We start from the raw sequence: 56408 nt of genomic DNA on the forward strand, positions 1-56408 counted from the left end.
GATGAACCCCCAGGAGAGGATCCTGGCCCAGGTCAGGGACCTGGACGTTCTGTGGGCGCGGACGGTTTCGAACCGCCGACATCTGCTTTGTAAGAGCAGCGCTCTACCCCTGAGCTACGCACCCGTGGATGAGGCATCAGCGTACACGGCCGCCGGGGCGCCCCCGCAAACCGGTACGGGGGGTATCCCCACCATCGGGACGGTGGGCGGCCGGATCGGCCGGGGCGCTGTTCGCTCCTACGGTGGAGGCTCAGCCGAGACGCGTCGGCCCGGACGGGCGGCGCTGTGTATCTGGGGGACGAACATCGTGGCCGTGAGCCGTAAGCGCAGCCGTACTCTGCTCGCCGTGGGCGGGACCGTGCTCGTCGCGGTGGTCCTGAGCGGGTGCGGGAGCGACGTGGACGCCTCGGGCGCCACGGAGGAGAAGCGGTCGTTCGCTCTGCACGGGGACACGCTGACGATCGACGCCGGGGACGCCACGGTCGAGCTGGTACCCGCCGATGTGAAGGCGGTCGAGGTGACTCGGCGGGTCGACGGATGGGTGTTCCTGGGGACCGGGCCCAAGGCCACCTGGAAGATGACGGGCGGCAGGCTTTCGCTCAAGGTGACCTGTACGGCGGTGGCGAGCAGCTGTGAGTCGTGGCACCAGGTGAAGGTGCCGCGCGGGGTGGCGGTGACGGTGAACGGGGACAACGGGAGGGTGACCGCGACCGGGTTCGACACCGCGCTGAGGCTGCGGTCGGACAACGGGGCGGTGACGGTCCGGAACTCCAGCGGGCCGCTCGACCTGAGGAGCGACAACGGAAAGATCGTGACGGAGGGGATCTCCGCCAGGACCGTGAGCGCGACGTCGGACAACGGCGCGGTACAGCTGGGGCTGGCCGCCGCGCCCGACCGGGTCGACGCCGTGAGCGACAACGGGAGGATCGTGATCGACCTGCCCGGGCCGGGGACCTCGTACGCGGTGACGGCCAGGAGCGACAACGGCAAGGTCGATGTGGACGTCCCGACCGACAGCGGCAGCCCGCACGTCCTGAACGCGCGCAGCGACAACGGGCAGGTCACGGTCCGCAGCGCGCGGTAGGTACGGGTTCCGGGTGCGCGCCGTGAGCCGGTGCCGGGACCTGTGCCGGGACCTGTGCCGGGACCTGTGCCGGGACCTGTGCCGGGACCTGTGCCGCAAGCGTGAACCGACAGGCCCGTGTGTTCGTCCTTACCTGGTGGGAGAATGGTCCCAGCGGGCCCAGGCAGGGTGAACTCGGCACGGGAGAGGGATGTGACGGCGAGACACGCGCAGCCGCACGTAAGAGCGAAGGCGAGTGCCGTCCGTGATGTCCTCACGCTGATGCTGCTGCCGGTGCCACTGGTCCTGGCGGCGTTGCCGGGCGCGTTCGCCGGCGGGGGTACGCGGCGCTGGTTCGGGGGGCGCGGGGAGAGTCAGCGGGCCGACGCCCAGGCGGCGAAGGACGCGGCGGCCGCCGCGTTCTACGAGCTGGACACGGCCCAGCGCGATCTGCGGATCTCGATCGAGACGATCTCGGCGGTCGACAGCTCGCCGGGGGCCCGGCGGGCTCTGGACGACTTCGCGGCTCTGGGGCGCCGGATCGACGAGGCGAGCAGCGGCTACATCAACGCCGTGGACGCGCACGATCTGGACCGGGACGACCTGGAGCCGTCCGCCGCTTCCCAGGCGCGTGGCGATCTGACGAAGGCCAAGGACGAGCTGAACCGGGTCAAGAGCGATCTGGACCGGTTCGAGCAGGGGCTCGGGCCGCTGCTGGACAAGGCCGAGACGCAGCTGGCGCGGCTCGCGCCGGCGGTGGAGCGGGCGCGACAGGCGCTCCTTTCCGCGAGCAATGCTCTCGATTCGGTGCGCGGCTCCGGACTGCGAGCGGACGATCTCGCCGCCCGGCTCGCCGCCCTCGGTCCCGAGCTGACCAAGCTCAACCAGGGCGCCGGCCAGCACGGCGTGCCGGAGACGCTCCAGCGCGCCGACCGGGTCCTGCGCGACGCCGGGGCCGTACGGGCCGAGGCCGAGCGGCTGCCCGAGCGCGCCCAGGAGATCGACCGCCGTCTCGTGTCGCTGCGCACCCGCGCCCAGGCCCTGACGAATCGCGCCGGCTCCGTGGAGCCCGTGCTCAGCGAGCTGCGCCGCCGCTTCACCGCCGCCTGCTGGCAGGACCTCCAGCATGTCCCCGACCACGCGGCGGACAGTGTCCGGCAGGCCGAGGAGAAGCTGAGGGAAGCGACCACGGCACGCGCGGAGCAGCGGTGGCCCGACGCGACCTCGCTGCTCAGTACGGCGCGGGCCCTGCTGAACAGCACCGACGAGGCGGTGTCGGCCGCCGGTGACCGGTTGCGGCGGCTGAACGCGGTGGCGAAGGACCCGCAGCAGGAGATCGACCGCACCCGGTTCGCGATCCGGGACGCGCAGCGGCTCGCCATGGCCGGCCGCAGTACACCCGAGCCCCGGCACGCCCGCCCCCTGGACGAGTCGGTGGCCCGGCTGGACCGGGCCGTGGCCGCGCTGGAGGGCCGCCATCCCGATTACTGGCACTTCCTGACGGAGACCGAGGCGGTGCGGCAAGCCGTGGCGCGGGTGGTGACGGAGATCCGCGAGGCGCGCGGGGCGGGCGCCGGGCACAGCGCCTGAGTGGCCTCCCGGCCTGGTCGGGCGGATGCTGGGTTGATACGTACCGCGTAAGGACACGTAACGCCTAAGGAGGCCCTTTTCCATGGCCACCCAAGCGCTCCGCCGGCCACCGCGACGGCATGCCAGGCGGCATGTCCGACTCGACGAACAGCTCCCGCTCGACCACCGGCTCAACCAGGTCTACCGCATCGGCGGCGGCCTGACCGGCTTGGTGCTGGTCGCTTTCGGCATCCTGGGGCTGATCGACAAGATCGGCTTCTTCAGCACCGGCGGCGACCGGGTCGCGGGCCTCAACACCAACGGCGCGCTCAGCGTGATCTCCATCTGCGTCGGGGTGCTGCTGCTCGCCGGCATGCTGATCGGCGGAAACGTCTCGTCGACGGTCAACATGATCTTCGGTGTCGTGTTCATCGTGAGCGGGTTCGTGAATCTCGCCCTGCTCGACACGAGTTCCAATTTCCTCGCGTTCCGCATGCAGAACGTGCTGTTCAGCTTCGTGGTCGGCGTGATGCTGATGTTCTTCGGCATGTACGGGAGAGTCAGCGGCAGCCTGCCGCACGACAATCCGTACTGGCGGGCTCGCCACCCGGAGGAGGCGGAGAAGGAGCGGCGCGACCGGGCCAAGGGCCGGCGGGGCCAGGTCGGCGTCGGGTGACACAGCGCCGGCCACACACCACCGTCGGCTGACACCGCCGCGCACCGACACCGCGACGCCGCCCAGCGCCACGGCCGGGCGGATAGCCTGAGCCCATGCCTCGTTACGATTTCCGCTGCCGCTCGTGCGGCGACACCTTCGAAGTCAGCCGCCCGATGGCGGAGTCGGCCGCTCCCGCGTCATGTCCCGCCGGGCACGACGACACCGTGAAGCTTCTCTCCACCGTCGCGGTCGGCGGCGCCGCCAAGGGTGGCGCCGCCGCTCCCGCCCCCTCGGCCGGGGGTGGCGGCGGAGGCGGGTGCTGCGGGGGCGGCTGCTGCGGCTGACCCCGAGAGGCTCGGGGTCACGGCGGCTGACCCCGAGAGGTACGGGTCAGGCCGGGTCCAGGCCTGCGGCGAGGCTGAGACGCCGCAGGATCTCCTCCCCCGCCGCGACGCCCTTGTCCCTGAGCAGGTCGACGTGCGGCGCGCTCCAGCCGGTCTCGGCCAGTTCGCCGTGGCCCGGCCGCCAGGCGCGGTCGGCGGCCAGCAGCAGATCGGCGTCGAGGAGCGAGTCGCCCGCCGCGAGGGTGAGTTCGGCTCCGGTGCGGCGGGCGACCTCGCGCATCGCGGCGCTCTTCGTGAGCGGCTGCGGTACGGCGTAGACCTTGCGGCCCTGGAGCGAGACGGTCCAGCCGCGCCCCGCGGCCCAGTCGCCGAGCTCCTTCACCCAGCCCTCGGGCAGCAGGGCGCGGTCGACGACGAGATAGGCGAACAGGTCTTCGGCGACCCGCTCCTTGAGCAGCCACGCGGGGTCGGCGGCGGCCAGCAGATGGGCGCGGACCTCCGCCAGGGGGGCGGACCCGGCCGCGAGCCGGCCGGTCACCTGAGCCGTCCAGTCGGGGTCGGTCACCCCGTCGACCAGCAGCTGCCCCCCGTTGGCACAGATGGCGAACCGGGGCGCGGGGCCCGGTAGGCGGACACGTTCGTACTGCTCACGGGTGCGGGTGGTCGTCGGGACGAACACGGTGGCGCGGGCGAGCCGGTCGAGCAGCCCGGCGGCCGTCTCCGTGAGATACGACAGAGGCAGGCTCCCGTACACCTCGACGCAGAGCAGCCGGGGCGCCTCGGCGTCGGGCATCGGCAGCTGGAGCGCGGCGGCCGAGTAGATGAGCGTGCGGTCGAGATCGCTGGCGACGAGCGTCGACAGCTCCGAGGAACTGGTCACGACGCGAGCACCGCCTTGCCGTCCGCACCGGTCGCGCCGCGCGTGAAGCGCGGATGGATGAGGCCGACGCAGGTGTACGGGAGGCCGTCGACCTCCTCGACCGGTACGCCGCGCTCCTCGGCCAGCAGCCGGATGTGGTGGATGTCGGCGCCCGCCCCGCGCTGGGCCAGGATCTTCCAGGGGACGCGGCGCAGCAGGACCCGGGTCGTCTCGCCGACTCCCGGCTTGACGAGGTTCACGTCGTGGATGCCGTACTCCTCACTGATCCGCTCGACGGCCGCCCAGCCCTCCCAGGTGGGGGCGCGGTCGGCGGAGAGGAGCTCCTTGACGTCGGCGTCCACGGCGCCCGCGACCTCGTCGAAGCGGGCCGCGACGGTGTCCAGGAAGAGGCCCGAGACGTCGGCGCCGGCGAGTTCGCGGTAGTGCTTCGCGCCGTGGAAATCGTCCGGACCGATCAGGTCGGAGCGCAGGACCGTACGGGAAATCAGGCCGGAGACCGTGGAGTTGAGGCAGGCGGAGGGGATGAGGAAGTCCTCCCGGGTGCCGTAGGTGCGGACGCAGCCGCCCGGGTCGGCGAGGACGGCGATCTCGGGGTCGAAGCCGCCGAACCCGGTGAGCGCCTCGGCCAGTTCGCGGGTGATGGCGCCCTTGCCGGTCCAGCCGTCGACGAAGACGACATCGGCGGGGTCGTGGTGGGCGGCGAGCCAGCGCAGGGCGTTGGCGTCGATGCCCCGGCCGCGCACGATGGAGACCGCGTAGTGCGGCAGGTCCAGGCCGTGCCGCCGCTGCGCCCAGCGGCGCATCAGAGCGCCGACGGGCGTGCCGGCGCGGACCAGGGAGACCAGGACGGGGCGGGGGGTGCGCTCGGCGAGCACGGTCTCGGTGACGGTGCCGACGGCGCGGGCGACCCGGGCGGCCGAAAGCTCCAGGGCGGCCTTGAACAGCTCCTGGTACTTCGGGCTCGGCTGGTATTCGACGGGCAGGGATTCGGCGTAGTGCGCGCCACCGCTCTGTATCGCCTCCTCGCGCTCCTCCGTGGGGGCCTCCAGCTCGACACCGGACAGGTCCTTGAGGAGCCAGCCGACCTCCTCGGGGGCGTACGAGGAGAAGGCGGGGCCGCGGAGGGGTTCGGGCAGCATGGCGGGTTCCTGCCGTTGAGGGGGCTGCGAGGACGTGCGCGTGCCCGCCGGGGCGTACGGGACGGTCGCGGCGACGGTCGGGACGTACCCGGGGACGTACGAGGGGACGACGGCCAGCACGACACGCGGTATGTGCGCGCCGAGCTGGGCCAGCAGGCCGTCCGGGGCGTGCAGTGCGGGGGAATCCGCGGGCGTGTCGACGACGGCGACCACGGCGTCGAAGCCGCCGCCCGCCACGTTGTACGCGTACCGGTCGCCACGGCCGGCGCTGTCAGGCCCGTCCGGTCCGTCCGGGAAGGCGGCGGAGTCGTGCGCGGGGAAGACGAGCCGGCTACGGATGGCGTATCCGGGATCGTCCACGGCCAGCACCGGCGACCGCGTCGTGGTGGAGTACCTGATCTCCGCGCCGGTGGTCCGCTCCAGCGTTTCGGCCAGCCGCAGCGGCGCGTACATCAGCTCCTCGAAGCCGAGGACGAGGACGCGCCGGGCTCCGGCCAGCTCGGCTGCCAGGGTGGCCGCCATCCGGGGCAGCGCCGCGTCGAGACGGGCCCGGTGGGCGGGGGTGAAGCCGTGCCGGCCGCCGTCCGGGACCCCGGCCGGCCAGTCGAGCTCCGCGCGGACGGGCGCGGGCGCGGTGGGCGCGGGCGCGGGCGCGACGGGCGCGGTGGGCACCTCGCGGCCCCCCGCCTCACGGCCCCCCGCCTCGCGGCCCCGCGCCTCACGCTCCGCGCGCGCCTCGTACTCCGCCACGAGCGCCTGGCCCTTCTCCAGGACGCCGTCCGGGAGCCGGACCGTACCGGAGGCGAGGGCGATCAGGTCCACGCGGGCCCCGATCTCCCGGGCGAATTCGGTGAGCCTGCCCTGGTCGGCCGCCGAGCGCATGTCGACGAGGGCGACGATGACGTACCAGTCGCGGGGGTAGCGCTCATGCAGGTCGCGGATGGTGTTGAGGACGGTGTTCCCCGTGGAGAACTCGTCGTCGACGAGGACGAGCGGGCCGTCCCCGGCGAGCAGCCCCGGGTCCTCGGGCAGCAGCAGATGCGAGGTGGCGTGCGAGTGCGACTCCTCGAAGCCGCCCGCACGGGCGACGCCCGCGACCGGGCGGCGCGTGGAATGCAGGTACGGGGCGCGGCCCACCCCGTCGGCGACCGCGTGGCCGAGGCCGGTGGCGGTCTCCGCGTAGCCGAGTACCACCGCGTGCGCGACGTCCGCGCCCAGCAGCTCCCGTACGCGCTCGCCGAGCGCGGTCCCCGTCGCGTAGACGACTCCGGGGCGCTGGGGCACGTGTTTGCCCAGCACGTTCGAGACCAGCAGATGGGCCCGCTTGGGGTTGCGGCGCAGGGCCAGGCCCAGCAGCCCGTGCAGGCCCTCACCGCCGGAGAGCTCGACTCCCAGCCGCTCCGCGACCCATGTTCCGGACCACACCATGCCGACGATCTCTTCCTTCGTTGACGTCACCGGATTCGCCGCCGAACCGTCCACTGGCGTCCCGTTCGCAGGTATCCCGCTCATTCGGCGAGTCCGGCGGTGAGCAGGTCCACGAAGCCGACGTCCTCGCGCGCGACGCCGAAGACCTCGGCCCGCTGGAGGGTGCGGACGGCCCAGGCGCGGTGCGGCTTCACTTCATTCATCTTGTTCGTGTACGCCGAGCGCAGCACCCCGCCACCGCCCCGCTCCGGCCGCAGGATGTCCTGGGCGTCGCTGAATTCCTCATGGCTGACCACCGACAGCGCGTGGACCGGCGGGACGTGCGAGGGGTGGATGCACGTCTTGCCCAGGAGCCCGTTGGCCTGGTCGAGCGCGATCTCGCGCAGCAGCCCGTCGAGGTCGTGTTCGATCAGTTCGGTACGCAGGTCCTCGGCCCGCCCTTCGAGGAAGGGGCTGCGCCGCAGCTGGGGTTTGAACATGCGCTCCTGGAGCCGGAAGTACTCCCAGACCGGGCCGGTGATCGTGAAGCCCGAGCCGTCGGCCCGCCCCAGCACGTTCACCACGTCCGCGATGACCCCGGCGACGATCCGTACGTCGTACGCCGTCATGTCGGGCGACCGGCGCAGGCCGTACGCCGAGCAGAAGTCGGTGACACCGAGCCGCAGCGCGAGGACCCGGTCACGGTATTTGCCGACGGTGTCGACGATCCCGGTGAGCGTCGCGGTCCTGGTCTCCAGGTGCAGCAGCTCGGGCGATTCGAGCACGGGCATCGCGTAGAGCTTGCGGCCGCTCGCGTTCTCCGCCTCCACCAGCGCTTCGAGGAACGGCGTTCCGCGCTCTTCGGTGAACTTGGGAAGGACGAATCCGGACAGCAGCCGGATCGCGGGGCCGAGCCGCCGCGCCAGGTCCGGAATCTGTTCCGGCTCGCGGACGCGGATGAAGAGCAGCGGGGTCTCGGCGCCTCGCGCGTCGAGGTCCAGGAACTGCCGGACCAGATTGGTCTCGGCGTCGCCGACCTCGGAGTCGTTGATGGAATCCTCCAGGCACAGCACCATGGAGACGACGCCGCGCCCGGCCTGCTTCAGCACGTCGTCGGCCAGCCGCGACCGGGTCGCGGGGCTGTACAGCGTGGCGCCGAGGCCGGCCGACAGCATGGCGGCCGGGGAGTCCGCGGTGAATTCGCGCGGCTCCTGATGGAACAGGCCCTCTCGGACCGAGGGCGGGACGTGCCCGAAATGACGCATAAGAATCCCCCGTACCGCCGATGTGGCCATTGGTCATGTGGCCGGTAATAGTACGTATGGTCGGGTGTCAAGAGTTCCCCGGCCGCGTGAAATCCTGGTTACCCGCCCGCTTCGTGTACGTGTTCCTGACGTACTCAGACGTACCGAACAACCCCCACGTTGTCCACGCGGGCAGCGGGAAGGCAGGATGACGGGTATGACGCACGCGATGCTGAAGGGCTCGAACGTCCCCCTCGACGCCATGGCCGTACGAGCCGTGCTGCACTGGTCCCCGGGTCCCGGGATCCCCGATGTGGACGCCTCCGCCCTGCTGCTCGGGCCCGGCGGCCAGGTGCGTTCCGACGAGGACTTCGTCTTCTACAACCAGCCGCGCCATCCCTCGGGTGTGGTGCGGCACCTGCCCAAGAAGCAGGTCGGTGAGGCACTGACCGACAGCGTCGAGGCGGATCTCGGCGCACTCGACCCTTCGGTCGAACAGATCGTCCTCGCGGCCTCCTCGGACGGCGCGAGCTTCCAGCACGTGAGCGACCTGCGGATTCTGCTCTTCGACGCGGGCGACGCGAGCGATACCGACGGCGAACCGCTGGCCGTCTTCGAGGTCACGCCGGAGACCGGCGAGGAGACGGCGATCATCTGCGGGGAGCTGTACCGGCGCGGGGAGGGCTGGAAGTTCCGCGCGGTGGGTCAGGGGTATCCGACCGGTCTGATCGGGCTCGCCACCGCGTTCGGCATCTCCGTGGACGATTCGGAGGGGGCGGAGGAGCCGGAGGACCCGGGCTCGGGCTGGTCGGACGTGTCTCCGGCGGCCCCGGGGGCCGAAGAGGCCGACCCGTCGGCCGCCACCATCACCTATCCGGGGCCGGACGGCGACCCGACCACACAGCTGCCGCCGCCCCCGGCCCTGCCCCCCACCCAGCCGCTCGCCCCGCCGCCGTCCCAGCCGGCGTACGGCTACCCGCAGCCGCCCCTGCCGTCCGCCCAGCCCCCCTACGGCTATCCGCAGCCCGTGTCGGCGCCGGCGCCGACGTACGGCTATCCCCAGCCGGCCGCCGCGGCCGCCCCGGCACCTGATCCGAACTTCCGGCTGCCCCCGATGGGGCCGCAGTTCGCCGGCCGGTAGTCCCGGAACGCCGGGGCCGCCGCGGCGGCCCCGGCCGGCGAACTCGCGTGGGGCGCCGCGTCCCTCCCCGTGCACGGCGGCCCGTCTCAGGTCTTCGTCTTGTAGCCGCGCCCCCACTGCATGCCCCAGCCGTACAGCCGGTCCAGCTCCGCCTGGAAGCCGTAGACGAACTTCACCTCGCGGCGCACCACCAGCTCGCCCTTGACGCTGTCCAGCGAGAACACGGCGCAGGACCGGGCCTCGGGAGCATGGGCGTCGAGGTCGATCTCTATCCGGGGGCCGCTGCTCGGGAAGAGTGTGACCTTGGCGTGCGTCCGGTCGAAGGCCGGCGTCTGGTCGTAGATGTAGACGAAGACCAGCAGCCGCTTGATCTCGTCCCAGTGATCGAGATTGACGAAGATCGTCTCGCCCGAGGGGGCGCCGAACCGGTCGTCGCCGCTGAGCTTCACGTACGGCGGCCCGTTGAGGTCACCGAACAAGCCGCCGAGCGGCTGTACGACGCCCTTGCTGCCGTCCTGCAGTTCGTACATGCAGCCGATGTCCAGGTCCACATTGACCACGCCCTGGGTGTGGGCCTGCACCACCTCGGGCTTGAAGAGCTTCAGGGGGTTGCGCAGCAGCCCGCCGCTCTGCCGCGACCGTCCCTCGATGTCCGAACCGCGCATCCGCCAGGACAGGTTCACGCGCAGGTTGCCCGTCGCCGCGCTCTGCTTGGAGAGCGAGACCGCCGGACGCCGCTTGGTCAGCTCGATGGAGTTGGACACGGCGCTGCCCGATTCGAAGGGCGGCGCCCCGCCCAGCCGCAGATTGTCCCAGAAGGCCATACCCCACCCACTTCACTCGTCAATGCCACCGTCGTCGCCCCGTCACCGGACAGAACATGTCACGTCGTGTCACAGGACAGAACAACGGGGCGGTCAGGAGGCTTCCGCTTCCTGACCGCCCCGTTCAGAGCGTTCCCTCGATACCCGCCTGGTCACACCCCGTGGGACCGGCTCACCGGAGGGCTCACCGGCGCACGGCTCAGACGGGCAGTGCCGCCTTGTCCACGTCCGGGTCCTTGTCCCCGCCCTCGCCGCCGCCCTCGCCGCCGCCCTCGGCCTCCAGCCGCTTGTTGCGGCGGACCGAGGACCAGAAGGAGGCCGCGATCAGGACGACCCCGACCAGGCCGGTGATGACCTCGTTGATCGAGTGCTGGATGGTGACGAGCAGGATCACCGAGAGCGCGCCGATCGCGTAGTGCGCGCCGTGCTCCAGGTAGACGTAGTCGTCCAGGGTGCCCTGACGGACCAGGTAGACCGTCAGCGAACGGACGTACATCGCGCCGATGCCGAGGCCGAGCGCCATCCAGAAGATCTGGTTCGTGACGGCGAAGGCGCCGATGACCCCGTCGAAGGAGAAGGAGGCGTCCAGGACCTCCAGGTACAGGAAGAGGAAGAACGCGGCCTTGCCGGCCAGGCCGATCGCGGAGACCGGCTTGCCCGCGGCCTTGGCCTTCTCCTCCTCCTCGTGCTCCTGCTCCTCCTGCTCCTCCAGCCGGTTCTCGAAGTGGGCCGAGAGCCCGCCGACGACGAGGTACGTGATCAGTCCGGCGACCCCGGCGAGCAGCACGGTGGCCGACTTGTCCTGGTAGCCGGTGCTGGTGTGGGCGTGGGTGGCGAAGGTCAGCGCGGTCACGAGCAGCGCGATCAGCGCGACGCAGACCGAGAGCATGTCGACCTTGCCGAGCTTGGCCAGCGGACGCTCCAGCCAGGCCAGCCACTTGATGTCCCGCTCCTCGAAGATGAAGTCGAGGAAGATCATCAGCAGGAACATGCCACCGAAGGCGGCGATGGCCGGGTGGGCGTCGGTGACCAGGGACTCGTACCGGTCCGGGTGGTCGAGCGCGATCTGGACGGCGTCGATGGGGCCGACCTTGGCGCTGATGGCGACGATGACGACGGGAAAGACCAGCCGCATACCGAACACCGCGATGAGGATGCCGACGGTGAGGAAGATCTTCTGCCAGAAGGCATTCATCTTCTTCAGGATTCCGGCGTTGACGACCGCGTTGTCGAACGACAGCGAGATCTCAAGGATCGACAGGATCAGTACGATCCCGAACGCCTCCCACCCCCACTGCCAAGCCGCGAAGGCGAGGCCGATCGCCGTGATGGCGACCGACCAGCCGAAGGTTTTCAGGAACACTTACTACCCCATCTGGTGATTGCCGGGGTTTCCCCCGTACAGAGCATTGCTTTACGAAACGTTGACCCCGAAGTCTAGGGCGATGCCCCGCAGTCCGGACGCGTACCCCTGACCCACGGCCCGGAACTTCCACTCGCCGCCGTGGCGGTAGAGCTCGCCGAAGATCATGGCCGTTTCGCTGGAGGCGTCCTCGCTGAGGTCGTAGCGCGCGAGCTCCTGCCCGTCCGCCTGATTGACCACCCGGATGAAGGCATTGCTGACCTGTCCGAATGTCTGGCCGCGGTTGTCGGCGTCGTGGATCGACACCGGAAAGACGATCTTGTCGCAGGTGGCGGGCACCTGGGAGAGGTCGACCAGCAGCGACTCGTCGTCGCCGTCTCCCTCTCCGGTCAGATTGTCACCCGTGTGTTCGACGGATCCGTCCGGACTGGTCAGATTGTTGTAGAAAATGAACCATTCGTCACCGAGCACCCGGCCCGACTGGCAGAGCAGCGCGCTGGCGTCGAGGTCGAAAGGCGCCCCGGTGGTGGAGCGCGCGTCCCAGCCGAGGCCGACCAGCACCTGAGTGAGGTTCGGTGCGGCCTTGGAGAGGGAGACGTTGCCTCCCTTGGCGAGCGTGACGCCCATGATGTGTGTCCTCCCCGCGGTGGAGTGGTGTCGTGCTGCCCGGCATGGCGCGCTTGACGTCATGCCCGTTCGCACCCTGTTCATGCCGTTCGCGTCCGTACCGATGCACGTCGGATACCGCCCGGACGCACGTCCGGCGCCGCACGAAGCGTGCGGCGCCGGACGTGCGTCGACAACGGACGCGACGAGCGGTCCGTCAGACGTTGACGCCGAAGTCCTGGGCGATCCCGCGCAGACCCGAGGCGTAGCCCTGGCCGATCGCGCGGAACTTCCACTCGGCGCCGTTGCGGTACAGCTCGCCGAAGACCATCGCGGTCTCCGTCGAGGCGTCCTCGCTCAGGTCGTAGCGCGCCAGCTCGTTGTTGTCGGCCTGGTTGACGACGCGGATGAAGGCGTTGCGCACCTGGCCGAAGGACTGCTGGCGGCTCTCCGCCTCGTAGATCGAGACGGGGAAGACGATCTTCTCGACGTCGGCGGGGACCGTCGCCAGATTGACCTTGATCGCCTCGTCGTCGCCCTCGCCCTCACCGGTGAGGTTGTCACCGGTGTGCTCGACGGACCCGTCGGGGCTCTTGAGGTTGTTGAAGAAGATGAAGTTCCCGTCGATGGCGACCTTGCCCTCGGCGTTCGTCAGCAGGGCGCTGGCGTCGAGGTCGAAGTCACTGCCGGTGGTCGTACGGACGTCCCAGCCCAGACCCACGGTAACCGCGGTCAGGTTGGGCGCGGCCTTGGTCAGCGAGACGTTTCCGCCCTTGCTGAGGCTGACTCCCACGAGTCCTCCCTATGGTTTCTGCGTCGGCATCGGATCAACGACTGGATCCTAGTGAGCGGTTCCCGGTCGCTGTGCGATTTCAGTTTGGTGGATGACGGTGAATCCGCGCGGTGGATTCAGAGGGCGGCGAGCGCCTTGACGTACTCGTCGAGGTCCCTGGCGTCCGGCAGACCGTTCACCACGGTCCAGCGCACGACGCCCTCCTTGTCAATGATGAAGGTGCCGCGCACGGCGCACCCCTTTTCCTCGTCGAAGACGCCGTACGCCCGCGAGATCTCGCCGTGCGGCCAGAAGTCCGACAGCAGCGGGTACTCCAGGCCCTCCTGCTCGGCGAAGACGCGCAGGGTGTGGATGGAGTCGTTCGAGACGGCGAGCAGCTGGGTGTCCTCGTTGACGAACGAGGGCAGTTCGTCGCGGAGCGCGCACAGCTCGCCGGTGCAGACGCCGGTGAAGGCGAAGGGGTAGAAGAGCAGCACCACGTTCTTGCCGCCCGTACCGCCGTCGGTGGAACGGAAGTCGGACAGTCGCACGGTCCGCCCGTGGTTGTCCTTCAGTTCGAAGTCCGGGGCGAGGGTGCCGGCCTCGATCGCCATGGAAGTACGTCCTTTCCGCCTGTGACATAAACCGTCAGATGCGGCCCAGCCTACGCACGGGGCCCCCACCGACGATGGTCGGCGGGGGCCCTCCAGGCCTCTGGTCACGGCCCGCGACGTGCGCGCTCGATGCGGCGCTCTGGGTCAGCGCTTGGACTTCGCCGCCTTGGGGGTGACGAGCCGGTGGCCGGTCCAGTCCTTGCCGGCGCTGATGCTCTTGGTCTGGGACAGGCCGGCGGTCTGCGACGCCTCGTTGATGTCGCTCGGCTCGACGTAGCCATCACGGCCGGTCTTGGGCGTGAGCAGCCAGATCGCTCCACCCTCCTCGATCAGACCGATGGCGTCCACCAGCGCGTCCGTAAGGTCGCCGTCCTCGTCGCGGAACCACAGCAGGACGGCGTCAGCCACGTCCTCGTAATCCTCGTCGACAAGCTCCTGGCCGATGACGGCCTCGATGGACTCGCGGAGCTCCTGCTCGACGTCGTCGTCGTAGCCGATCTCCTGGACCACCTGTCCGGGCTCGAACCCCAGCCTTGCGGCCTGGCTGGTTCGTTCCTCCGCGTGGTCCGCGGTCGCGCTCACGGATTGCCTCCTGATCATGTTTCGGAAAATGCTTCAGCCACGCGCGTGCGCGGGGCATTGGCCGTAGTCCACACGGACGGGACGGATCGCGCAAGTACCCAGCCGCCGAGACCGCCTGAACGGTGACGATACGGGCGGCTTTACCCCATCTCCTGCCGCTTCACGAGTGACTCCTGTGACACAGGCCATACGCTTCCTCCTTCTTTGCCATGCTATGCCGCTTCGGTGGGCCATTCGGGTCCGGACGGCAGAACGGAACGCATGGGTGACTTGGGCGTAAGGTTGCGATTTGACCGAAGTGCGAACCGGGCTCGGTAGGGGATTTCCCGGAGTCTGCTGGTTACTCCTCGGTAGAGATGACGTTTCCGTCGGCGCGGTACACGATGGAGGCGGTTTACGTGCCCATGCCCCGGGCGGGTTCGCGGGAGAGCCGCGGCCCCCGGGCCCGCGAGAAGCAGTATCCCGACGGCGTGCGTTGCATCGATCGCGTGCAGGGCACGACACGACCAAACAGCGAAGGACAAGCGTGGCTTCCGGATCCGATCGCAGCCCGATCATCATTGGCGGCCTTCCCAGCCAGGTCCCGGATTTCGATCCCGAGGAGACCCAGGAGTGGCTCGACTCGCTCGACGCCGCCGTTGACGAACGGGGCCGTGAACGCGCCCGTTACCTGATGCTCCGATTGATCGAACGCGCGCGCGAGAAGCGTGTGGCTGTGCCCGAGATGCGCAGCACGGACTACGTCAACACCATCGCCACCAAGGACGAGCCGTTCTTCCCCGGCAACGAGGAGATCGAGCGCAAGATCCTCAACGCGACCCGCTGGAACGCGGCCGTGATGGTGTCCCGCGCGCAGCGCCCGGGTATCGGTGTCGGCGGCCACATCGCCACCTTCGCCTCCTCCGCCTCCCTGTACGACGTGGGCTTCAACCACTTCTTCCGGGGCAAGGACGGCGGCGACGGCGGCGACCAGATCTACTTCCAGGGCCATGCCTCCCCCGGCATCTACGCCCGCGCCTTCCTGCTCGACCGGCTCAGCGAAACGCAGCTCGACGCGTTCCGCCAGGAGAAGTCCAAGGCGCCGTACGGCCTCTCCAGCTATCCGCACCCCCGGCTGATGCCGGACTTCTGGGAGTTCCCGACCGTCTCGATGGGGCTCGGCCCCCTCGGCGCGATCTACCAGGCCCGGATGAACCGCTACATGGAGGCGCGCGGCATCGCCGACACCTCCGCCTCACACGTCTGGGCGTATCTCGGCGACGGCGAGATGGACGAACCCGAGTCGCTGGGCCAGCTGTCCATCGCCGCCCGGGAGGGCCTCGACAACCTGACCTTCGTCGTGAACTGCAACCTGCAGCGCCTCGACGGCCCGGTACGCGGCAACGGCAAGATCATCCAGGAGCTGGAGTCGCAGTTCCGCGGCGCCGGCTGGAACGTCATCAAGCTGGTCTGGGACCGCTCCTGGGACCCGCTGCTCGCGCAGGACCGCGACGGCGTGCTGGTGAACCGGCTGAACACCACGCCGGACGGGCAGTTCCAGACGTACGCCACCGAGACCGGCGCGTACATCCGCGAGCACTTCTTCGGCGACGACCAGCGCCTGCGCGCCATGGTCGAGAACATGTCCGACGAGCAGATCCTGCACCTGGGGCGCGGCGGTCACGACCACAAGAAGGTCTTCGCGGCGTACGCGGCGGCCAAGGCCCACAAGGGCCAGCCGACCGTGATCCTGGCGCAGACGGTCAAGGGCTGGACGCTCGGGCCGAACTTCGAGGGCCGCAACGCGACCCACCAGATGAAGAAGCTGACGGTCTCCGACCTCAAGGGCTTCCGCGACCGGCTGCACCTCCCGATCACGGACCAGCAGCTGGAGAACGGCCTGCCGCCGTACTACCACCCGGGCAAGGACTCGGAGGAGATCCAGTACATGCACGACCGGCGCAAGGCGCTGGGCGGGTACGTGCCGACCCGGGTCGTGCGGGCGAAGCCGCTGAATCTCCCCGACGACAAGGCCTACGCGGCGGTGAAGAAGGGCTCCGGGCAGCAGTCGATCGCCACCACCATGGCGTTCGTCCGGCTGCTCAAGGACCTGATGCGGGACAAGGAGATCGGCAAGCGCTTCGTGCTGATCGCCCCCGACGAGTACCGCACCTTCGGGATGGACTCGTTCTTCCCGAGCGCCAAGATCTACAACCCGCTGGGCCAGCAGTACGAGTCCGTGGACCGCGAGCTGCTCCTCGCGTACAAGGAGTCGCCGACCGGCCAGATGCTGCACGACGGCATCTCCGAGGCGGGCTGCACGTCCTCGCTGATCGCGGCGGGTTCGGCCTACGCCACGCACGGCGAGCCGCTGATCCCGGTGTACGTCTTCTACTCGATGTTCGGTTTCCAGCGGACCGGCGACCAGTTCTGGCAGATGGCCGACCAGCTCGCGCGCGGCTTTGTGCTGGGCGCGACCGCCGGCCGTACGACTCTGACCGGTGAGGGTCTCCAGCACGCGGACGGCCACTCGCAGCTGCTGGCCTCGACGAACCCGGCCTGTGTCGCGTACGACCCGGCCTTCGGCTTCGAGATCGCGCACATCGTCAAGGCCGGTCTGCGGCGGATGTACGGCCCGGACAGCGAGGACGTCTTCTACTACCTCACCGTCTACAACGAGCCGATCCAGCACCCGGCCGAACCCGCCGACGTGGATGTCGAGGGCATCGTCCAGGGCATCCACCGCTTCAAGCGGGGCGACGGGGGCTCGATCCCGGCGCAGATCATGGCGTCCGGCGTGGCCGTGCCGTGGGCGGTCGAGGCCCAGCGGATCCTCGCCGAGGAGTGGAACGTCCGGGCCGACGTCTGGTCGGCGACCTCCTGGAACGAACTCCGGCGCGAGGCCGTCGAGGTGGAGCGGTACAACCTGATGCACCCCGAGGAGGAGCAGCGGGTGCCGTACGTGACACGGAAACTGTCCGCCGCGGAGGGTCCGTTCGTGGCCGTCTCCGACTGGATGCGTTCCGTTCCGGACCAGATCGCGCGCTGGGTGCCCGGTACCTACCAGTCGCTGGGCGCGGACGGATTCGGCTTCGCGGACACGCGCGGTGCGGCCCGTCGCTTCTTCCACATCGACGCGCAGTCGATCGTGCTCGGCGTCCTCACCGAGCTGGCCAGGGAGGGCAAGGTCGACCGTTCGCTGCTGAAGCAGGCGATCGACCGCTACCAGCTGCTCGACGCGTCGGCGGCCGACCCGGGTGCGGCCGGCGGCGACGCGTAACCACCTCGCGGAAGAGCGGGGAAGAGCGAGAGGTAGCGAGAGGGCGGCGGGCCCCGGGGGCCCGCCGCCCTTCTGTTCACCCGGCCGGTCCTGACCGTCGCTCCGTCGGACCGGCGATCCCGAGCGGCACGCGGACCGGCCCGGTCCGCGACCTCATCCGGCCGCGTGAGCGGGGGCCCCGCATGTCCCTTTCTGTCGCGTACCCCCGCTCCGCCCGCCAAACGCTCAGCGCTCCCAGACCTTGAAGGCCCTGACGCGGTACGGGGATCGAGGCACCCAGGTGCCGCCGCCCGGGTAGGTCTCGAACTCCCCGGTCTCCGCGCACTCCTCGGACTGATAGGTGGTCACGGGCCGCCCGGTGCGGTTGGCGAGCGACTGGACGGTGACGCCCCCGGCGAGCGGCACACAGCTCTCGATGTCGATCCGGGAGAGCTCGTGCGTCTGCCGCGCCCCCGTGAAGTCGTCCTTCTGCCAGAGGCAGAGCTCGCCCGCCCCACATGGGCCGAGACGGGGCGGCACGGCGGTGGAGATGGCGGTGGAGGTGGCGGTCACCGTCGCGGTCGCGGCGGTCTGCGGCAGCAGGGCGGCGACGGCCAGTACCCCGACAGCGAGGGCCTTCGGCACGGTCGCGCGCCTGTTCGCACGCGCGGTCGGGCGGGCTGTCGGGCGTGCGCGCCTGTTCGTACGTGTGCTCAGGCGCGCGGTCGGGCCCGTGGTCCTGAAAGTGGTGGTCTCGCGCATACGGATCAGCCCCCGTGGGTGGAGAGAAGTTCGGTCATCCACACCCTGACCTGCGGCGGGGCCCGGCGAAAGGGGGTCCGCGAGCCCTCCACCCGGATAGGCGACAGCCCCGCCGAATCCTTCCGGCGGGGCTGTCAGGGGACCGAAGTTGACGTCCGGTCAGCCGGGGGCTGACGTCAGACGTGCACCCCCGCGCCCGCCGCGTCCGCGTTGACGCCACGCTTCGTCAACAGGGCGACGAAGACCGCCACGACCGCGACACCGGCGGCGACCAGACAGGCCAGTCCCATGCCGGACATGAACGTGTCGTACGTGACGCTCGTGATCTTCTCGGCTATCGCGGCCGGGGTACCGGGCGCCACCGGCGGCTTGCCGACCTGCACGGCCTCGGTGGCGCCGGCGGCCTGGGCACCGGCCAGCGGCGGCAGCCCGGCGGCGGCCCAGTTGCCCGGCAGATCGTTCGAGACCTTCGAGGCCATGACCGCGCCCAGCACCGCCGTGCCGAGGCTGCCGCCGATCTGCATGGAGGCCTGCTGGAGGCCTCCGGCCACGCCGGAGAGCTCCATCGGGGCGTTGCCCACGATGACCTCGGTCGCGCCGACCATGACCGGGGCCAGGCCGAGACCGAGCAGGGCGAACCAGATCGACATGGTGAGGCTGCTGGTGTCCGTCTCCAGGGTGGACATGCCGAACATGGCGGCAGCCGTGCAGACCATTCCACCGGCGAGCGGGATACGGGGTCCCACCTTGGTGATCACCAGACCCGCCAGCGGCGAGGAAACGATCATCATGCCGGTGAGCGGCAGCAGGTGCAGCCCGGCGTCGACCGGCTTCATGCCGTGCACGTTCTGGAGATAGAACGTGACGAAGAACAGGCCACCCAGGAAGGCGATGGCCATCAGCGCCATCAGGACCACACCGGCGGACAGCGGCACGGAGCGGAACAGGCCCAGCGGGATGAGCGGTTCCCTGACCTTCGTCTCCCAGAAGGCGAACAGCCCGAAGCACACCAGGGAGACGGCGATGAAGAGCCAGGTGAGACCGTCGCCCCAGCCCCAGGTAGGGGCCTGGATGATCGCCCAGACCAGGCAGAACATGGCACCGGAGAGCAGCAGGATGCCGAGGATGTCGAAGGACTTCGGGGCGTTCTCCGCCCGGTGGTCGCGGAGGATCACCGCGCCGAGCAGCAGTGCCACCACACCCACCGGCACATTGATGAAGAAGACGGACTGCCAGCTCACGTGCTCGACCAGCAGGCCGCCGAGGATGGGACCGCCGGCCGTCGAGGCGCCGATGACCATGCCCCAGATGCCGATGGCCATGTTGAGCTTCTCGGCGGGGAAGGTGGCGCGCAGCAGGCCGAGCGCGGCCGGCATCAGCAGGGCGCCGAAGAGGCCCTGGAGCACCCGGAAGGTGACCACGAAGGCGATGCTGTGGGAGAGGCCGATGGCTCCCGAGGCCGCGGCGAAGCCGGTGACGCCGATGAGGAAGGTCTGCCGGTGGCCGAAACGGTCACCGAGCTTCCCGGCGGTGATCAGTGCCACGGCAAGGGCGAGGAAGTAGCCGTTGGTGATCCACTGGACATCGGCGAACGTCGCGCCGAGATCATCCTTGATGGCCGGGTTCGCGATCGCCACGATGGTGCCGTCGAGGGCCACCATCATCACGCCGATGGCAACGGAGAAGAGCGTCAGCCAGGGGTGGCCGCGCAGCCCCCTGGACGGCCCCGACGCCAGCGATTCCGGGGTCTGTGGCGCCTTGTTGACAGTGGTCTGACTAGTCATACCGGGCACGCTAGCGGCAGTCGCGGACCGGCCGCACAGCAATTCACCGGTCCGTAACCGGGGCGGTGGCGGCACCGGGGTGCAGCGGTTCCCGGGGCCCGGCCGCACGTGTCGGTGCCCCGTCGGGACCGGTGCTTCCGAGACCCGGCGGACACCTGTCCGGACCAGTTGGCGCCACGGTCGCCGGGACCGGGCGGCGCGGCCGTTCCGGCGGTGGCGGGCACCGGGGCGGCGGCCGTCCGGCCTACGGAGTCCAGGCCGCCGGAACACCCACGTCCGCATGACGCTCAGTTAAGTTACCGGCGGTTCGTTCCTCCATCGCGCGTGATCCGCCTCCCCCTCGTCGCGAGGCCCCCCAGGTCCGGCCTAGGGTGGGAGCCAGTGACTTCCTTCGGCTCTTCCCCCCTGCTCAGCGCATGGCGCGCGCTCCTCGCCCTCGCCGTGGTGTTCGTGATGCTGGCCACCACCGGATGGACCGCTGTCCAGCGTCAGCGTGGTCCCGGCGAACCCCTGAAGGTGACCCTCGACGCCTGGGAGCGGGGCCGGATCGGCGCCCGTGAACTGCCCTCCCCCGACGCCCCGCCCAAGGTGCTGGCCGCTTTCTTCGCCCGGCTCAGCGCCGCTCAGCAGGACCGGCTGGCCACCGGATATCCACTGGTCGTCGGCAATCTCAACGGCATTCCGGCCACGCTGCGCTACCGCGCCAACCGGCTCGCCCTCATGCGTGCGGCGAAGGCCGAAGAGCGCAGGACGCATGACGTCCGCCTCTCCAGCGACGGCCGCGCGCAGGCGCTGAGCAGGATGCAGAGCTACGAGGCGATGCTGGGCGACGGCCGGCAGATCCTCGCTTTCGACCCGTCGGGCAGAGGCCGGGCGGCCGAGGTCTTCGGCGACCTCGACCACGCGCAACGGGTCTCGGTCGTGATCCCCGGCGTCGACACCAACATGATCACGTTCGAGAAGGAACGGAACTGGTACACGGCGCCGGTGGGGATGGCCGAGTCGCTGTACGCCGCCGAGCAGGCCGCCGGCCCCGGCACCCGTACCGCCGTCATCGCCTGGGCCGACTACACCGCGCCCGCCGGTCTCGGGATGGACGCGCTGATCGGGAAGCTCGCGGAGGCGGGTGCCGTCCGGCTCGGTGCCTTCACCGCGTCGCTGCCGGGGGATTCGCGGGTCTCGCTCTTCTGCCACAGTTACGGCTCCGTGGTGTGCGGGGTCGCCGCCCACCAACTGCCCGCCAGGGTCTCGGACGTGGTCGTCGCCGGCAGTCCGGGGATGCGGGCGCGGAACGCCGGACAGCTGCACACGGACGCCCGCGTCTGGGCCATGCGGGACCGCGACGACTGGATCCAGGACGTCCCGTACCTGGTGGTCGGCGGGCTCGGCCACGGCGCGGACCCGATGGGCCGGGGCTTCGGCGCGCGGGTGGTCTCGGCGGCCGGGGCGATCGGACACACCGGCTACTTCAAGCCCGGTACGGAGAGCCTGCGGAACTTCGCGGCCATCGGGGTCGGTGCGTACACGTCGGTGAGCTGCGCGGACAACGGCACGGCCTGCCGGACCGGACTGCCAGCCGCAGGGTGAGACCGGCCTCCCGGACCGCGCGCGTGTCGCGAGCTCGTCCGACGCGTACCGGTGGCCGGATCCGACGGCCTGCCAGGGACACGTCCAGCGACTCCTGACGCGCGTAGATTTCCTCTGCTGAGGCAGGCGACGCGCGAGCGTACGCCACCTACGATGAGGCACATGGGTGATGTGCTTGCGGGGATTCATGCCACCTGGGAGTTCGACAGCGACTCCGTGCTCATACGCTTCGAACGGGGGATCCGGACACCGAAGCTCTTCCAGACGCTCCGCGAGCGGCGCATCCCTCACGCGGCGCTGTCGTCGGTGACGCTCTCACCCGGCAGGCACGGCACCGTGGTGCTGCACGCCGTGCCGAGAGCCGGCGCCGACCCTCTGATGGAGGCGGCGGCCGGCCAGCTGAGGGCCAACGGCGACCCGTACCGGCTGGTACTGCCCGCCGAGCGCGAGAGCCTCGCGGAGCACTACGCGGACGAGCTGCGCGCGGCACTCGCGCGGGCGGACGTACGGGGCCTCCAGGACCGGCGGGAGCCGGCCGAGCGCTACCTGGTCGCCGCGCCGGAGCCGCCCCTGCACTTCAAGGCGTACGACGGCAAGGCGTCCTTCGACGGGGAGCGGGTGGCGTTCCGCTGGTTCTGGACGGGCGCCTCCTCCACGAAGTGGAAGGCGGGCGACCAGAGTTTCCCGATCGGCGAGCTGCACGGCGTCGAATGGCGCTCCCCCGAGGCGTACGAGGGCTATCTGCGGATGCTGCGGCGAGGCGGCCACGGCGCGGGTGCGCCCCCGGCACCCCAGGCCGATCATGATCCGGCGGCCGTCGTCTTCGGTCTCGGCTACGGCCCGGTGCACGAGTCGCTGCCCTTCGCGGCGGCGGTCCTGGCGGCGGCCCGGCGTGCCACAGCCGGACGCGTCGCCGTCCCGGTCCCCGCGCTGTCCTCCGCCCACCGTGACCCCGCCGAGGTCGCGGACCGGATCCGCCACCTCGGGGAGCTGCACCGGGCGGGTCTGGTCACGGACGAGGAGTTCACCGCGAAGAAGGCGGAGCTGCTGGCGGAGCTGTGAGACCCGCATCCGGATGCGGGGCCTCACGCGTCCACACGCCCGGCGTCCCGGATCCGGCCGCCCGGCCGCCTGGCTGTCGTGAGGGCCACCATCCGGTGGCCCTGTTCACGAGTTTCGTCGACAGTGGTCGGGGTCGACGTTCACGAGGAACGACAGCTCGGCAGAGCCGTGGGACCTGTTTGAGGACCCACGGCTCATTTATCCGGTTACTCGCTGCTGTCTTCCGCGAGCGTATGAGCGACGAGCGCGTTCGCGTGTCCATGGCCGAGTCCGTGTTCGGTCTTGAGCCAGGTGACGAGCTCCCCGTGCTTGATCAGCGGCGAGGTGCGGATGAGCCCGGCCGACGCCGATCGACTGGAGGAGAACCTCACCCGGCTCGCCGGCCAGTTCATGGCCGCCCTCACCCGACCTCAGGTACTCCAGCTGCGGCGCCTGATCATCGCCAACGCCGACACCTTCCCCGAACTCGGTGCCGCCTGGTACGAGCAGGGCTTCGAGCGAGTTCTCGCCACCCTGGCGGCCACCTTCCAGCATCTCGCCGACGAGGGACTGCTCCGGATCGACGACCCGCCTCTGGCCGCCAACCACTTCTCCGGCCTGCTGCTCTGGATCCCCGTGAACAAAGCCATGTTCCACGGCAGCCCACAGCACACGCGGGGCGAACTCGACCGCTACACCAGCGCCGGCGTCACGGCCTTCCTTGCCGCCTACCGCTGAACCCAGCAGCAAGCGACGGGGCCCGGACTCCGGGGCACATGCCGAAGCCGTGCGCGCGGGCGCCCCGTCTCTCGCCGTCCGCGCGGCGAACATCGCCGGTCGCGGCACCAGCGACGGGCAATCCCCCGTGCGACAGACAACGGGGTCGGCTACTCGCGGCTGGCCGAGGTGAAGGTCATGTCCTCGTAGCGGCCGCCCGCGACCTGCCCCGCGATGGGCTCCAGCAGCTCCAGCTCGCTCTCGGTGAGGATGAGACGCGTGGCGGCGGTGTTCTCCTCGACGCGGCCGCGCTTGGTCGTTCCCGGGATCGGTACGACGGTCAGACCGTGCACGGCCGCCTGCTGCTGCACCCAGGCCAGCGCGACCTGTCCGAGGGTCGCGTTTCGGCCCTCGGCGATCTTGCGTACCGGGTCGAGCAGCGCGGCGTTCGCGGCGGCGTTGTCGCCGGTGAAGCGGGGCTGCCGGCGGCGGAAGTCGTCGGCGGTCAGCTCGCTCTCGGCGTTGACGAACGAACCGGTCAGGAAGCCCCGGCCGAGCGGGGAGTACGGCACGAGCGCGACACCCAGCTCGGTGGCGGCCTGGAGCAGGGACGTCTCGACGTCCCTGCTGAACAGCGACCACTCGGACTGCACGGCGGTGATCGGGTGCACGGTCCCCGCGGCGCGCAGTTCGCCGCCGGTGACCTCGCTCAGCCCGAGGTACTTGACCTTGCCCTCGGCCACCAGCTCGGCCATGGCGCCGACCGTCTCCTCGATGGGGACGTTCACATCACGCCGGTGCATGTAGTAGAGGTCGATCCGCTCGACGCCGAGGCGCTCCAGACTGCCTTCGACGGCCTGGCGGATGTACGCCCGGTCGTTGCGGATGACCCGCTGGGTGGGCTCGGCGGGATTGGAACCCAGCGCGAACTTCGTCGCGACGACGATCTCGTCGCGGTGCGCCTGGACGAACGGCGCGATGAACTTCTCGTTCTCCCCGCCGCCGTACACGTCCGCCGTGTCGTAGAAGGTCACACCCAGTTCCAGGGCGCGCTCCAGGGTGGCCCGCGACTCGTCCGCGTCCCTCGGCCCGTACGCGGCGCTCATGCCCATGCAGCCGAGCCCTTGGGCGCCGACCTCCGGTCCCTCGGTCCCGAGCCGTACCTGTGCGATCTTGCTGTCACTCATCGGGGTTCAGACCCTCTCCGACGCCTTGCGGGCGTCCGCGTAAAAGCCGATCTTGTGGTCGAGCACGGCGATCGTGTCCCGCAGTTCCGCCATGCGGTTGAGAACATCGCGCCGGGTCCGCTCCAGCAACTCCTGCCGCTCCTCGAACGTCTCCTCGCCTACCCGGATCAGCTCGGCATAACGGACCATGTCCGCCACCGGCATCCCGGTCAGCCGCAACTTCCCGACGAAGCCGAGCCAGTCCAGGTCACGATTGCTGAAGCGGCGCTGTCCGGTGTGCGAGCGGTCGACGTGCGGCATCAGCCCGATCCGTTCGTACCAGCGCAGGGTGTGCGCGGTCAGGCCGGTGAGGGTGGACACTTCGCTGATCGTGTAGCGGTCCTCGCCGTCGGGGCGCGGGTGGGCGGGCGGCGGCGCTGCGCAGACCTCCACGCGGTCCGTCCTTACCGGCCTGCTCTCGATCACCGTCATGCCCCCACGCTAGAACCTTGGAGCGCACTCCAGGCAAGCGGAAAAGGACACGACTTTTCCGGTGTCGCCCTTGGCGTGCCGCCCCATGAGCCTCGCACGCCGTGCCACCTCCGCCGACGCGGCGGAACTCGTCCGGTTGCGCCGCCAGGTCATGCTCGACTCGTATCACGGGCCGGACACCGACACCGGCCGGCATCCGGCCGCCGTCACCACGCTCCGCGAGAGGCTCACGGACCCGGACGGTGATCTCGCGGCCTTCGCCCCGGACCTGCGCAGCCGGGGTCACTCCCGGTCCTGCGTGGAGGCGCTCCTCGGCCGGTACCGGACCCGCGACGTCCGCGTGATCGACCCGCACGCCTCCCCGGACGGCGAGGCGCTGTACACCTCGCTCGGCTTCGCGCGTACCCCGGATCCCTCCATGCGGCTCAGGTTTCCCGGTCCTCTACGCTCGTAGCCATGCAGAGCCTGGCGATCATCGAGAACTGGCCGGTGGAGACCACGGCCGCCGCCGTCGTACGAGCGGACGGGACGCTCGCCGGGTCGTACGGCCCCACGTCGCACCGCTTCCCGCTGGCCTCCGTGACCAAGCCGCTCGCCGCGTACGCGGTGCTGGTGGCGTACGAGGAGGGTGCGATCGAGCTGGACGAGCCGGCCGGACCCGAGGGCTCCACGGTCCGCCATCTGCTGGCGCACACCAGCGGGCTCGCCTTCGACGACCACCGCGTCACCAGCGCGCCCGGCACGCGCCGCCTCTACTCCAACGCGGGCTTCGAGGTGCTCGGCGACCACATCGCCAAGGCCACCGAGATCCCGTTCGCCGACTATCTCCGCGAGGCGGTGCTCGAACCGCTCGGTATGGCCTCGACCTCGCTGGACGGGTCACCGGCCCGGGACGGCGTCTCGACCGTCGACGACCTGGTGCGGTTCGCCGCCGAACTCCAGGCGCCGAGACTGCTCGACGCCCGTACCGTGCTGGAGGCGATGACCGTCGTCCACCCCGGCCTGTCCGGGGTGCTGCCCGGCTACGGCAACCAGAAGAACAACGACTGGGGTCTCGGCTTCGAGATCAGGGACGCCAAGTCCCCGCACTGGACGGGCGCTTCGTCCTCGCCGCGTACGTTCGGCCACTTCGGCCAGTCCGGTACGTTCCTGTGGGTCGACCCGGACGCGGGGGCGGCCTGCGTGGCGCTGGCCGACCGGGACTTCGGGCCGTGGGCGATCGCGGCGTGGCCCCCCTTCACCGACGCGGTGCTGGCCGAGCTGCGCGCGGGCTGACCGCTCGCCCGGCGCCGCGCGCCCCGGCGGCCCCGCCCGGTCCAGCCTCTCAGCCCGGCATCTCCCAGAGCAGCACCTCCGCCGGCGCCCCGGGTCCCGCGCTCAGCCCGAGCCCGTCGGCGTCGGTGATCCGCGCGGAGTCGCCGGGGCCGAGCCGGTGGCCGTGACGGTCGCCTTCGCTGTCACCTCCGTGATCGTCGGCGTAGGTGTCGGCGTCGGCGTCGAGAAGCACGTCGCCGCGCACCACATGGACGTAGACCGACCGCGCGTCCGGCACGGCGGCGCGCCCGCCCGCCCGCAGCCGCCGTACGCGCAGCGTCGCACCGGCCCGTGGGAGCGCGTACGGAGTCGCGTCGGCGATGCCCCGCACGATCTCGTACGCGGGCTCCCCGCCGGGCTCCAGCGGGACGAGCCACATCTGTACGAAGACCAGCGGCCGGGCGCCCTCGTTGCGCTCCATGTGCCGTACCCCGCCCGCCGAGCTGAGCCGCTGGACGTCGCCCGCCCTGACGACCGTGGCGTGCCCCGTCGAGTCGCGGTGGGTCAGTTCACCCTCGACGACCCAGGTGACGATCTCCGTATGACTGTGCGGATGCTCGTCGAACCCGGCGCCCGGCGCGAGCCGCTCCTCGTTGCAGGCGAGGACCGCGCCGAAGCGCAGGTTGTCGGGGTCGTAGAAGCGCCCGAAGGAGAAGGCGTACAGGGATTCGATGCCGGCGGAGGGGTCGCCGCCCGCGTACCGGTCGGCCGCGTACCGTACGAGAATCACAGGCCCACCGTAGACGAGTCGTTCCGCCGCCCCGTCCGCCCGGCGGCGCCCGGCACGCACCGTCCGGACACCCCTGGTCCGGACACCCCCGGACCGCCCTCCCGGGCGGACGACACCGCTTCGGAACGAACTCGCCCAGCCCCGGCGCTCCAGGCGCTCGCCCCGATAAGGCAGTCTTGTCCCCGTGCCAGAACCGTCGAACGAACCCCATCCGCATCCCGCGACCCTGCGCAGGCTGGAGCAGTCCTCGGGGCGGCTCGCCGCGAACGCCATCGCCCGCATGGACGGGACGCTGCCGTGGTACCGGGCGATGCCGCCGGAGAACCGTTCATGGATCGGGCTGGTCGCGCAGGCGGGGATCGCCGCCTTCACGGAGTGGTTCCGCCACCCCGAGGCCTCGCAGGCCATCTCCACCGACGTGTTCGGCACGGCCCCGCGCGAGCTGACGCGGGCGATCACGCTGCGCCAGACCGTCGAGATGGTGCGGACCACGATCGAGGTCATGGAGACGGCGATCGAGGAGGTCGCGGCCCCCGGCGACGAGGCCGTCCTGCGGGAGGCGCTGCTCGTCTACGCGCGGGAGATCGCCTTCGCCACCGCACAGGTGTACGCACAGGCAGCCGAGGCGCGCGGCGCCTGGGACGCCCGGCTGGAGTCGCTCGTCGTGAACGCGGTGCTCTCCGGCGAGGCCGACGAGGGCGCGATCTCCCGGGCCGCCGCGCTCGGCTGGAGCTCCCCCGAACACGTCTGCGTACTGCTCGGCACCGCCCCCGAGGGGGACAGCGAGCTGACCGTGGAGGCGATCCGCCGGGCCGCCCGGCACGCCAAGCTCCAGGTCCTCACCGGGGTGCTCGGCGACCGGCTCGTCGTGATCGCGGGCGGCAGCGACAACCCCCTCCAGGTCGCCAAGGCGCTGATCGGCCCGTATGCCGCCGGTCCCGTCGTCGCGGGCCCGGTCGTTCCCGATCTGCTGGCCGCCACGCGATCGGCGCAGGCCGCGGCCGCCGGACTCAAGGCGTGTTCCGCCTGGCAGGACGCGCCCCGTCCGGTGCTCGCGGACGACCTGCTGCCGGAGCGCGCGATCGCCTCCGACCCCGCGGCCCGCGACCAGCTGGTGGAGGAGATCTACAGACCGCTGGAGGAAGCGGGCTCCGCGCTGCTGGAGACGCTGAGTGTCTACCTGGAACAGGCGAGCAGTCTTGAGGGCGCCGCGCGGATGCTCTTCGTCCATCCGAACACCGTGCGCTACCGGCTGCGACGTGTGACTGACGTCACCGGCTGGTCACCCTCCGATGTACGCTCCGCGTTCACTCTGCGAATCGCCCTGATCCTGGGGCGTCTGGCCGACGGGGACCCGCAGTCCTAGACTTTTGTCGTACTCCAACAATTCCCCTGACGGTTCTTCGTCCCTGTCCCCACGGGCGGTGAGGGCCGTCCGCAAGAGAGAGTGTGAGGGTGCTCGTACTCGTCGCTCCCGGCCAAGGCGCTCAGACGCCCGGCTTCCTGACTCCCTGGCTCGATCTGCCCGGTGCCGAAGACCGGCTGCGGACATGGTCGGCCGCCCTTGACCTGGACCTGGTCCACTACGGCACGAAGGCCGACGCGGACGAGATCCGCGACACGGCGGTGGCCCAGCCCCTGCTGGTCGCGGCCGCGCTGCTGTCGGCGCGTCAGCTCTTCCCGGACACGGCCGGCCTGGCCCGTGACATCGGCGCCGTGGCGGGACACAGCGTCGGCGAACTCGCCGCCACCGCGCTGGCCGGCGTCGTCACCGACGACGCGGCCATGACGCTCGTCCGGACCCGTGGCCTGGCCATGGCGGACGCCGCGGCGATCACCGAGACCGGGATGGCCGCGCTGCTCGGCGGCGACCCGGAGACGACCGTCGCGCACCTGGAGAAGCTCGGACTGACCCCGGCGAATGTGAACGGCGCGGGCCAGATCGTGGCCGCCGGGACGCTGGAGCAGCTCGCGGCCCTGGAGGCGGACAAGCCCGAGGGCGTCCGCCGCGTGGTGATGCTCAAGGTCGCCGGCGCGTTCCACACGCACCACATGGCCCCCGCCGTCGAGCGGCTCGAAGCGGCCGCCCGGACGATCGACGCCGCCGCCCCGGCCGTACCGTACGTCTCGAACAAGGACGGGCGGACGGTCGCCACCGGCGCCGAGATCCTGACCCGCCTGGTCGGCCAGGTGGCCAATCCGGTCCGCTGGGACCTGTGCATGGAAACCTTCACGCGGCGGGGCGCGACCGCGCTGATCGAGCTGTCTCCCGGCGGCACCCTGACCGGCATCGCCAAGCGCGCCCTGCCCGGTGTGAAGACCTTGGCGCTCAAGACCCCCGACGACCTCGACGCGGCCCGCACGCTGATCGCCGAGCACTCCTCCACCGCTGAATAGGAGTCAGAGAGCATGTCGAAGATCAAGCCCAGCAAGGGCGCTCCGTACGCGCGGATCATGGGTGTCGGCGGTTACCGCCCCACCCGTGTCGTGCCCAACGAGGTGATCCTCGAGACGATCGACTCGTCCGACGAGTGGATCCGCTCCCGCTCCGGAATCGCGACCCGCCACTGGGCCTCGCCCGAGGAGACCGTCGCCGCGATGTCCATCGAGGCGTCCGGAAAGGCGATCGCCGACGCCGGGATCACCCCCGAGCAGATCGGCGGCGTGATCGTCGCCACCGTCTCGCACTTCAAGCAGACCCCGGCCGTCGCCACCGAGATCGCGGACAAGATCGGCGCGGGCAAACCCGCCGCGTTCGACATCTCCGCGGGCTGCGCCGGCTTCGGCTACGGACTCACCCTGGCCAAGGGGATGATCGTCGAGGGCTCGGCCGAGTACGTCCTGGTGATCGGCGTGGAGCGGCTCTCCGACCTGACCGACCTGGAGGACCGCGCGACGGCCTTCCTGTTCGGTGACGGCGCGGGCGCGGTCGTCGTCGGTCCCGCCAAGGAGCCGATGATCGGCCCGACGGTCTGGGGCTCCGAGGGCGACAAGTCGGAGACCATCAAGCAGACCGTGCCGTGGGACGATTACCGCAACGGCACCGTCGAGAAGTTCCCGGCCATCACGCAGGAGGGCCAGGCCGTCTTCCGCTGGGCCGTCTTCGAGATGGCGAAGGTCGCCCAGCAGGCGCTGGACGCCGCCGGGATCACCTCGGAGGACCTGGACGTCTTCATCCCGCACCAGGCCAACATGCGGATCATCGACTCAATGGTAAAAACTCTGAAGCTGCCGGACAGCGTCACGGTCGCCCGTGACGTGGAGACCACCGGCAACACCTCGGCCGCCTCGATTCCGCTCGCGATGGAGCGGCTCCTGGCGACCGGAAAGGCGAAGAGCGGCGACACCGCTCTCGTCATCGGCTTCGGGGCGGGTCTCGTCTACGCAGCGACGGTCGTTACCCTCCCCTAGGCACACCGGATCTTTCCGGATCGTGTTGCGATTTATCCCCTGCCCCACTCCGCTCAATATCGAAGGAGCGCCCACCATGGCCTTCACCCAGGAAGAGATCGTCGCCGGTCTCGGCGAGATCGTGAACGAGATCGCCGGCATCCCGGTCGAGGACGTCCAGCTGGACAAGTCCTTCACCGACGACCTGGACGTCGACTCGCTGTCCATGGTCGAGGTCGTCGTCGCCGCTGAAGAGCGCTTCGACGTCAAGATCCCGGACGACGACGTCAAGAACCTGAAGACCGTCGGTGACGCCGCGTCGTACATCGCGGACCACCAGGTCTGATCACGTCGCTGCGGCTGACGCCACCTGGTGGTGGCGCCGTGAAAATTCAGCACCCTCTACACGTGGAGAAAGAATTCCAGTGAGCTCGACCAATCGCACCGTGGTCGTCACCGGTATCGGCGCAACCACACCACTGGGTGGCGACAGCGCATCGACCTGGGAAGGTCTGCTCGCGGGCCGCTCCGGGGTCAGGCCCCTGGAGGGCGAGCGCTTCGCCGACCTGCCGGTCCGTATCGCCGCCCTCGCGGCGGTGGACCCGGGCGATGTACTGCCCCGCCCGCTCGCCCGCAAGCTGGACCGCTCGGCGCAGTTCGCGCTGATCGCGGCCCGGGAAGCGTGGGCGGACGCCGGTTACACCGCCAAGGCCGGCGAGGACCCCTCGGTCGACGCCGACCGGCTCGGGACCGTGATCGCGTCCGGTATCGGCGGCCTGACCACCCTGCTCGACCAGTACGACGTGCTGAAGGAGAAGGGCGCCCGCCGCGTCTCCCCGCACACCGTGCCGATGCTGATGCCGAACAGCCCCTCCGCCAACGTCAGCCTGGAAGTGGGCGCCCGCGCGGGCGTGCACACCCCGGTCTCCGCCTGCGCGTCGGGCGCCGAGGCCGTCGGCTACGCGGTGGAGATGATCCGCTCCGGCCGCGCCGACGTGGTCGTCGCCGGTGGTACGGAAGCGGCCATCCACCCGCTGCCCGTCGCGGCGTTCGCCAACATGATGGCGATGTCCAAGAACAACGACGAGCCCACCAAGGCCTCCCGCCCGTACGACAAGGGCCGTGACGGCTTCGTCCTCGGTGAGGGCGCGGGCATCGTCGTCCTGGAGTCGGCCGAGCACGCCGCCAAGCGCGGCGCGCGGGTCTACTGCGAGATCCTCGGCCAGGGCCTGTCCTCGGACGCCCACCACATCGCGCAGCCCGACCCGTCCGGCCGGGGCATCGCCCAGGCGATCCAGAACCTGCTGGACGCGACGGACCTCAAGCCGTCCGAGGTCATGCACCTCAACGCGCACGCCACGTCCACCCCGCTGGGTGACGTCGCCGAGATCAAGGCCCTGCGCCGGGTCCTGGGCGACGAGCTGGACCACGTCGCCGTCTCCGCGACGAAGTCGATGACCGGTCACCTGCTGGGCGGCGCGGGAGGCATCGAGACCGTCGCGACGGTCCTCGCCCTCCACCACCGCACGGCCCCGCCGACCATCAACATCGACGAGCTGGACGAAGAGGTCGACGCCGACGTCGTCCAGGGCGAGCCCCGCAAGCTCCCCAGCGGCACGATCGCGGCGATCAACAACTCGTTCGGCTTCGGCGGCCACAACGTGGTCCTGGCCCTGCGCACGGTCTGACCCGACAGCGCCCGGCCCGCCCGGCCCGCCCGGCCCGCCCGGTCACGGACACCCAGAGGCCCGCCTCCCCCACCGGGGAGGCGGGCCTCCGCCGTTTCCACGCGCCGAACCGGCAGGGTCGTCAGTCGGCGAAGCCGGCGAAGTACGTCGCCGCCATGTCCTCGTCGCCGTGGCCCTGGGCCTCGGCGCGGCGGAAGCGTTCCGCGCCGGCTTCCGTGAGGTCCATGCGGACGCCTTCGGCGGCACCGGCCTCGACGATCAGGCGGGCGTCCTTGGCGGCGGTGGTGACCGCGAAGTTCGGGGTGTAGTCGTCGTTCAGGATCGCGGTGGCCTTGGCCCGGAGGTAGTCGCAGTCCATCGCGCCGCCGCTCATGGCGTCCAGGAAGCTCTGCGGGTCGACACCCAGGCCCTTCGCCAGGGCCAGGGTCTCGCCCGTGCCGTGGGTGAGGGCCAGGACCCAGGTGTTGCAGACGAGCTTGAGGCGGGTGGCGGCGGCGGTGGCGCCGTTCTCGTCCAGCCAGATCGTGCGCCGGCCGATGGCGTCGAGGACGGAGGTGAGTGGTTCACGCGCCTCCTCGGGGCCCGCCGCCAGGACGAGAAGCTGGCCGCTCTCCGCCGGGGCCTTCGTGCCGAGTACGGGCGCGTCGACGAAGGCCAGCCCCTGCCGGCGGGCGAAGTCGGCCAGGTCGGCGATGGCCTCGACGCCCGCCGTTGTCGTCTGGAGCCAGATCGCGCCGGGGCGCAGGCCGGGCCCTGCGGCTGTGATGGCCTCCAGCGCGGCCGGGCCGTCGTACAGCATGGTGAGGACGACATCGGCGCCGGTCACGGCCTCCGCCGGGGTGACGGCGACCCGGGCGCCGTCGGAGGCGAGTGCCTCGGCCTTGGCGGGGGTGCGGTTCCAGACACGCACGTCGTGTCCGGTGCGGCAGAGGTTACGGGCCATCGCGGCGCCCATGATGCCGGTGCCGAGGACAGCTACGGTCAGTTGATCAGCCATGGGGTCCACGGTAGGGGGACGGGGCCCGGCTCGCTCAGACGACTTGGTGCAGCCAGCGGACGGGCGCGCCCTCGCCCGCGTACCGGAAGGGCTCCAGTTCGTCGTCCCAGGGCTTGCCGAGCAGCTTGGCGATCTCCGTCTCCAGCTGGGTCTCGCCTTGCTGGGAGCGCGCGAGAGCGGCCCGCAGCCGGTCCTCGGGGATCAGGATGTCGCCGTGTATCCCGGTGACCGCGTGAAAGATGCCGAGGTCGGGCGTGGCGCTGTAGCGCTCGCCCTCGGCGGCGGGGCAGGGTTCCGCGGTGACCTCGAAGCGGAGCATCTGCCAGCCGCGCAGGGCGGAGGCGAGCTGGGAGCCGGTGCCCGCCCGGCCCCTCCAGGAGACCTCGGCCCGCCAGGTGCCGGGCGAGGCCGGCTGCCGGATCCAGTCGAGCTGGACGCGCAGACCGAGTACCCCTGCCACCGCCCATTCGACGTGCGGGCACATCGCGCGCGGTGCGGAGTGAACGTACAGAACTCCACGTGTCGTCACCGGGACCTCCAGTGTGGGACGAGGTTCGCCTTTCCCAGCGGCCTCAGTAAACAGCATCGGGAGTGAAACTCCGCAAAAGGGACAGTATGTGACGTGATGTAATTTACCGGAGCCGAGGGATCACGCGCCTCTGGTTCGACGTGGGAAAAGCTACCGTGCGACGGGGGAACCGGGGTGACGTACCGTCGGTCCCGGTGCCGATATGCGCGAAGCTTTCACTCGCCGGGGACTCCGCCGGAAGCGTGAGGACCCGGAGTGACCCGAGGACGCCAACCAGGAGGACCGCGATGCGGGAGATCCGTCGAAGCCGTCATCAGGGAGAGGGCCGTGACCGTGTTCGCGGCCGTGGCCGCCGGTCCCGTGCCTGCGTCGCCGCGCTGACGGCCGTGGTGCTGTCCACCGTCGGCGCGCTGGCAGGCTGTGGCTCCGCCGGGTCCGCCACATCCGGCAAGCGCGGCAGTCCGTCTCCGCGCCCCACCCCCCTCTGGGACCGGAGCCCGGCGTCGATCGCCGCCGTCGGCGACTCGATCACCCGCGGCTTCGACGCCTGTGTGGTGCTCACGGACTGTCCGGAGGTCTCCTGGTCGACCGGTACGGACACCGAGGTACGCAGCCTCGCGCTGCGGCTCCTCGGCGCGCACGCGGTGGCCGACCAGAGCTGGAACGACGCCGCGTCGGGGGCCCGGATGTCCGACCTGCCCGGCCAGATGGCGCGGGCCGCGCGGCGCGGGCCGGAGCTGGTCACCGTCATGGTGGGCGCCAATGACGCCTGCCGGGACTCGACGCGGCAGATGACACCGGTCACCGACTTCCGGGCCTCGTTCGAGGCGTCGATGCGTCAGCTGCGTGCCGGGGCGCCCAAGGCGCAGGTGTACGTGTCGAGCGTGCCGGACCTCAAGCGCCTCTGGTCCACCGGCCGGACCAATCCGCTGGGCCGGCAGATCTGGAAGCTGGGCCTGTGCGCCACGATGCTCGGGGACGCGCAGAGCGAGAGCGAGCGGGCGCGGAGCCGGCGGGAGATGGTGTACGAGCGGGTGGTGGCGTACAACGGCGTGCTGAAAGACGTGTGCGGCAAGGATCCGCGCTGCCGGTACGACGGCGGGGCGGTCTTCGACTACCGGTTCACCGGCGACCAGCTGAGCCACTGGGACTGGTTCCATCCCAGCAAGAACGGGCAGGGACGGCTGGCGGACATCGCGTACCGCAATGTCACCGCGGCGCGGCCCCCCGCGTAGGGTGCTCGACCGTGACTGTCATAAGTACGGAACGCGTCGGTGCGACGGCCGACGGTACGCCCGTCCACGGCTGGACCCTCGAACGGGCCGGCACCCGGCTACGTCTGCTGACGTACGGCGGTGTGGTGCAGTCCGTCGAGGTGCCCGACCGGGACGGGACCGTCGCCGACGTGGTGCTCGGCTTCCCCGATGTCGGTGGCTATCTGGAGTCCAGCGGGCCGTACTTCGGGGCGCTGGTGGGCCGGTACGCGAACCGCATCGCGGGCGCCGCCTTCACCCTGGACGGCCGCACCCACCAACTCGCCCGCAACGACGGGCCGAACAGCCTGCACGGCGGTGAGCGGGGTTTCGACCGGCGGGTGTGGGACGCGGAGCGGGACGGCGAGCACGGGGTACGGCTGTCGCGGATCAGCCCGGACGGCGAGGAGAACTTCCCCGGCCGGCTGGACGTCTCGGCGACGTACACGCTGGAGGCGGACGGCTCACTGCGGATCGCGTACCGCGCGGTCACGGACGCCCCGACGCATATCAATCTGACGAATCACACGTACTGGAATCTGGGCGGCGCGGGCAGCGGCAGCGCGGCCGGGCACGAGCTGCGGATCGCGGCCGGGCGGATCACCCCGGTGGACGGTGCGGCCATTCCGACCGGAGAGCTGGCACCGGTCGACGGTACGCGCTTCGACTTCCGCGCGTCCCGGACGGTGGGCGGCGGCTACGACCACAATTTCGTGCTGGACGGCGAACCGCTCGCGGCGGAGCTGTACGACCCGGCGTCGGGCCGGGTGCTGACCGTCACGACGACGGAGCCGGGGCTCCAGCTCTACACCGGCGACCACTTCGACGGAAAGCCGTACGGTCCCGGCGACGGGATCGCCCTGGAGACCCAGCACTTCCCGGACTCCCCGAACCGCCCCGCGTTCCCGAGCACGGTGCTGCGGCCCGGCGAGGTGTACGCCTCGACGACGACGTACGGCTTCGCGGTGCGGTAGGAGCGACGGGCCCACGGATATGACCCCGGGGCGGTGTCAGGTGCCGCCCCGGGGACCGTACGCCTGCCCGATTCCCCGGCTCTTACGCCTGCGCGTGGATCGCGGTCGTGACGCCCGGTCGGCGGGCGGCGGGCGGCGGGCGGCGGGCGGCGGGCGGCGGGCGGCGAAGGAGTGGGCTCGTGGAGGTGTCCTGCCACGGGTGCTACGGCTGGGCCTGCGACGGCGGCTGCGGCTGCGGGGCCTTGCCGAGAACGAGTGTCGCGTCCGGGCGGGACGACGCGTGCTCATCCACCGGGTCTGCCGGGGCTGACGGATCTGACGGGTCCGACGCCGGGGGCGCCGTCAGCTCACGGACCATCAGGGTGGCGCCCGCGACCGCTCCCGGCATCAGGAAGACCGCCACCAGCGGGACCAGGAAGGCGAGGGTCAGGGGCACACCGAAGCCGAGGGCGAGCATCTTGCGGCCACGGAGCAGTATGAGGCGTTCCCTCAGCTCCATGCGGCGCCGTGAGAGGGCCACCGAGGTCAGTTCCTCCGTCAGGAAGAAGCCGGACACGCAGAAGCCGATCACGGGGATCACGGTCTGCCCGACGACCGGGATGAAGCCGAGGGCGAAGAGCAGGACGCCGTACAGCGCCACCCGCACCAGGATGCGCAGGCTGTCCCGGGCGGATATCCACAGGTCGCGCCAGAACGACAGGCCCGACTCGGGGACCTCGCCGCCCGCCGCGCGGTCGACCTCCTCCGAGAGCGAGTCGTAGAAGGGTGAGCCGACCAACAGCGTGACGGCGGTGAAGGTGATCACCGCGAGGAACAGCCCGAGCGCGAAGACGAGCACGGTCAGGAAGCCGCGGAAGAGGCCGAGCCAGGGCGAGGACCAGTCGTCGGCGAAGGGCGTCGCCCAGGCGGTCAGATTGTCCGCGCCGTAGCCGAGGCCGATGAGCGCGCCCGCGTACAGCACCAGGATGACCAGACCGGGCAGCAGCCCGAATCCGAACCACCGACCGTGGCCGGCGACCCATCGCTGGCCCTTTATCAAATAGCCGAAGCCCGCACCGAGATCACGCATGGAGTTCACACTACCGGCGGGGTCCGACAACGGGTCCGGACGGCCCGAGGGCCGGACCCCGCGCGGGGATCCGGCCCTCGGTCGTACCGCTGTGCGGTACTCAACGCGCTGGTGTTCAGGCGACGGAGAGCTCGACCTTGATGTTGCCGCGGGTGGCGTTCGAGTACGGGCACACCGCGTGCGCCTTCTCCAGCAGCTCCTTGGCGGTCGCCTCGTCCACGTTCGGGATGGACGCCGAGATCGCGACCTCCAGGCCGAAGCCGCCGGCCTCGGTCTTGCCGAAGCCGACCTTGGCGGTCACGGTCGAGCCGGAGATGTCGGCCTTCGCCTGACGGGCCACCACGCCGAGCGCGCCCTGGAAGCAGGCGCTGTATCCGGCGGCGAAGAGCTGCTCCGGGTTGGTGCCCGCACCGCTGCCACCCATCTCCTTGGGCGGGTTGACGACGACGTCGAGCTTGCCGTCGTCGCTGGACACGCGGCCGTCACGGCCGTTCTCGGCGGTGGCGACGGCGGTGTACACGACGTCGAGCTTCTGAATGGTCATGCGGTGCTTTCCTCCATGTGGTCAACCGTGCTGAAACTACTGAAGCCGCTGAAACGGCTGAGCTGTCGCGACTGTCGGGCTAACGATCGAGCGTGACGATCATCTTCCCGGTGTTCTCACCGCGCAGCAGTCCGAGAAACGCGTCGAAGCCGTTCTCGATTCCCTCAACGGCCGTCTCGTGGTACTTGAGTTCACCGGAGGCGAGCCAGCCGGCGACATCCTTGACGAACTGCGGCTGGAGCGCGGCGTGGTCGCCGACCAGCATGCCCTGGAGACGCAGCCGCTTGCCGATGATCACGGCGAGGTTGCGCGGCCCGGGGGCTGCCTCGGTGTTGTTGTACTGCGCGATCATGCCGCAGATGGTGGCCCGGCCGTGCAGCTTGAGCGAGCCGAGCGCGGCTTCGAGGTGCTCGCCGCCGACGTTGTCGAAGTAGACGTCGATGCCGTCGGGAGCCGCCTCCCTGAGCTGATCCCGGACGGGCCCGTTCTTGTAGTTGAAGGCCGCGTCGAAGCCGTACTCCTCGACGAGCAGCTTGACCTTCTCGTCGGAACCGGCCGAGCCGATGACCCGGGAGGCGCCCTTGATCCGGGCCAGCTGGCCGACCTGGCTGCCGACGGCTCCGGCCGCGCCGGAGACGAAGACCGCGTCGCCCTCCGTGAAGGAGGCGACCTCGAAGAGGCCGGCGTAAGCGGTGAGGCCGGTCATGCCGAGCACCCCGAGGTACGCGGAGAGGGGGGCGATCGAGGCGTCGACCTTGGTGGCGTGAGCGGCCGGGAATTCGGCGTACTCCCGCCAGCCGAGGCCGTGCACGACGTGGTCGCCGACGGCGAAGCCCTCGGCGCGGGAGGCGATGACCTCGCCGACCGCGCCGCCGTCCATCGGCTGGTCCAGCTGGAAGGGGGGCGTGTACGACTTCACGTCGTTCATCCGTCCCCTCATGTAGGGGTCGACCGAGAAGTGCAGGTTGCGGACCAGGATCCGGCCCTCGCCCGGCTCGGTCACCGGGACCTCGCGCAGGGCGACGTCTCCCGGCTCGGGCCAGCCGTGGGGGCGGGCGACGAGATGCCATGCGCGGCCGGACGTGGGAAGAGCGGTCATGGTGCGGGGCCTCCTCAGATAGTCCAACTCAGATGGTCCGGCGAAAAAGCTTCACCATCTGAAACAACCATGCTCTTGAATATTTCATGTTGTCAAGCAACTGGGTAACCTGGCCCCATGGCCACTTCACGCAGAGACCCCCTGACCCAAGAGGTCGTCGAACTCATCGGCACCGTCGTGGCCCGCTATTACGAGGAGTACGACCAGGCCGCGTCCCAGCACTCCCTCACCGGCGCTCAGGCGCGCACGCTGGGGCTGCTGTCCCTGGAACCCATGCCCATGCGCCGGATCGCGCAGAAGCTGAAATGCGAGCCGTCCAACGTGACCGGCATCGTGGACCGGCTCGAAGCACGCGGCCTGGTGGAGCGCCGCCCCGACCCGGCCGACCGCCGGGTCAAGCTCGCCGCCCCCACCGACAAGGGGCTGGCGACCGCCACGCAGCTGCGGGACTCACTGGACTTCGCCCGTGAGCCGCTCGCCGGGCTGTCCGAGGAGGAGCGCGGCGTGCTGCGCGATCTGCTCAAACGGATGCTCGGCGAGGACGCGCCTCACTGAGCGCCTCACCGAGGCCTCACCGGCGGCCTTGCCGAGGGCCTCGGTGAGCGCTTCCCCCGCGTTTCAGGGGCAGTGCCAGCCGTAGCAGATCTCGATCGGATCCCGGCCCGGCTCGGTGCTGGCCGGCGGCGGTGGCGGCGGGGCCTGGGTGGTCGGCCCGGCGGGCGGCTCGGTCGGCTCCGCGGGCGTCGCGGTGGGCGACTGCGGCGCCGCCGGACGGGTGCCGGTCGGACTCGCGGCGCCGGCGCTTGCCGGCGGTGAGGCCGACGGGGACGCCTCCGGCGACGCCGACCCACCTCCTCCGGCACCCTTGCGGCCGCCGGACGAACGGCCGGCGGCCGGGGCGGAGGACGCGGCCTCGCCCGGCTTGCCGGTGTCCTCGGCGGCCGCCGGTTCGGCGGCCTCTCCGGTGGGCGCCTCCTTCTCCAGCTCCACCGGGCCGAAAAAGTCCTGGCCGGGCATTTCCACGGCCAGCTCGGCCAGGCTGAACGCACCGGCCGCGAGCAGGACGCCGAGCCCGGCCGCCATCACCCTGCGCCGCCGCTTGCTGCGCGCCCGGCGCGGCCGCGAGCGGCGCCGGGCGTCGGCCCGGCCTCGCCGGTGGCCGGTCCCGGCGGCGGGTCCGGTCCCGGCCGTGTCGGCGCCCCGGGCCGTGGCGCCGTCGGTACCGGCGTCGGCGGTGGCGTCCGTATCCTCGGCCGCTGCCGCTGCCGGGTCCGTGGTACCGGCGCCGATGGCCGTGACGGCAGTCTCTTCCGCGTGGGGAAAAGCCGCGTCGGGTCCGGACCACCCCTGCTGCTGGGCGGCGGGAGCGCCGCATCCGGCGCAGGTCAGGGCTCCGTTGAGGTGGCGCCGGCAGGCGTGGCAGTAGTTCATGGCGCCCGCAGAGTATGTCGCGGCCGGAGGGCGGGTGGGGACGACCTTGTAAGGATCCTGTGTGAAAGTCGGAACGGACGCCGGGCCCGGTGCTCCGGTCCACACCAACAGCAGGACGACGGCGCGTGCGCCCGGCAGCATGGCCGTATGACGTCCACCGGGCCGTTCGGGCCGCTCCAGTTCCAGCTCGTACTGCTGCGCCGGATGGCGGACCATCAGCCGGAACTGGTCGATGAGGCCCGGCGCGAACTGGGTGTGTCCCTGGCCGGGATGCGCGACGCCAACCGCCGCTGGCAGGCGATGGTGCGCTCCCCCAGGGCGCGCGGCACCCTGGCCCGCTACCGCTCCGTGCTCGGTCCACCGGAGCTGACCTTCCGCCGGACGATCGGCGATCTGGAGTGCGACGTCCTGCTGTGGCCCGTACCGCTCTGGCCCGATCTGCGGTTCGAGGCGACGGCCGCGCCCGGCGGGGCCGTATGGAACGAATGGCTGGTCCGGGCGCCGGGCGCGGCCGGCCCCGGGCTGCGGACGGCGGAGGATCTGCGCCCCTGGTCGTGCACCGTGGACGAGGTGGCGCGGGCCTTTCCGCCCGCCCGTCCGCTGGAGGGCACGGCCCCGACCCGTACGGGGCTGGCGTTCACCCTCCCGGACGGCCGCCCGGCCGCCGCGGAGTTCACCTGGGGACTGCTGCAGCGCTGGTCCGCGCGGTCCGCGTAGGCCGTACGAGCCCGGGGCGGCCCGGCCGTCGAACTCCGCCGTCCCGTCAACTCCATGCCACCGACCGGCGCAACCCAGCGCGCGCGGCGCCTCCCGCACGCGCACGATGCGAACAGGGCCGGCGGCCGCCGGTGCCCACATCAGCGCTCTCGGAGAGAACCTGCCGTGACCGTCAGTCTTGAGCAGTTGCGCCGTTGCCATATCGCCGTCGACCTGGGGGCCGCCAGGACCCGGGTCTTTGTGAAGGGGGCCGGGCTCGTCGTCGACGAGCCGAGCGTCGCCGCCGTGAACACCCGTACGGGCGCGCTCATCGCCGTCGGCACCCTCGCCGAGCAGATGACCGGCCGCACCCCCTCCTACATCCGGGTCGCCCGCCCCGTCCGTGGCGGCTCGGTCGTCGATGTCGAAATGGCCCAGCGGATGCTGCGGCACCTCCTCGGCGACAAGCTCCGCCGCCAGCTGCGCCGCAAGCCCCGGCTGCGCGCCGCCGCCTCCACCCCGCACGACAGCGACCCGCTCGCGCAGCGCGCCGCCGTGGAGACCCTGGTCGGCCTGGGTGCGCGCCGGGTCGAGCTGGTCGACACGCTGATCGCGGCGGCCGTCGGCTGCGGTCTGCCGGTGGAGCAGCCCAACGCGACCATGATCATGGTGTGCGGCGCGGCGACCACCCAGATCGCGGTGCTCTCGCTCGGGGCGATCGTCACGGCCCAGCGGATTCCGGTCGGCGGCGGCGCCATCGACCACGCGGTGATCCAGCACCTGCGCCAGCAGCACCAGCTGGTGCTGCCCAGTCAGGCCGTACGGCCGCTGCAACTGGCGCTCAAGAACAACGGCCTCTCCGAAGGGGGCCCCACCGCCACGGAGATCCATGGCCGGGACGTGGCCACCGGCGTCGCACGTTCCGTGCTGGTCGACACCTCGGCCGTACGGGAAGCGATCTACACGCCGCTGACCGCCGTCCTCGACGGCATCGGCAAGGTGCTCCGCGACTGCCCGCCCGACCTGGTGGCGGACCTCGCCGACAGCGGCATCACGATGGTCGGCGGCAGCGCGCTGCTGCCCGGCCTGGACCAGCTGGTGCGCGACGCCACGGGCATGCCGGTGACCATCGCCGACCGCCCCGACATCTGCACCGTGCTCGGGCTCGGGGCGATGCTGGAAGGCAAGGTCCAGCCGATGACCCTGTCCCCGCTGGCCGACGCGCGCTGACAGCGGGGCGGACGGCGCGGTGAGCGACACCGGCGACACCGGCGACACCAGCAGCGACGGCGACACGGACGAGGCGGACGAGGCGGCCTCGGTGGGCGACGCCGCCTCGGCGCCCCGGCTGCCCATGCTGCTGGCAGCCGTCCTCGGTATCGGCACCGACCTCGAACTGCGCACCACCCTCCAGCACATCGTCGACACCGCCACCGACCTGATCGGCGCCCGTTACGGCGCGCTCGGGGTGGTCGACTCCGAACGCGGCCGGCTCACCGAGCTGTTCACGGCCGGTATGAGCGACGCCGACCGGCAGCACATCGGGCGGCTCCCCGACGGCCGCAAAGGGCTCCTCGACATCCTCGTCCAGGACCCCCGTCCGCTGCGGATCGACGATCTGGCGGCGGACCCGCGATCGGCCGGGGTCCCGTCGGGCCGCCCCGGCAAGCGCTCCTTCCTCGGCGTCCCGATCCGGGTGGACACCGAGGTCTTCGGCAGCCTCTATCTGACGGAGAAGGGCGGCGGCGCGTTCACCGAGGAGGACCAGGGACTGCTGCGGGTGCTCGCCTCGCAGGCGGGTATCGCGATCGGCAACGCCCGGCTGTACGGGACGGCCCGGCAGCGCGAGCGGTGGATCGCGGGGGCCGCCGCCGTCACCAACGCCCTGCTGACCGGCGAGACGGCCACCGACGCCATGATCACCGTCGCCGAATCGGCCCGCGCCCTCGCCGACGCCTACGCGGGCGTGGTCCTCCAGCCCACCGCCGAGGGCGGGATGGAGATCGTCGCAGCGTCCACGGTCGACGACCCGGGGGACATCGTCGGCACCACCATCGCACCGGGCTCCCCCATTCTCGTCCAACTGCTCGGCGGGGAACCGGTGTTCATCGACGATTCGGCGACCGACCCCCGGATGAGCACGCATGTACGGGTGCGTTTCGGGCCGAGCATGATGCTGCCGCTGCAGAGCGGCGGCAAGCTCATCGGAACGCTCGCGCTGCCGCGACGGCGCGGCGGCCGGCCGTACACCGCCGAGGACCGTCTGCTGGCCACGCAGTTCGCCTCCCAGGCCGCGCTCGCGCTGGTGCTCGCCGACTCGCGGGCCGACCGGGAGCAGCTCGCGGTGTACGAGGACCGTGACCGGATCGCCCGCGACCTGCACGATCTGGTCGTCCAGCGGCTCTTCGCCACCGAGATGATGCTGGAATCGACCCGGCGGCGCGCGACGACGACCGATCTGGACGAGCTGCTGGGCCGGGCCGTCGACGAGCTGGACTCCACCATCCAGGAAGTACGCACCGCGATCTTCGCGCTCCAGCAGCCGCCGGCCGACGCCCCGACGAGCATCCGGGGAAAGGTCCTGGGCGAGACGGCGGGAGCGGCGGTCCTGCTCGGATTCCGGCCGTCCGTGCGCTTCAAGGGACCGGTGGACACGCTCGTCGGCGAACCGGCGGGCCGGCAGCTGGTCTCCGTACTGCGGGGCGCGCTGGCCGCCGCGCACCGCCGGACCGGTGTGACGGCGATCGAGGTGGAGGTCGACACGACGGCGCCGCTGCCGGACGGCCGCGACGGGGTGCGGCTGGTGGTCGTCGACAACGGCCTGCGCGAGGGCGGCACCGGGGAGGCGCCGGACGAGCGGGGCACGACCGTCACCTGGGAAGCACCGCGCTGACGCGAGCGCCCGGCCGGGTCGGCGACCGCCCGGCCGAGCCTGTGCGCCTGCGCCTGTTCCTGCTCCTGCTCCTGCTCCTGCGCAGGCGCCCGCTCCTCTCAGATGGTGGGCAGGGTGCCTCCGTCGATGATGTGCTCGGCTCCCGTGATCGACGCGGCACGGTCGGAGACGAGGAAGGCGACCAGCTCGGCGACCTCCTCCGGCCGCGCGGGCCGGCCCAGCGGGATGCCGCCCAGCGAGTCCATCAGCTGCCCCAGGGCGGTTTCCCTGTCGACGCCCTGGCCTTCGGCGATCCGGGCGACCAGGCCCTCGGCCCCTTCGGTACGGACGAAACCCGGCGAGACGGTGTTGACGCGGATGCCCTTCGGCGCGACCTCGTTGGCGAGGCCCTTGCTGTACGCCCTGAGCGCGGCCTTGGCCGCCGCGTAGGCCAGCGTCGCGTCGTACAGCGGCATCCGGCTCTGGATCGAGCCGATGTGGACGACGGCTCCGGAGCCCGCCTCGATCATCCCGGGCAGCAGGGCGCGGTCCAGGCGGACCGCGCCGAGCAGGTTCAGTTGGAGGATGCCGAGCCAGAGGTCGTCGGTGAGCGCGGCGAAGCCGCCCGAGGGAGCCCGCGAACCGCCGACCACGTGCACGACGATGTCCACCCCTCCATCGGCCCGTACGCGCTCGACGACGGCGTCGGTTCCCTCGGGGGTGGCGATGTCGGCCGCGACGAACCGGTCCGGGTGCGGTGAGCCGTCCGGGAGGTGCCGGGCGGTCACGGTCACCTCGGCCCCGGCGGCCCGCAGCCGCGCCGCGACGGCCGCGCCGGTGCCCTGGGTTCCGCCGGTGACCAGGGCCCGCCTGCCTTCGAGTTCCCGCGCGTCGCCTGTCCGAGCCGCCATCACATGTCCTTTCCGTCGCTTGCGTACGACTCTGCCGCAGCACGACGTCCGGAGCGCGGGGACCCGGCCGGTGGCGGTGGGCGCTGCCGTCCCGGGGAAACGGCGAACGGCGGCGCCCCTGGGGGCACCGCCGCTCCGACACCGTCAGCCGGTCAGCCCACGGCCTCCCCGTCGGCGAGGCTGAAGCTGTCGATGTCGAACAGGGAACCCGACCCTCCGGAGAAGGTCAGGAACAGCGGCCCTGTTCCGGTGCCCGTCAGCGTCGTGGAGACCGTGGTGAAGGTCTCCCAGTCGCCGGTGGGCGCGACGTCCACCGTGCCGAGCAGGGTCCCGGTGGCCGAGCCCGAGCGGATCCCGATGGTGCCGCCGGCACCGGCCGAGGACACCCGCGCGGTGAAGGACGTGGCGCCTGTCGTGTCGACCGACGCGTATCCGGCCCAGTCGCCGTTGTCGATGTAGCCGAGCGTGCGGCCGCCGCCCGCCCCGGCGTGGCCCGCCGCCTCCACGCCGGAGGAGGAGGTGTACGACTCCGCTTCGACGACCCCCGTACCGCCGTCGTCACCGCCGCCGGCCTGGGGGGTGCAGTCCGCTTCGACGGCACCGGCCGCGTACTGGATCCCGCCGAGCAGCTCCTGCTGGAAGGCGGGGTCCGCGTACGACTCGATGGTGTGGCCGAGCCCGGTGTAGAAGGACCGGCCGCCGCCCTCGGTGTGGCACCAGGTGATGGGGTGGTCGCCGCTCATCTCCCCGCCGGTGTAGCTGGATTCGTCGAGGCTCTGGAGCACCCGCACGTCCGCCCGGGGGTTGGACCGGTAGTTGTACCACTCGTCGGTACGGGACCAGGTCGGATCGAGGTGCGCGGTCGCCGGATGCGACGCGTCCTCGGTGACGACCGTGGCCTGCTGGATCGCCGGGTGGCTCTGGAACCAGGCCCCGACGAGATGCTCGTACGCGGGCCATTCGTACTCGGCGTCGGCGGCGGCGTGGATGCCGACATAGCCGCCGCCCCCGTCGACGTACCCCGTGAGGGCGTCCTGCTGGGCGTCGTCGAGGATGTCGCCCGTCGTGCTCAGGAACACCACGGCCTCGTACTGGGCGAGGTTGTCCGGGGTGAAGACCGCGCTGTCCTCGGTGGCGGTGACGGTGAAGTCGTTCGCCGCGCCGAGTGCCTGGATCTCCGCGATGCCCGCCGGGATCGAGTCGTGCCTGAATCCGGCGGTCTTGGAGAAGACGAGCACGTCGTACGGGTCGGCGGCGGCCTGCGCGGCCGTCACACCGGGCGCCAGGAAGGCGGCGCCGAGCGCGGCGGCGAGGACGCAGGACAGCTGCGCGCGGCGCGTGAGCCGGCGCCTCATCGCCTCGCTCCCTTCGCCGCCGCCGTGGCGGTGGTGAAGGTGAAGCTGTCGACGTCGAAGAGGTTCCCCTGGCCGGACGGTCCCTTGAAGACGAGGAACAGTTCGGTGGATCCGGCCGGCGCGTTGCCGATGCTCGCCGTCACGTCGGCGAACTTCTCCCAGTCACCGGTCGGTGCGACGGTCGCCGTCCCCAGCAGGGTGCCGGTGGCCGAGCCCGCCCGTACCTCGATGGTGCCGCCGGGGCCCGCCGAGGAGACGTGCGCCGAGAGCTGGGTGGCGTTGTCCACGGCGTACGGCTTGAAGGAGATCCAGTCGCCGTCGTCCGTGAAGCCGACGGTCTTGCCGCCCTCGGCGCTGCCGTGGCTCGCGATCTCGATGCCGGACTGCGCCGAGAAGTGCTCGGCCTGCCGGTGGCGGGGCTGCAGGATGCTCTGGATGTGCGAGGTCAGGCCGCCGGCGTCGGTGTACTCGGCGTCGAAGACCCCGTACAGGTTGGCCGCGCTGTCGTGCTCACCATCGGTCGGGACCGCGATGGATCCCGAGCAGCCGTTGGCCGACGTGATCTGGTGCTGGTGGCTGTCGTGCCCCAGCAGATACGTCACCTTGACCTTGGCGCAGTCGATGGCGCCGTCCTCCGGGTCACTGCCCTCGACGGTGAACGGCACGGTGTCGCCGAAGGCGAACAGCTCACCGTTGCTGGGCGTGTTCAGCGTCACGGTGGGCGCGGTGTTGCCGACCGTCACCACCAGGCTCGCGCTGCCGGTGAGCCCCTCCGGGTCCGAGACCGTGAGCGTGGGCTGGTAGGTGCCGTTCCCGGTGTAGGTGTGGCTCGGGTTGGCGTCGGTGGAGGTGGCGCCGTCCCCGAAGTCCCAGGCGTAGCTGAGCGCTCCGTTCTCGGGGTCGGAGCTGCCGGCCGAGGAGAAGGCGATGGCGAGCGGCGCCTGGCCCGAGGTCTTGTCGGCGGCGGCCTGGGCGACCGGGTTGCGGTTGCTGCCGGCGACGTACTCGACGCGGTAGAGCGCCTGGTCGTCGGCGCCGGTGCCGTAGTCGAGGACGTACAGCGCGCCGTCAGGGCCGAAGGCGGTGTCCATGACCTGGGTGCCGGACCACGGGAAGTCCTCGATGGCGCCGGGGCTGCCGTCGCCGTTGACCTCGATGGCCTTGATCCACTGACGGCCGTACTCACCGGCGAAGAAGCGGCCGTCGAGCGCCTCGGGGAACTTCACGTTCGAGTCGAGAGCGGCGTCGAAGTGGTAGACCGGTCCGCCCATCGGCGACTCGGAGCCGCCGCCGAACTCGGGCGGGGAACCCTCGTCGCCGCCGTACTTGATCCAGGCACTCTGCGGCTTCGGCAGCTGCGCCAGGCCGGTGTTGCGCGGCGAGCTGTTGGTGGGCCCGTTGGCGCAGTCGGCCTTGGCGCCCGAGGGGCCGTTGGGGAAGGTGTACGCGTTGTACGACTCGGTCGTGGTGTTCGTACCGGTGCAGTACGGCCAGCCGAAGTTGCCCGCCGAGGTCAGCCGGTCGAACTCGACCTGGCCGCCGGGGCCCCGGTTCGGGTCGGTGACGCCGGAGTCGGGGCCGTAGTCACCCACGTAGACGATGCCGGTGGGCTTGTCGACGGCGAGGCGGAACGGGTTACGGAAGCCCATCCCGTAGATCTCGGGACGGGTGCCGGCGGTACCCGGGGCGAAGAGGTTGCCGTCCGGGACCGTGTAGCCGCCGTCGGCTGTCGGGTGGATCCGCAGGACCTTGCCGCGCAGGTCGTTGGTGTTGCCCGAGGAACGCTGGGCGTCGAACTGCGGGTTGCGGTCGGTGCCCTCGTCGAGGGGCGCGAAGCCCTGCGACTCGAAGGGGTTCGTGTCGTCGCCGGTCGACAGGTAGAGGTTGCCCTGCGCGTCGAAGTCGATGTCACCGCCGACGTGGCAGCACTGGCCCCGGTCGTTCGCCACTTCGAGGACGACCTTCTCGCTGGCCGTGTCCAGCGTGCCGTCGTCCTTGAGGGTGAAGCGGGAAAGGTTCAGGTGGCCCTTGAACGGCTCGAAGTCGGCGGCGGTGCCGTTGACCGGCGCGTCACCGTCCGGGGTGTCCAGCCGGGGCGAGTAGTAGAGGTACAGGTAGTGGTTGGCCGCGAAGTCGGGGTCGGCCGCGACGCCCTGCAGACCTTCCTCGTCATGCGTGTACGTGTTCAGCTTCGCCGCGACCTTGGTGTTGCCGGCGGCGTCGGTCAGCCGGACCGTGCCGTCCCTGGACGTGTGCACGACCGACCGGTCGGGCAGTACGGCGAGCGACATCGCCTCGCCCAGCTCGGCCGCGCCGGAGGCGAGCTGGACCTGCTGGTAGTCGGACGCGGGTATCTCGGCAGCCGCTCCGGCTGCTCCGGTCGCCGCCGCACCGACGGTGACGCCGCCGGTGACCGCGAGCACGAGAGCCGTGAGGAGTCTGGACCACGCTGGGGGCCGTAGTGACATCGGGCTTCCTTCCTGACTTTGCGGTGGGGGGATATACGTCAGGCAAGGCGCGCGCCGTCGCGCTTTGCGGTGGATAGAGGTCCTTCGGTGGGGCCGGGAGTCTCTGCTTCCGCGTGGAGCGAGTTGCATGCTGGCAACACGGAATTAATTTGTCAAGGACGTGTCAAAATCCCGAACGGGCGCGGGCGTGGGGCCGATCGGGCAGCGAAATGTGCGGAAATGGGCGGTGGGTACGGGCCGTGAGCAGCACGGTTCGGCGGCCGGAGCACCGCCGGAACAACGCGGCAACTGGGCACGCTTCGGACACCGCCGGGTGCGTGAACAGCGGCGAAGCCCAGCCGTATACGGCCGTATACGAAGGGGGTCCAGGACCGGCCCGCGCGCGGGCGCTCAGCGCGGGAGCACGCGGGCGCTCAGCCCAGGAGCACGCGGGCGCTCAGCCCAGGAGACCTTGCAGCGAGGCCGCCATCCGGGCGGCGAACGCCTCCCGGGTCCCGGCGTCCACCGACTCCAGGGACAGATACGGATTGAGGTCCTCCAGCTCGACGAGCAACAGCTCCCCGCCGGGCGCACGGCACGCGTCCACCCGCTGTATCCCGTGCGACAGGCCGTTCCAGTCGATGAACCGCCGGGCGAACTCCAGGTCGGCGCTCCCGGCCTCGTACGGCACCAGCTCCCAGCGCCGCTCGGGATCGGGCGCGTACAGGGCGTACTGGAAGTCGCGGTCGACGAAGTAGAAGGACACCTCGTAGCGGAACGGGACGCGCGGCTGTACGAGCAGACCGTCCCAGTCCAGGCCCGCCAGCCGTTCGGCGGGGACGAACTCCATCCCTATCGAATCGGCCCCGGCCACAGGCTTGACGACGTACGTTCCGGCCTCCGGCAGCCGTCCGAGATCCTCGGCGCGGTCGACCGTCGGTATGACCGGATACCCGGCGGCGCTCAACTCCACCAGATACCGCTTGCCCACCATGTCGCCCCGCCCGGTCAACGGGTTGTACACCCGTACCCCGGCGGCGAGGGCGCTCGCACGGAAGGCGTCGTACTGCTCCTGGTAATGCAGCACGGGCCCGCTGTTGCGCACCACGACGGCGTCGAAGTCCGCCATGAGCCGCGCGGCGTCGAGGGGATGACAGAGCGCGACGGCGAAGTCCCGCCGCAGCCGGGCCGACAGCGCGATGTCCTCATCGCAGTACCGGCGCCCCTTGGCCTCGTAGGCGAGGTCGGTGACGTAGAGGATCCGGGGCGGGACGACGGACACGGGGGCTCCCAGTGATCGGAGAGAACGCGGGCCGGCGGCCCTCGCGGGAACCGGCCGGATGGCGACCATACGCGAGCACCCGCACCGCCCGGAGCCCCGGGAGACACCGTCCGCCGCCCCACGGGCACCGGACGCTTTCCCGCCATCGTCCGGCGCGGCCCACACGGCTCGGACGGCCCACGCGGCCGGCGCCGCCCACGCGGCCGGCGCCGCCCACGCGGCCGGCGCCGTCCACGCGGCCGGCGCCGTCCGGCCGAGCACGGTGGGGCCCATCGACTCCGCCGCCGCTCATGCCCGGCCGGCGTCCCGCCGGTCCACCCGCTTCTGCCCCGCCCAGCGGAGGATCCCGCCGACGGCGAGGGCGACGAGGATGGCGCCCCGGTCGATGACATGGGGCAGCCCCGGAGAGGTCAAGCACTGCGACGCGTGCCCCCGCGTGGACTCCCAGCGGGGGCCGTACATCCGTCGGCCGGTCCGACTGACCTGGCCAACGGCCGACCCGGGCGCGACTCACGGCGCGCAGATCAGCGGCGCACCACTCATCCGCCGGCCGTTCGGCGGGCTCCCGGTCGAGTGGCTACCGGGCGGCGGCTACCGGTCGAGCGGCTGAAGCAGTCTGTGGTCTTCCACCGGGGCCGGTTCGGACTCGACGCCCGACTGGTAGAGCAGTACCTGAAGTCCCGGGGCCTGCGGCAGTTCCAGCAGCTGGTAGGCGAGGTCGAGCGGGCCCGCCAGCTCGTGGTTGATCCGCTTGCTGCCGGCGGACTTCCGGGTGACGGGATATTCGTCCCAGATCCGCTGGAAATCGGGACTCCGGTCGCTCAGCTCCTCGTATATCTCAGCGAAGCGCTTGTTTCCTGGATCTTTCCCATAGGCCACGCGGAGTACTCCGGCCGAGCAGCGCGCGGCGGCCTCCCAATCCGCGTAGAAAAGCCGGGCCCGGGTGTCGAGGAATACGGAAGAGGCCATATTTCCGTGGATCCAGTCATCGCCGTAGAGCGCGAGACCGGCCGCGTTGCTTTCGAGGACGTCTCCCCACGGGCCGAGAACCAGCGCGGGTCCGCGCAGCTGGTATTCGATCAATCGTGAGATCTCCGGCGGAACGCGCTGGATCACCGGCGGCCCGGAGATCGCCGTCACCGAAGGCCAGGCTCCGATACTCTCCGCGAGGTCGAACAAATGATCACGCGAGGCATTGTCCAGTCCGAGTGCCTGGCTGATGGCGCCCAGTACCTGGGCGGACGGCCGCCGCTCGCGGCCCTGCTCCAGCCGCGCGTAATAGTCCGCGCTCACCCCGGCCCGCACCGCCACCTCTTCGCGGCGCGGTCCGGGAGTCCTGCGGCGCTTCAGGGCCTCGGCACTGCCGTGCGGGATGGACGCCTCGCGTCTGGCCCGCAGAAAAGCACCCAGCGGCGTGGTCGTACTCACAGACTCTCACCTCAGCAATCGGACGCCGCGACGCGAACCCGTCCGGCCTCACCGTTAGCCTGAACGCGGCGAGGTACGGCGGTGTTCCCCGTTCGTACCAGGACTGCCACGGAAGACTGTCAGGACAACTGCCAGGGTGTGGCACTCCCACCCTGGACACGGTCACTCTCCGGTGTTCTCCCGGGCCATTTCATGGGTCATGGTGGTGGACATGAACAACTCCGAGTCTGCTCAGCGGCCTGCCGTTCCCGGCGAGTCCTCCGCCATGCGTTCCGCTTTCGCCCACAGTGGCGCCGCCCTGGAATTCCGAAGCCGTGCCGCGAAGAACGCCTCGGTTCTCGACGGCCTCATCAAAACCGAGGGTGATGCGAATCGCCGCATTCTCTTCCGGGACGCCACCATTGTCACCGGCAAGGCCGATCAGAGCGTCGTTCACGGAAATGTCCTCGTCGTGGGCGGCCGGATCGCCGAGGTCGGCCCCGGGGCGGGTGCCGGTGTCGACGAGACCAACGCCGTCGTGATCGACGCCTCGGACTCCATCCTCATGCCCGGCTTCGTCGACTCCCACCTGCACGCCTGGGAGGGACAGCTGCGCGGGATGTCCCCCGACGCCGACTTCGACGAGTACCTCGATGTCGCGCACAAGTCGCTGGCCACCCACTACCGCCCGCACGACACCTACATCGGCAACCTGGTCAGCTCCCTGGTCAGCCTCTACACCGGTGTCACCACCATCATCGACAACTCGCACAACTCACGCTCCGCCGATCACTCCTCGGCGGCCGTCGAAGCGCTGTTCGATTCCGGCATCCGCGCGGTGCACGCCGCCGCCGCCCCCCGCTTCGGCGAGTGGGACCGGCAGTGGCCGGCCGACCTCGACCGGCTGCAGGGCGAGTACTTCACCTCCGCCGACCAGCTGGTGACCCTCCGCATGATGGACACCACCGCCGACCCCGCCGAATGGCGTTTCGCCCACGAGCGCGGCCTCTGGGTCTCCTCCGAGATGGGCTCCGACTGGGTCGACAACCTCGTCGAACTCCACGAACTCGGCCTCGTCACCGACAAGCACACCTTCAACCACGTCCTCGGACTGAGCGAGGAGGAGTGGCGGATCATCGCCGACACCGGGGTCAAGGTGAACGTCTCGCCGCGTTCCGACACCCTCTTCGGCCTCGGCCCGTCCTTCCCCGCCATCAACGACGCGCTCGCCCACGGCGTCCGCCCCGGGCTGAGCATGGACAACGAACTCAGCTACGGCGTCGACATGTTCACCGAGATGAGCGTCCTCACCCACCTCCAGCGCGGCGGGGTCTACGGGCGCCGCAACGCGGCCGAGGAGAACGTCCCGGCCCCGATCACCGCGGCCGACGCCATCGAGTTCGCCACCCTGCGCGGCGCCGAGAACGCCGGACTGATCGACCGGACGGGCTCGATCGAGGTCGGCAAGCAGGCCGACATCATCCTCATCGACACCACCGCCCCCAACACCATCCCGGCCACCGACCCGGTCGCCACCGTCGTCGCCTACGCGCACCCCGGCAACGTCGCCGCCGTGTTCGTCGACGGCGTGGTGCGCAAGTGGGACGGCCACCTGGTCGGCGTGGACATGCACACCATCCGGCAGGTCGCCGAGCAGTCCCGCGACTGGCTCTTCGCCGAAGCCGAGAAGGCCGCCTCCACGGAGAGCTGACGCGCGAGGCCCCACACGAGGCCCCGCACGAGGCCCCGCACGAGGCCCCGCTCGAAGAAACCCGAAGAACCGCGCGAAGACAGCGCGGAGAACCACCCGAAGAAGTGAGAGAAGAACGCCATGACCGCACTGGAAGTCGAGGTGAAGGCGGGTGTCCGCTCCTCCTCGCGTACGCCCACCATCGCCCTGGCCGTCGCGATCGGCTTGCTGATCCCGATACAGGCGCGGATCAACGGCCAGCTCAGCAAGGGGGTGCACGACGGAATCGCGGCGGCGGCGATGAGCTTCGCCGGCGGCCTGATCATCATGACGATCGTCGCCGCGTTCTCCCCCGGAATCCGCCGGGGGCTGCGGACGTACGGGACGTCCATCCGGCTCCGGGAGCTACCGCGCCGGTACCTGGCCGCCGGTGTCTTCGGCTCGACCCTCGCGCTGGCGCAGTCCACCACGGCGCTGGTCGTCGGGGTCGCCGTCTTCACGGTGGCGGCCATCGCGGGGCAGACCCTCAGTGGTCTGCTCGTGGACTCGATCGGCTTCGGCGGGGCCCCGAAGCGGCGCCCGGGGTGGCAGCGGCTGACCGGCGCCGGACTCATCCTGATCGCGGCCTTCGTGGCGGCGATCCCCCAGCTGATCAGCGCGCCCAGCCTGCTGGACATCCTGCTGCCCGCGCTGGCGCCACTGGCCGCCGGGTTCCTCCTCGGCTTCCAGCAGGCCATGAACGGTGCCACCGGAGCCAAGGTCGGCTCGCCGCTCGCGGCGACCTGGGCGAACTTCTTCGTCGGTGCGCTCTTCCTCGCGCTCGTCTGGGGCGTGAAGACCCTCTTCACCAGCGCTCCGGAGTCCCTTCCCACCGACTGGTGGGTCTACCTCGGCGGCATCTGCGGTGTGGTGTTCATCGGCGCGTCGGTGATCCTCGTCCGCAAGATCGGTGTCCTGCTCCTCGGCATGGGCTCGATCGCCGGACAGCTGGTGGGCTCGATCCTGCTGGATCTGGCACTTCCCTCGGCGGGCAGCTCCATCGGCGCCCTGACCATCGTCGGCGCGGGCCTGACCCTCATCGCGGTGGTCATCGCCTCACGGGAGAAGCGCGCCTGACCCGCCTCGCCGACAGGTTCGGGATCGGGCCGTACGAGGTAACCATGTGGCGCCCCACCGGCACCCCGGAACACGGGTACGACAGGAACACACAGGAGAACCGCATCATGCACATCTTTCTGACCGGCGGGACCGGCTTCGTCGGATCCGCCGTCCTGCGCCGGCTGACCGCCGCGGACCACCAGGTCACCGCACTGGTCCGCAGCGACGACGCGGCCGCCAAGGTGACGGCCGCCGGGGCCACGGCCCTGATCGGCGACATCACCGACATCGCGTGGCTGACCCCGAAGATCGCCGTCACCGACGGGGCCGTCCACACCGCGAGCCCGGGTGACGCGACCAGCCAGGCCGTGGACTCCGCGGTGGCGACGGCGGCCACCGCCGCCTTCGCCGGAACGGGCAAGCCCTACGTCCATACGGGCGGGATCTGGGTCTACGGCAACGGCGCGGTCATCACCGAGGAAACCCCTCTCGACCCGCCCGCTCTCACCGCCTGGCGCCCGGAAGTGGAGCGGATCGCACTCGGCGCCGAGGGGGTACGGGGAGTCGTCGTGGTCCCCGCCGTCGTGTACGGCCACGGCGGCGGCATCCCCAACGTCATCTCCGGGGCGGAGCGCACCGAATCCGGCGCCCCGTTCCTGATCGGCGACGGCACCCAGCACTGGACGACCGTCCACGTGGACGACCTGGCCGACCTGTACGTACGCGCACTGGAGGACAGCCGGGCGGACGGGCACTACATCGGTTCCGACGGCCGGAACCCCACCGTCCGCGAACTCGGTGAAGCCGCCTCACGCGCGTCGGGCGGCGGCGGCTCCGTACGGCCCGCGACCGCGCAGGACGCCCGCGCCCGGCTCGGTGAGCTCTTCGCCGACGCCCTGCTGCTCAGCCAGCAGGCAGCCGCCACCAGGGCCCGTACCGAACTGGGCTGGAAGCCGAGCCGCCCGTCACTGGTCGAGGAACTGGAGACCGGCAGCTACGCCCCGAAGAAGTAGCCGCACCGCTCGCACCGCCCCCGGGGAAGCCCGGTCGCGGAACAGTGAAGCGCCGGTCCGACTCCGACACGGACCGGCGCCGGCGGGCGTTCCGGCCCGACCGGTTCCGGCCCGACCGGTTCCGGCCCGACCGGTTCCGGCCCGACCGGTTTCGGTCTTTCGGCTCCCCGGCACGGACGCCCACGGGACCATGGGGAACGAGTGCTCAGCGCACCTCTGATCCCGCAGAATCTCGGAGGCCTACGTGACCGTGATCGTCGGACTGGTTCACCAACAGCGCGTGTACCTGGGAGGCGACTCGGCCGGTGTCGCCGGCTATCAGATCACCCTCCGCCGGGACCCCAAGGTCTTCACCAACGGCCCCTACGCCATGGGTTTCACCACCAGCTTCCGCATGGGCCAACTGATCCATCACGCCTTCAAGGCCCCGCGCCCCAAGGGCGACCTCGACCGTTTCATGGTGACGACCTTCATCAACACCCTGCGCACCTGTCTCAAGGACGGCGGCTGGGCGCGGAAGGACAACGAGCAGGAACAGGCGGGGACGTTCCTGGTCGGGGTGCACGGCCGGCTGTTCGCCATAGACAGCGACTACCAGGTGGGCGAACCCGCCGACGGCTACGCGGCGGTCGGCTGCGGCGACGAACTGGCCCTCGGCGCGCTGCATGCCACCGGCGCCCTGTCCATGAAGCCCCGCGCCCGCCTCGCCGCCGCGCTGGCCGCCGCCGACCACCACAGCGCCGGGGTGTCGGCGCCTTACACCTACGCCAGGACGCCGTAGCGCCCGTCGTCCCGCCACCGCGGGCACTTCACCCCGGCACACCGGGACCGGTGCACACCTCCGCCCGGACGCCGTCGATGATGTCCGGGGCGTCCGGGGCGTCCGGGCGGTGGTGTGCGCGGAGAAGGGCACGCTCCTTCAGGCCGGTGATCGTTTTGAGCGCGTACGCCCGACGACCCCGTACGACACAGCGCCAGATTTGCTTGTGTGGCTCTTGATGAATGCCGTGATGGGCATCGCGGAGTCGCTGCGTGAGACACCCGACTCTGCAAAAACGTCCCAGCAGTGACGTTTTTGCAGGTCGGATCGCTTCTTCAAGGTGGGGCGGGTGGGACTCGAACCCAAAAGGGTGACGGCTCTCACCTGCGGAAACGTCACAGAGGCGGACATTCACATCCTGCTGGATCCCGCTGCGTCCGGCTCGATCCCGGGCCGCCCGGTAGCCGTGCGGTACGTACCGCACGGCTACGGGGCAGCCATGCGCCAGCAGCGGGAGGGAATCCGCCTGGGGCGCATCTGCCGCTCAGCAGCCCATCATGGCCCGCCCGCAGCGCACGCCGCCGATTCGATTACAGAACCTCTCCCTACCCGTGTCAGTCACCGAGTAATCTCGGTTGCGGGCTTCGGACCGTACGGCCATCGCCGACATCGCCTACGTTCCGCGGGCCCGTGTTCGCCTGACGCGATGTCATGTCCCTGCGGAGGCTGAGGGCTGCTCCGGGGCCAACCGTGCTCTGGACTTCCCACCGCAGGCTGCGGGCAAGGTCAGCCGCCAGCCCAAGCTCGATAGTTCGCATTGAAGGTTGCGGCAATCGCAACCAGTCACTGCGCGTTGCCAGTGGGCA

At 70.9% G+C, this 56408-nt stretch carries 51 protein-coding genes, 1 tRNA gene and 2 pseudogenes; 26 read left to right on the forward strand and 28 right to left on the reverse strand.

The genetic code is table 11. The features are described from left to right. Positions 1-52: 52 nt before the first annotated feature. Positions 53-124: transfer RNA gene (locus tag ACIBAE_RS17495), tRNA-Val, on the reverse strand. Positions 125-307: 183 nt separating this feature from the next. Here ACIBAE_RS17495 and ACIBAE_RS17500 point away from each other — a divergent pair. The 4 genes from ACIBAE_RS17500 to ACIBAE_RS17515 all read left to right on the forward strand — a co-directional run bounded on the left by ACIBAE_RS17500 (position 308) and on the right by ACIBAE_RS17515 (position 3634). Then, positions 308-1084 (forward strand): DUF4097 family beta strand repeat-containing protein, encoded by a 777-nt coding sequence (locus tag ACIBAE_RS17500; protein ID WP_399285824.1) that lies wholly within the window; start codon positions 308-310, stop codon positions 1082-1084. A gap of 192 nt (positions 1085-1276) precedes the next feature. After that, a complete protein-coding gene (locus ACIBAE_RS17505) occupies positions 1277-2653 on the forward strand; it encodes a hypothetical protein (RefSeq protein ID WP_399285826.1) in 1377 nt (458 codons plus the stop codon). Between the two features lie 82 nt (positions 2654-2735). Next, the gene (locus tag ACIBAE_RS17510) at positions 2736-3308 is read left to right on the forward strand and encodes a DUF4383 domain-containing protein (RefSeq protein ID WP_399285828.1); all 573 of its coding nucleotides are present in this window, start codon (positions 2736-2738) and stop codon (positions 3306-3308) included. Between the two features lie 95 nt (positions 3309-3403). Then, positions 3404-3634 (forward strand): zinc ribbon domain-containing protein, encoded by a 231-nt coding sequence (locus ACIBAE_RS17515; protein WP_399285830.1) that lies wholly within the window; start codon positions 3404-3406, stop codon positions 3632-3634. Positions 3635-3680: 46 nt separating this feature from the next. On the opposite strand, the gene ACIBAE_RS17520 is transcribed toward ACIBAE_RS17515, so the two are convergent. The 3 genes from ACIBAE_RS17520 to ACIBAE_RS17530 form a co-directional block, all read right to left on the reverse strand. Then, positions 3681-4496, reverse strand: coding sequence for an HAD family hydrolase (locus ACIBAE_RS17520; RefSeq protein ID WP_399286122.1), 816 nt, complete (start codon positions 4494-4496; stop codon positions 3681-3683). A 14-nt stretch (positions 4497-4510) separates the two neighbouring features. Beyond that, positions 4511-7081, reverse strand: a complete 2571-nt coding sequence (locus ACIBAE_RS17525) for a phosphoribosyltransferase (protein ID WP_399286125.1) — start codon at positions 7079-7081, stop codon at positions 4511-4513. Between the two features lie 80 nt (positions 7082-7161). Then, positions 7162-8325, reverse strand: a complete 1164-nt coding sequence (locus tag ACIBAE_RS17530; protein WP_399285832.1) for an HpcH/HpaI aldolase/citrate lyase family protein — start codon at positions 8323-8325, stop codon at positions 7162-7164. Positions 8326-8512: 187 nt separating this feature from the next. On the opposite strand from ACIBAE_RS17530, the gene ACIBAE_RS17535 reads away from it, so the two are divergent. After that, positions 8513-9445, forward strand: coding sequence for a TerD family protein (locus tag ACIBAE_RS17535; protein ID WP_399285834.1), 933 nt, complete (start codon positions 8513-8515; stop codon positions 9443-9445). Between the two features lie 86 nt (positions 9446-9531). Here ACIBAE_RS17535 and ACIBAE_RS17540 read toward each other — a convergent pair whose 3' ends face one another. The 6 genes from ACIBAE_RS17540 to ACIBAE_RS17565 form a co-directional block, all read right to left on the reverse strand. Further along, positions 9532-10269 carry a Tellurium resistance gene (locus ACIBAE_RS17540; RefSeq protein WP_399285836.1) on the reverse strand — a complete coding sequence of 246 codons (738 nt, stop codon included), beginning with the start codon at positions 10267-10269 and terminating at the stop codon, positions 9532-9534. A 199-nt stretch (positions 10270-10468) separates the two neighbouring features. Then, a complete protein-coding gene (locus ACIBAE_RS17545; RefSeq protein WP_399285838.1) occupies positions 10469-11632 on the reverse strand; it encodes a DUF475 domain-containing protein in 1164 nt (387 codons plus the stop codon). Positions 11633-11683: 51 nt separating this feature from the next. Next, entirely contained in the window at positions 11684-12259 is a 576-nt protein-coding gene (locus ACIBAE_RS17550) for a TerD family protein (RefSeq protein ID WP_399285840.1), read from the reverse strand. Between the two features lie 196 nt (positions 12260-12455). Then, entirely contained in the window at positions 12456-13031 is a 576-nt protein-coding gene (locus ACIBAE_RS17555) for a TerD family protein (RefSeq protein ID WP_399285842.1), read from the reverse strand. A gap of 116 nt (positions 13032-13147) precedes the next feature. Continuing rightward, positions 13148-13624 (reverse strand): peroxiredoxin, encoded by a 477-nt coding sequence (locus ACIBAE_RS17560; RefSeq protein WP_399285844.1) that lies wholly within the window; start codon positions 13622-13624, stop codon positions 13148-13150. 144 nt (positions 13625-13768) lie between these two features. Then, complete coding sequence (locus ACIBAE_RS17565; RefSeq protein WP_399285846.1) at positions 13769-14206, reverse strand: DUF3052 domain-containing protein; 438 nt, start codon at positions 14204-14206, stop codon at positions 13769-13771. Positions 14207-14732: 526 nt separating this feature from the next. On the opposite strand from ACIBAE_RS17565, the gene aceE reads away from it, so the two are divergent. Next, positions 14733-17465, forward strand: a complete 2733-nt coding sequence (gene aceE, locus ACIBAE_RS17570) for a pyruvate dehydrogenase (acetyl-transferring), homodimeric type (protein WP_399285848.1) — start codon at positions 14733-14735, stop codon at positions 17463-17465. 225 nt (positions 17466-17690) lie between these two features. On the opposite strand, the gene ACIBAE_RS17575 is transcribed toward aceE, so the two are convergent. Both ACIBAE_RS17575 and ACIBAE_RS17580 read right to left on the reverse strand, forming a co-directional pair. Then, a complete protein-coding gene (locus ACIBAE_RS17575; protein ID WP_399285850.1) occupies positions 17691-18089 on the reverse strand; it encodes a peptidase inhibitor family I36 protein in 399 nt (132 codons plus the stop codon). A gap of 293 nt (positions 18090-18382) precedes the next feature. Further along, positions 18383-19990 (reverse strand): MFS transporter, encoded by a 1608-nt coding sequence (locus ACIBAE_RS17580; protein WP_399285852.1) that lies wholly within the window; start codon positions 19988-19990, stop codon positions 18383-18385. A gap of 381 nt (positions 19991-20371) precedes the next feature. Between ACIBAE_RS17580 and ACIBAE_RS17585 the strand changes: the two genes are divergently transcribed. Together ACIBAE_RS17585 and ACIBAE_RS17590 are read left to right on the forward strand one after the other, a co-directional pair. Then, entirely contained in the window at positions 20372-21577 is a 1206-nt protein-coding gene (locus ACIBAE_RS17585) for an alpha/beta hydrolase (RefSeq protein ID WP_399285854.1), read from the forward strand. 162 nt (positions 21578-21739) lie between these two features. Then, positions 21740-22639: a DUF4429 domain-containing protein gene (locus tag ACIBAE_RS17590; RefSeq protein ID WP_399285856.1), complete on the forward strand. Its 900-nt coding sequence runs from the start codon at positions 21740-21742 to the stop codon at positions 22637-22639. Positions 22640-22845: 206 nt separating this feature from the next. Here the strand turns inward: ACIBAE_RS17590 and ACIBAE_RS17595 are convergent. Further along, a pseudogene (locus ACIBAE_RS17595) lies at positions 22846-22977 on the reverse strand (DUF4287 domain-containing protein); the annotation flags it as partial. Here ACIBAE_RS17595 and ACIBAE_RS17600 point away from each other — a divergent pair. Next, on the forward strand, positions 22970-23356 hold the full coding sequence (locus ACIBAE_RS17600; protein WP_399285858.1) for a TetR/AcrR family transcriptional regulator C-terminal domain-containing protein: 387 nt from the start codon (positions 22970-22972) through the stop codon (positions 23354-23356). The pseudogene ACIBAE_RS17595 and the gene ACIBAE_RS17600 sit on opposite strands and share 8 nt — an antisense overlap. Positions 23357-23505: 149 nt before the next feature. Here the strand turns inward: ACIBAE_RS17600 and ACIBAE_RS17605 are convergent, their stop codons facing one another. Further along, positions 23506-24522 (reverse strand): aldo/keto reductase, encoded by a 1017-nt coding sequence (locus ACIBAE_RS17605; protein WP_399285860.1) that lies wholly within the window; start codon positions 24520-24522, stop codon positions 23506-23508. A 6-nt stretch (positions 24523-24528) separates the two neighbouring features. Then, positions 24529-24993, reverse strand: a complete 465-nt coding sequence (locus ACIBAE_RS17610; protein WP_399285863.1) for a MerR family transcriptional regulator — start codon at positions 24991-24993, stop codon at positions 24529-24531. Positions 24994-25078: 85 nt separating this feature from the next. Here ACIBAE_RS17610 and ACIBAE_RS17615 point away from each other — a divergent pair, with 85 nt between their 5' ends. Next, a complete protein-coding gene (locus ACIBAE_RS17615) occupies positions 25079-25447 on the forward strand; it encodes a GNAT family N-acetyltransferase (protein ID WP_399285865.1) in 369 nt (122 codons plus the stop codon). A gap of 2 nt (positions 25448-25449) precedes the next feature. Beyond that, positions 25450-26268, forward strand: coding sequence for a serine hydrolase domain-containing protein (locus ACIBAE_RS17620; protein WP_399285867.1), 819 nt, complete (start codon positions 25450-25452; stop codon positions 26266-26268). Between the two features lie 49 nt (positions 26269-26317). Here the strand turns inward: ACIBAE_RS17620 and ACIBAE_RS17625 are convergent, their stop codons facing one another. Beyond that, on the reverse strand, positions 26318-27034 hold the full coding sequence (locus tag ACIBAE_RS17625) for a pirin family protein (RefSeq protein WP_399286128.1): 717 nt from the start codon (positions 27032-27034) through the stop codon (positions 26318-26320). 187 nt (positions 27035-27221) lie between these two features. On the opposite strand from ACIBAE_RS17625, the gene ACIBAE_RS17630 reads away from it, so the two are divergent. The 5 genes from ACIBAE_RS17630 to fabF all read left to right on the forward strand — a co-directional run bounded on the left by ACIBAE_RS17630 (position 27222) and on the right by fabF (position 32115). Continuing rightward, complete coding sequence (locus ACIBAE_RS17630; RefSeq protein ID WP_399285869.1) at positions 27222-28403, forward strand: PucR family transcriptional regulator; 1182 nt, start codon at positions 27222-27224, stop codon at positions 28401-28403. 89 nt (positions 28404-28492) lie between these two features. Continuing rightward, positions 28493-29434, forward strand: coding sequence for an ACP S-malonyltransferase (locus ACIBAE_RS17635; RefSeq protein WP_399286131.1), 942 nt, complete (start codon positions 28493-28495; stop codon positions 29432-29434). Between the two features lie 12 nt (positions 29435-29446). Beyond that, positions 29447-30448 (forward strand): ketoacyl-ACP synthase III, encoded by a 1002-nt coding sequence (locus ACIBAE_RS17640; RefSeq protein WP_399285871.1) that lies wholly within the window; start codon positions 29447-29449, stop codon positions 30446-30448. A 76-nt stretch (positions 30449-30524) separates the two neighbouring features. Then, on the forward strand, positions 30525-30773 hold the full coding sequence (locus ACIBAE_RS17645) for an acyl carrier protein (RefSeq protein ID WP_399285873.1): 249 nt from the start codon (positions 30525-30527) through the stop codon (positions 30771-30773). A 79-nt stretch (positions 30774-30852) separates the two neighbouring features. Further along, the gene (fabF, locus tag ACIBAE_RS17650; RefSeq protein ID WP_399285875.1) at positions 30853-32115 is read left to right on the forward strand and encodes a beta-ketoacyl-ACP synthase II; all 1263 of its coding nucleotides are present in this window, start codon (positions 30853-30855) and stop codon (positions 32113-32115) included. Positions 32116-32236: 121 nt separating this feature from the next. Here fabF and ACIBAE_RS17655 read toward each other — a convergent pair whose 3' ends face one another. Both ACIBAE_RS17655 and ACIBAE_RS17660 read right to left on the reverse strand, forming a co-directional pair. Beyond that, positions 32237-33112, reverse strand: a complete 876-nt coding sequence (locus ACIBAE_RS17655) for an NAD(P)-dependent oxidoreductase (protein ID WP_399285877.1) — start codon at positions 33110-33112, stop codon at positions 32237-32239. 34 nt (positions 33113-33146) lie between these two features. Continuing rightward, the gene (locus ACIBAE_RS17660; protein WP_399285879.1) at positions 33147-33641 is read right to left on the reverse strand and encodes a DUF3145 domain-containing protein; all 495 of its coding nucleotides are present in this window, start codon (positions 33639-33641) and stop codon (positions 33147-33149) included. A gap of 287 nt (positions 33642-33928) precedes the next feature. Between ACIBAE_RS17660 and ACIBAE_RS17665 the strand changes: the two genes are divergently transcribed. Together ACIBAE_RS17665 and ACIBAE_RS17670 are read left to right on the forward strand one after the other, a co-directional pair. Next, positions 33929-34876 (forward strand): SGNH/GDSL hydrolase family protein, encoded by a 948-nt coding sequence (locus ACIBAE_RS17665; RefSeq protein WP_399285881.1) that lies wholly within the window; start codon positions 33929-33931, stop codon positions 34874-34876. Positions 34877-34887: 11 nt separating this feature from the next. Next, complete coding sequence (locus ACIBAE_RS17670) at positions 34888-35868, forward strand: aldose epimerase family protein (protein WP_399285883.1); 981 nt, start codon at positions 34888-34890, stop codon at positions 35866-35868. Between the two features lie 202 nt (positions 35869-36070). Here the strand turns inward: ACIBAE_RS17670 and ACIBAE_RS17675 are convergent, their stop codons facing one another. From ACIBAE_RS17675 to ACIBAE_RS17685, 3 genes are all read right to left on the reverse strand, one after another. Continuing rightward, a complete protein-coding gene (locus tag ACIBAE_RS17675; protein ID WP_399285885.1) occupies positions 36071-36937 on the reverse strand; it encodes an EI24 domain-containing protein in 867 nt (288 codons plus the stop codon). A gap of 115 nt (positions 36938-37052) precedes the next feature. Next, positions 37053-37481 carry an organic hydroperoxide resistance protein gene (locus tag ACIBAE_RS17680; protein WP_399285887.1) on the reverse strand — a complete coding sequence of 143 codons (429 nt, stop codon included), beginning with the start codon at positions 37479-37481 and terminating at the stop codon, positions 37053-37055. A gap of 79 nt (positions 37482-37560) precedes the next feature. Beyond that, positions 37561-38580, reverse strand: coding sequence for an NADP-dependent oxidoreductase (locus ACIBAE_RS17685; RefSeq protein ID WP_399285889.1), 1020 nt, complete (start codon positions 38578-38580; stop codon positions 37561-37563). 117 nt (positions 38581-38697) lie between these two features. Between ACIBAE_RS17685 and ACIBAE_RS17690 the strand changes: the two genes are divergently transcribed. Further along, the gene (locus ACIBAE_RS17690; RefSeq protein ID WP_399285891.1) at positions 38698-39135 is read left to right on the forward strand and encodes a MarR family winged helix-turn-helix transcriptional regulator; all 438 of its coding nucleotides are present in this window, start codon (positions 38698-38700) and stop codon (positions 39133-39135) included. A gap of 63 nt (positions 39136-39198) precedes the next feature. Here the strand turns inward: ACIBAE_RS17690 and ACIBAE_RS17695 are convergent, their stop codons facing one another. Beyond that, complete coding sequence (locus ACIBAE_RS17695; protein WP_399285893.1) at positions 39199-40011, reverse strand: hypothetical protein; 813 nt, start codon at positions 40009-40011, stop codon at positions 39199-39201. A 147-nt stretch (positions 40012-40158) separates the two neighbouring features. Between ACIBAE_RS17695 and ACIBAE_RS17700 the strand changes: the two genes are divergently transcribed. From ACIBAE_RS17700 to ACIBAE_RS17710, 3 genes are all read left to right on the forward strand, one after another. Next, positions 40159-40728, forward strand: coding sequence for a hypothetical protein (locus ACIBAE_RS17700; protein ID WP_399285895.1), 570 nt, complete (start codon positions 40159-40161; stop codon positions 40726-40728). 165 nt (positions 40729-40893) lie between these two features. After that, positions 40894-41937, forward strand: a complete 1044-nt coding sequence (locus tag ACIBAE_RS17705) for a rod shape-determining protein (protein ID WP_399285897.1) — start codon at positions 40894-40896, stop codon at positions 41935-41937. A 124-nt stretch (positions 41938-42061) separates the two neighbouring features. Then, positions 42062-43600, forward strand: coding sequence for a GAF domain-containing protein (locus ACIBAE_RS17710; RefSeq protein ID WP_399286134.1), 1539 nt, complete (start codon positions 42062-42064; stop codon positions 43598-43600). 98 nt (positions 43601-43698) lie between these two features. Here ACIBAE_RS17710 and ACIBAE_RS17715 read toward each other — a convergent pair whose 3' ends face one another. From ACIBAE_RS17715 to ACIBAE_RS17740, 6 genes and pseudogenes are all read right to left on the reverse strand, one after another. After that, on the reverse strand, positions 43699-44490 hold the full coding sequence (locus ACIBAE_RS17715) for an SDR family oxidoreductase (protein WP_399285899.1): 792 nt from the start codon (positions 44488-44490) through the stop codon (positions 43699-43701). A gap of 176 nt (positions 44491-44666) precedes the next feature. Further along, positions 44667-45845, reverse strand: a pseudogene (locus ACIBAE_RS17720) (ThuA domain-containing protein); the annotation flags it as partial. Continuing rightward, positions 45842-48313: a PQQ-dependent sugar dehydrogenase gene (locus ACIBAE_RS17725; protein WP_399285901.1), complete on the reverse strand. Its 2472-nt coding sequence runs from the start codon at positions 48311-48313 to the stop codon at positions 45842-45844. The gene ACIBAE_RS17725 and the pseudogene ACIBAE_RS17720, both read right to left, overlap by 4 nt. A 436-nt stretch (positions 48314-48749) precedes the next feature. After that, positions 48750-49574, reverse strand: coding sequence for a hypothetical protein (locus ACIBAE_RS17730; RefSeq protein WP_399285903.1), 825 nt, complete (start codon positions 49572-49574; stop codon positions 48750-48752). Between the two features lie 288 nt (positions 49575-49862). Further along, positions 49863-49988: a hypothetical protein gene (locus ACIBAE_RS17735; protein WP_399285905.1), complete on the reverse strand. Its 126-nt coding sequence runs from the start codon at positions 49986-49988 to the stop codon at positions 49863-49865. Between the two features lie 177 nt (positions 49989-50165). Continuing rightward, on the reverse strand, positions 50166-51002 hold the full coding sequence (locus ACIBAE_RS17740) for a helix-turn-helix transcriptional regulator (protein WP_399285907.1): 837 nt from the start codon (positions 51000-51002) through the stop codon (positions 50166-50168). A 211-nt stretch (positions 51003-51213) separates the two neighbouring features. Between ACIBAE_RS17740 and ACIBAE_RS17745 the strand changes: the two genes are divergently transcribed. The 4 genes from ACIBAE_RS17745 (at position 51214) to ACIBAE_RS17760 (ending at position 55563) form a co-directional block, all read left to right on the forward strand. Next, positions 51214-52692, forward strand: a complete 1479-nt coding sequence (locus ACIBAE_RS17745; RefSeq protein ID WP_399285909.1) for an amidohydrolase family protein — start codon at positions 51214-51216, stop codon at positions 52690-52692. Positions 52693-52812: 120 nt separating this feature from the next. Continuing rightward, positions 52813-53787, forward strand: coding sequence for a DMT family transporter (locus tag ACIBAE_RS17750; protein ID WP_399285911.1), 975 nt, complete (start codon positions 52813-52815; stop codon positions 53785-53787). A gap of 107 nt (positions 53788-53894) precedes the next feature. Then, positions 53895-54782, forward strand: a complete 888-nt coding sequence (locus ACIBAE_RS17755) for an NAD-dependent epimerase/dehydratase family protein (protein WP_399285913.1) — start codon at positions 53895-53897, stop codon at positions 54780-54782. A gap of 244 nt (positions 54783-55026) precedes the next feature. Beyond that, positions 55027-55563, forward strand: coding sequence for a hypothetical protein (locus tag ACIBAE_RS17760; protein ID WP_399285915.1), 537 nt, complete (start codon positions 55027-55029; stop codon positions 55561-55563). Positions 55564-56408: the final 845 nt, after the last annotated feature.

The organism is Streptomyces sp. NPDC051569, assembly GCF_044454085.1.
GTDB lineage: Bacteria > Actinomycetota > Actinomycetes > Streptomycetales > Streptomycetaceae > Streptomyces.

Bases quoted from the DNA above. Each gene is read 5' to 3' on its own strand.
- ACIBAE_RS17510 (WP_399285828.1), top strand. From the start codon at position 2,736: ATGGCCACCCAAGCGCTCCGCCGGCCACCGCGACGGCATGCCAGGCGG.
- ACIBAE_RS17515 (WP_399285830.1), top strand. From the start codon at position 3,404: ATGCCTCGTTACGATTTCCGCTGCCGCTCGTGCGGCGACACCTTCGAA.
- ACIBAE_RS17525 (WP_399286125.1), bottom strand. From the start codon at position 7,081: ATGGTGTGGTCCGGAACATGGGTCGCGGAGCGGCTGGGAGTCGAGCTC.
- ACIBAE_RS17530 (WP_399285832.1), bottom strand. From the start codon at position 8,325: ATGCGTCATTTCGGGCACGTCCCGCCCTCGGTCCGAGAGGGCCTGTTC.
- ACIBAE_RS17535 (WP_399285834.1), top strand. From the start codon at position 8,513: ATGACGGGTATGACGCACGCGATGCTGAAGGGCTCGAACGTCCCCCTC.
- ACIBAE_RS17540 (WP_399285836.1), bottom strand. From the start codon at position 10,269: ATGGCCTTCTGGGACAATCTGCGGCTGGGCGGGGCGCCGCCCTTCGAA.
- ACIBAE_RS17550 (WP_399285840.1), bottom strand. From the start codon at position 12,259: ATGGGCGTCACGCTCGCCAAGGGAGGCAACGTCTCCCTCTCCAAGGCC.
- ACIBAE_RS17560 (WP_399285844.1), bottom strand. From the start codon at position 13,624: ATGGCGATCGAGGCCGGCACCCTCGCCCCGGACTTCGAACTGAAGGAC.
- ACIBAE_RS17580 (WP_399285852.1), bottom strand. From the start codon at position 19,990: ATGACTAGTCAGACCACTGTCAACAAGGCGCCACAGACCCCGGAATCG.
- ACIBAE_RS17590 (WP_399285856.1), top strand. From the start codon at position 21,740: ATGGGTGATGTGCTTGCGGGGATTCATGCCACCTGGGAGTTCGACAGC.
- ACIBAE_RS17600 (WP_399285858.1), top strand. From the start codon at position 22,970: ATGAGCCCGGCCGACGCCGATCGACTGGAGGAGAACCTCACCCGGCTC.
- ACIBAE_RS17605 (WP_399285860.1), bottom strand. From the start codon at position 24,522: ATGAGTGACAGCAAGATCGCACAGGTACGGCTCGGGACCGAGGGACCG.
- ACIBAE_RS17610 (WP_399285863.1), bottom strand. From the start codon at position 24,993: ATGACGGTGATCGAGAGCAGGCCGGTAAGGACGGACCGCGTGGAGGTC.
- ACIBAE_RS17615 (WP_399285865.1), top strand. From the start codon at position 25,079: ATGAGCCTCGCACGCCGTGCCACCTCCGCCGACGCGGCGGAACTCGTC.
- ACIBAE_RS17620 (WP_399285867.1), top strand. From the start codon at position 25,450: ATGCAGAGCCTGGCGATCATCGAGAACTGGCCGGTGGAGACCACGGCC.
- ACIBAE_RS17640 (WP_399285871.1), top strand. From the start codon at position 29,447: ATGTCGAAGATCAAGCCCAGCAAGGGCGCTCCGTACGCGCGGATCATG.
- ACIBAE_RS17645 (WP_399285873.1), top strand. From the start codon at position 30,525: ATGGCCTTCACCCAGGAAGAGATCGTCGCCGGTCTCGGCGAGATCGTG.
- ACIBAE_RS17655 (WP_399285877.1), bottom strand. From the start codon at position 33,112: ATGGCTGATCAACTGACCGTAGCTGTCCTCGGCACCGGCATCATGGGC.
- ACIBAE_RS17665 (WP_399285881.1), top strand. From the start codon at position 33,929: ATGCGGGAGATCCGTCGAAGCCGTCATCAGGGAGAGGGCCGTGACCGT.
- ACIBAE_RS17675 (WP_399285885.1), bottom strand. From the start codon at position 36,937: ATGCGTGATCTCGGTGCGGGCTTCGGCTATTTGATAAAGGGCCAGCGA.
- ACIBAE_RS17680 (WP_399285887.1), bottom strand. From the start codon at position 37,481: ATGACCATTCAGAAGCTCGACGTCGTGTACACCGCCGTCGCCACCGCC.
- ACIBAE_RS17685 (WP_399285889.1), bottom strand. From the start codon at position 38,580: ATGACCGCTCTTCCCACGTCCGGCCGCGCATGGCATCTCGTCGCCCGC.
- ACIBAE_RS17690 (WP_399285891.1), top strand. From the start codon at position 38,698: ATGGCCACTTCACGCAGAGACCCCCTGACCCAAGAGGTCGTCGAACTC.
- ACIBAE_RS17695 (WP_399285893.1), bottom strand. From the start codon at position 40,011: ATGAACTACTGCCACGCCTGCCGGCGCCACCTCAACGGAGCCCTGACC.
- ACIBAE_RS17700 (WP_399285895.1), top strand. From the start codon at position 40,159: ATGACGTCCACCGGGCCGTTCGGGCCGCTCCAGTTCCAGCTCGTACTG.
- ACIBAE_RS17710 (WP_399286134.1), top strand. From the start codon at position 42,062: ATGCTGCTGGCAGCCGTCCTCGGTATCGGCACCGACCTCGAACTGCGC.
- ACIBAE_RS17715 (WP_399285899.1), bottom strand. From the start codon at position 44,490: ATGGCGGCTCGGACAGGCGACGCGCGGGAACTCGAAGGCAGGCGGGCC.
- ACIBAE_RS17725 (WP_399285901.1), bottom strand. From the start codon at position 48,313: ATGTCACTACGGCCCCCAGCGTGGTCCAGACTCCTCACGGCTCTCGTG.
- ACIBAE_RS17745 (WP_399285909.1), top strand. From the start codon at position 51,214: ATGAACAACTCCGAGTCTGCTCAGCGGCCTGCCGTTCCCGGCGAGTCC.
- ACIBAE_RS17750 (WP_399285911.1), top strand. From the start codon at position 52,813: ATGACCGCACTGGAAGTCGAGGTGAAGGCGGGTGTCCGCTCCTCCTCG.
- ACIBAE_RS17755 (WP_399285913.1), top strand. From the start codon at position 53,895: ATGCACATCTTTCTGACCGGCGGGACCGGCTTCGTCGGATCCGCCGTC.